Here is a 54,563-nt window from a genome sequence, read left to right as displayed (position 1 = left end):
CAGGTGTCGCAATCCTCCGCATCGAAGGCATCGCCCACGAAGCACCGATAGCAGGCCTGATCCGGTAAATGGCCGGCGAAAGCGCCGACCTGGCCTTGGAACCGGCCAACTGCCGCGCTCAGCAGCGGAATGCCCGCCACAACACAGGCGTCCGACACGGCGAGGCGCGTGGCGAAATTATCCGTCCCGTCGAGCACCAGGTCTGCGTCGGCAATCAGGTCACCTGCATTTTCTGCAGTGATCCGGCGGTCGCTGATCGTGACTTCCAGCGCTTCGTCGAAATTGGCGAGCCAGCGCCGCGCGCTGGTCGCCTTGCCATGGCCGACATCACGCGTGGTGAAGATCGTCTGGCGCTGAAGGTTCGAGGCGTCGACCGTGTCGTCATCGACCAGCGTGAAGCGGCCGATTCCTGCAGCGGCGAGATATTGCAGGGCGGGGGATCCGATCCCCCCAAGGCCGACCAGCGCGATATGTTTGCCAGCCAGCGCCACCTGCCCCGCGCCGCCCACTTCGGGCAGGACGATATGGCGCGCAAACCGGTCGAGGCGGGCTGGTGACAAGGTCATGGGAAGGCTGTTTACAACCTGTGCACGGCCTGTCGACAGGCCTGTGCGTAGACCTGTCGATGAAGCTGTCTGCGATCTGTTGAAATTGTGTGCGAATTAACTTTCCAGCTGGCGCAGCAGGCTGCGCACGTCACCGTCCATATCGGCGTCGCGCTTGCGCAGGTCTTCGATCAACCGCACCGCGTGAATAACCGTCGAATGATCGCGCCCGCCGAACTTGCGCCCGATTTCGGGATAGCTGCGCGGGGTGAGGACCTTCGAGAGGTACATTGCCACCTGACGTGGGCGCACGACCGCGCGGGCACGCCGCTTTGAGCTCATTTCCGCTCGGTCGATGCGATAGAACTGGCACACGGTGCGCTGGATCTCGTCGATGGTGATCCGGCGGCGATTGGCCGACAGGATGTCGGTCAGCTGCTCTTCGGCCAGATGGAGCGAAACTTCCTGCCCGGTCAGCTGGGCATAGGCGATCAGCTTGTTGAGGCCGCCCACCAGCTCGCGCACGTTGCGGGTGATGGTGCGAGCGAGGAAATCGATCACATCGTCCGGCACATCGAGTGGAGCGAAGCGGGTCAGCTTCGATTCGAGGATCGAGCGACGCAGCTCGATATCGGCTGGCTGGATATCGGCGACGAGGCCCATCGATAGACGGCTGAGCAGGCGCGGTTCGACCCCGTCGAGCGCTTGCGGCGCGCGGTCGGCGGCGAACACCAGGCGCTTGCCTTCAGCCAGCAGCGCATCGATCGTATAGAGCAGCTCTTCCTGCGCGCTGGCCTTGCCGATGATGAACTGGATGTCGTCCACCAGCAACAGGTCAAAGCTGCGCAGGCGCGCCTTGAACTCGATCATCTGGTTGGCTTTGAGCGCCTGGACGAATTCGACCATGAAGCGCTCGGCGCTGCAATAGAAGATGCGCGTGCGCGGATGGGCGGTCAGATAGGAATGGCCAATCGCGTGGAGCAGGTGGGTCTTGCCCTGTCCGGTAGCGGCCTTAAGGTAGAGCGGCGAGAACTGCGGCTGTTCGGTTGCGGCCATCCGCTCCGCCGCGTTCTTTGCCAGCACATTGGTTTCGCCGGTGACGAAGGCGGCAAAGGTCAGCGAGGGATCAAGCCCGACCGAGCTGGTGAAGCCCGCATCGCCGATGGTCCCGGCGGCGACAGCGATCACACTAGTGTCGGCGTCATTGGCCGGCCTGCGCCCGCCATCGAGCATCAGCTCGGGCAGCTGGCGACGACCCGGGTGCACGGAGATGCGCACCTTGCGGACATCGCTGCGCATGATCTTCCACGCCAGCTGCAGCCGGTCATGAAAGCGGTCATTGACCCAGTTGGCGGAAAATTCGGTTGGCAGGAAAAGATCGAGCGTGCCCGATTCCTTGCAGATGCTGCCCAGCTGGATCGGCTTGATCCACTGGCTGTGGAGCTGGTGACCCAGATCCTTGCGCAGGCCCTGGCTGATGTCGGCCCAGTCGGCGGCGAGATTTACGGCTTCGGCGTCTTCCATCAGATCTTCGTCGATCGCCCGCTTTGCCACCCGCGCCTTGTCATTTTTCTGGACCATTCCCCAACCAATCCTACACCATCCCCGATCGCACGCCGAGGGCAATTATATACCAGACACGATGGCAAAGCTTCGCCCACACCCGGAAACCATGTTTCCAGGCGTCCCCCCATCGCTTCAGCTTGTAAAAACCCGGGCTGTCCCGCCCCAGGCAGTTTTCGTTTATCTACGCCTGCGCCGCTTAGGCAAGAGGCTGGAGCGTAAAAAAGAGAAATAATTCGGTTGACTCGGGTCAAACCCGCAGCCTTGCGTTGAAGTTATTGAAAAATAACATTTCCACCGGCTTCGATGATGCGAATCGTGGAAAAACCTAGGGTTTCGGGCAATGCCGTGCTCCGCTGCGGGACAAAACAAAAGGGCCGCACCCTTTTCGGGGCGGCCCTTGAGCTTATTGGTCCGGCTTCTGGCAGTCTAAATGCTGCCAGCAGTGCGAATCAGAGCGCCGCGACTCGCTTGGTCAGGCGGCTCATTTTCCGCGCAACAGTGTTCTTGTGCAGCACGCCGCGGGCAACGCCGCGGGCCAGCTCAGGCTGGGCTGCCTTGAGCGCCTCAGCAGCGGCGGGCTTGTCGCCAGCTTCACATGCCGCCTCGACCTTCTTCACGAAGGTGCGGATGCGGCTCATGCGCGCACCGTTGATTTCGGCGCGGCGGTTGTTGCGGCGGATGCGCTTCTTGGCTTGCGGCGTATTGGCCATGTCTGTCCTTGTCTCTCGACCGCCCGATGCGGCCGGATAAATCGCTATTTAGGTTGCACGAAAAGCGGCGATTCCTCGCCGGAAAGCGCGCCACATAGTCGCGACTTGGCGAATCGTCAAGAACGGCGTCACTTCTGGCACTTCGGGCAGAACCAGGTGCTGCGCCCGCCTTGGGCGAAACGGCGAATGACGCCGCCGTCGGCCCGCCGACAAGCCTCACCCTCGCGTCCGTAGACGTCGAAGCGGGTGGCGAAATAGCCCAGCTCGCCATCGGGTTGGGCGTAATCGCGCAGGGTCGAGCCGCCATCGCGGATCGATTGTTCCAGCACGTCGCGGATCGCCGGGACCAGCCGCTCAAATTGAGGGCGCGTGACTTTGCCGGCCGGTTTGCGCGGATGGATCCCCGCGCGCCATAGCGCCTCGCAGACATATATGTTGCCGAGCCCAGCCACGATCCGCTGGTCGAGCAGGCACAGCTTGATCGACTGGTTGCGACCTTTCAGCGCGGCCTTGAGATGCACGGCGGTCAGGCCTGGGCCAAGCGGCTCGGGGCCCATGGCCGCGAAGGTGGGCCAGCGTTCCAGTTCTTCAGTCGAGACCAGATCGACCGAGCCGAACCGGCGCGGATCGTTGAGCACAAAGCGATGATCGTCAGTTTCAAGGACGACGTGGTCGTGCCGGTCACCCGTGGCTGGGTTGATCCGCCAGGTCCCGCTCATGCCCAGGTGGAACACCATCGTGTGGTCGCGATCGGTATGGATCAGTCCGTATTTCGCGCGGCGCGACAGGCCCGTCACCTGTGCCCCGGTCAGCACTTGCACCAGTTCGGGTGGGAAGGGTCGGCGCAAATCGGCTCGGTTCAGCGTCACGCGGGTGATGCGCGCACCATCGAGGAACCGCGCCAGCCCGCGAACCGTTGTCTCAACCTCTGGAAGTTCTGGCATGGGGCGGCTTTATCACCCTTTGACCGAGTGGCAATTCCATCTAAGGCGCAGAGCCATGAGTGATAAGGTTTCCTTCGGCTACGAAGACGTAGCCCCCGACGAGAAGACCCGCCGGGTTGGCGCCGTCTTTTCCAACGTTGCGCGCAAGTATGACATCATGAACGATGCCATGTCGGGCGGGATGCACCGCCTTTGGAAGGACCGCTTCGTGCGCCGGGTCAAGCCGCAGCCGCATGAGGCGATCCTCGATATGGCCGGCGGCACGGGCGACATCGCGTTTCGCATGGCAGCTCGCGGCGCGGATGTGACCGTGGCCGACATCAACCAGGACATGCTCGACGTGGGCGTCGAGCGGGCGATGGAGCGCGGGATCGATGGCCTCGTATGGTCCTGCCAGAATGCCGAGACGCTGAGCTATCCGGCGAACACTTTCGATGCCTATACGATCGTGTTCGGGATCCGGAATGTCACCCATATCGACAAAGCCCTGCGGGAAGCGCACCGGGTGCTGAAACCGGGCGGGCGTTTTTTCTGCATGGAATTCGGCACAACCGACTGGCCCGGCTTCAAGGAAATCTACGATCTCTATTCGCATCAGCTTATGCCCAAGCTGGGCAAGGCGATCGCCGATGATGAAGAAAGCTATCGCTATCTTGCCGAATCGATCCGCCGGTTTCCGCTGGCGCATGAATTCGAGCGCATGATCCGGGATCCAGGATTTGTGAACACTCGGGTCGAGAAGATCCTGGGCGGTGCGGTGAACATCCATTCGGGGTGGAAGGTTTAGGGTGCCACGGCCTGCCACGCATATCTTCCGGCTCCTGAAGTGGGGCCGCACGCTGGCGCGGCACGGCGCGCTGCGCGGGATCGAGCGCGATCCCAATACGCCGCTGCCCGTCAAGCGACTGGCGCGGGATTGCGCGCTTCGCGACTTTCCAGCCTGCGACGCCGGACTATGCCGGGGCGTTCAAGGATATTGGCCCGGCCGCGATCAAGCTGGGCCAGACGCTGGCTACCCGTCCTGATCTTGTGGGCGAGGAGGCGGCCAATAATCTCCTGACCCTGCAGGACAATCTGCCGCCAGTTCCCTTCAACGAGATCGAGGCTGCCATTGCGGCAACATTCGACAAACCATTGTCGGAGCTGTTCCAGCATATCGATCCCGAGCCGGTTGGCGCGGCGTCGATCGCGCAAGTCCACCGTGCCGTTACAAGTGACGGGCGCGACGTGGCTGTAAAAGTGCTGCGCCCGGGCATTCGCGAGCGTTTTGCCAGCGATATCGCCACCTATGAATGGGCCGCGGCGCATCTCGAAGTACTGGGCAGCGACGAAGCGCGCCGCCTGCGCCCGCAGCTGACCATTGCCAATTTCAAGCGCTGGACCAATCGTGAGCTCGACCTGCGGCGCGAGGCCGCCTCCGCATCCGAACTGGCAGAGATGATGAAGGGCTTTGCCGGCTACCGCGTGCCTCAGGTCGACTGGGACCGCACCAATGGCAGGGTGATGACGATCGAATGGATCGACGGCGTCAAGATCAGCAAGGTCGAAGAACTGAAGGCGCGCGGGCATGACTTGCCTGTACTGGCCGAGCGGTTGGTGCTGGCCTTCCTGACGCAGGCGATCAGCGGTGGCTATTTTCATGCTGACATGCACCAGGGCAATCTGTTCGTCGAGGATGACGGCACGATCGTGGCGATCGATTTCGGCATCATGGGGCGGATTGACCGGCGCGCGCGGATGTGGCTCGCGGAAATCCTCTATGGCCTGACCACGGGTAATTACCGCCGCGTAGCGGAAATCCATTTCGAAGCGCAATATGTGCCGAGCTATCATTCGGTCGAGGAATTCGCGACTGCGCTGCGCGCTGTTGGCGAGCCGATGCGCGGCAAGCCGGTGAGCGAGCTCAGCGTTGGCCAGATGCTCGACGGTCTATTTGCGATCACCCGCGATTTCGACATGCAGACCCAGCCGCACCTGCTGCTGCTGCAAAAGACCATGGTAATGGTCGAAGGGATCGCGACCCAGCTCAATCCGCAGATCAACATGTGGGACACTTCGGCGCCCTATGTCCGCAATTGGGTGCGCGACGAGCTGGGCCCCGAGGCGGCGCTCGCCGATGCGATCCGCGAGAATGTGTCGACCCTGCTGCGCCTGCCCGATCTGCTGCGCCGGGTGGAGGACAAGTTCCCGGCCAAGGGTGGCGCGCCCGAGCCGCCACCGCTGCCGGAAATCGAACTGATCGTTGGACCGACTGCGCGCAAGGGACGCAGCTGGCCGCGTTACCTGCTGGCGGCGGTGATCGGCGCCGGGCTTGCGCTGGGGGGCATGGCGCTTTGGAACTAGATGCGGGGGCGCGCGCTCCGGTTTCGATCCTTCAGTCGATAGCGCTGGGCTTCATCACCGCTCTTGCGAGCGGCATTCTCGGTGCCTTCCTGTTTATCGCCGGCCTGGTTGTCGCCGATCCGACCGAGTTGACTGATACCAGCTTGGGCCAAGGCTTGGCTGAGCTTCTTTTCATGTTCGTTTTCGTTGCACTCTTCGGCGCGCTATACGCGCTGATCTTTTCGTGGTTTCCCATCGCGATCGTCGGCTTGGCGATGCAGCGGGCTGCATGTCGCTGGCCCTTCCTCTGGAGCCGACCGGCCCATAGCTTCGTGGGTGCGATCTGCGGGATCGCCCTTTCGCTTCTCGGGGTCCGGGACGGCCGATTCGAGACATTCGACCTGCTTCTACTGCTCTATGGCGCCCTATGCGGCATCTTTGCCGCGCTATTCTTTCGCTACCTGGCCAACAAGTTACCTTCTGCCTAGTCCTCGCCCTCGAACGAAGTGTGCGGCAGCACGCGGCTGCAGATCAGCGCCACAATCACCGTAACCGCTTCGACCAGCATCGGCTGCCAGAACAGGTCATGCGGGCCATCGGCAATCAGCGTCACGACCCGTCCGACCAGTGCGATTGCCATCAGGGCGGCGGAAACCAGCAGTGGATCGCCCTTGCGGGCATAGGCTCCCCAGATCAGGCAGCCGCCGGCGACAATGAAGAAAGCGGTCATGTCCGCCCGGATCGATGCCATGCCCATGGTGCCTTGCGGAGCGATTCCGAAATTTGCGCCTGAGCCGACCGGGTCCAGCAAAAAGCCGATTCCCATCAGCACAAAGAACAGCCCGCCCACGAACAGCAATGCGCGCAGCATCAAAATCATGGATATCTCTCCCCGCTCCTCGCACCATAGTTAGCTGCATGTTAGGAAAGCGCTAGGTAAAACTTAACCACTATGTCGCAGGGTTGGCTGGGGCTGGCTGTGCGGCTAGGCTCGATGCGTAATATGAATGGGGAGCTCGGCGCGATCATGTGTGTGACGCAACCCGCAGCCACAGGGAATGGCTTGTGAGCGGTGCGGGACCGAAGATTTTGCTCGTGGTTGGCGGCGGGATCGCGGCCTACAAGTCATGCGAGCTTGTTCGCCTCATCCGCAAGGGTGGGGGCGATGTCACCTGCGTGCTGACCGAAGGCGGGCAGCAATTCGTCACGCCGATGGCGCTGGCCGCGCTCAGTGAAAATCCGGTTCATACGACGCTGTGGGATCTCAAGAACGAAGTCGAGATGGGGCATATCCAGCTCAGCCGGGAGGCTGACCTGCTGGTGGTGTGCCCGGCGACGGCCGACCTGATGGCGAAGATGGCGGCGGGGATTGCCGACGACCTGGCCACCACGCTGATCCTCGCCACCGACAAGCCGGTGATGGCAGTCCCCGCCATGAATGTGCGGATGTGGGAGCATGAGGCGACCAAGCGCAATGTCACTTGGCTGCGTCAGGCCGGCGTGACCGTGATCGATCCCGATGAAGGCGCGATGGCCTGTGGCGAATTCGGCTATGGTCGTTTGCCCGAACCCGAAGTGATCTGGGCCGCAATTGCCGAACGCTTCGGCATCGAAGTCGAACTACCCGCCAAACCGGCGCAGCCCGCTCTGGTCGAGGCTGACGAGGCCGAAGAGGATGCGGATATCGTCGAAGCGCTCGAGCCGGAGGTCGCGCCCAGGGGCGGCGGACTCGGCGGACTGCTTTCCTCGCTAATCCCGCGCTCGACACCCAAGCGCACCGCGGAAGAAATCGAAGCCGAATTCCTTGCCGAAGAGGAAGCCGCGCGGCTGGCTGCCGAAGCCGAAGCCGCCGAACAAGCGGTCGAGGCCGATGAAGCCACTGATGAAGTCGCTCCAATTGCCGAAGGGCCTATCCTGGCAAAGAAGGGCGCCGCAAGCTCTGCCCCGCCGACCGATCCCGATGCGATCAACCACACCGTCAAGACCGGCGCGGGCGATGCCCTGCCAGAGCCGGTCGAAGGCGAGGAAGCGGAAGAATTCGAGCCCGTCGTCGAGCCCGGCGATGTCGAAGCCGAAGAGGCTGACGCGCTTGGCGGCGCGGGCTTCAAGGTCAAGAAGGGCCATCGGCCGCTCGACGGCAAGCATGTGCTGGTTACCGCTGGCCCCACTTGGGAAGCGATCGACCCGGTGCGCTACATTGCCAATCGTTCGTCGGGCAAGCAGGGCTTCACTATCGCCGCAGCGGCAGCTGCGCTGGGGGCCAAGGTCACGCTGGTGGCAGGTCCCGTGGCGCTCAAGACCCCGGAAGGCGTTGCCCGAGTCGATGTCGAAAGCGCGCAGGACATGTCCGAAGCCGTCAAGAAGGCCATGCCGGCAGATATCGCCGTAATGGTAGCGGCGGTTGCCGACTGGCGGCCCAAGGAATATCGCGCTGAAAAGATGAAGAAGCGCGGCTCTGCGCCGCCGGCTCTCGTGCTGACCGAAAACCCGGACATCCTGACCAATGTTGCCGCCGCGACCGAGCGGCCGCGACTGGTCGTGGGCTTCGCCGCGGAGACCGAGGACGTGCTCGAAAACGCCAAGAAGAAGCGCAAGCGTAAAGCGGCCGACTGGATCGTTGCCAACGACGTTTCCGGCAATGTGATGGGTGGTGACATGAACCGGGTCCACATCATAAGTGAGGACGGTGTCGAAAGCCTGGAAGAAATGCCCAAGCTGGAAGTGGCGATGGCGCTGGTCCAGCGGATGTCCGATGCTCTGGCGGAAAAGGAAGCGCATGGCTGAACGGGTTGCGGTGCAGGTCAAGCGCTTGCCCAACGGAGTGGGTCTGGACCTGCCGCATTATGCCACCAGCGGGGCAGCGGGCATGGATGTGGTCTCGGCCGAGACGGTTACGCTGGCGCCGGGTTCGCGCTATGCCGTGGCGACCGGCCTCGCGCTGGCCATCCCGCAAGGCTATGAAATCCAGGTGCGCCCGCGCAGCGGGCTGGCGCTCAAGCATGGCATCACCGTGCCCAACACGCCCGGCACGATCGACAGCGATTATCGCGGCGAGCTGAAGGTGATCCTCATCAACCATGGCGCCGATCCCTTCCCGATCGCGCGCGGAGACCGCGTGGCGCAGCTGGTGCTGGCCCCTGTGACGCAAGCAAAGTGGGACGAGGTCGAGGAACTGGATGACACGGCGCGCGGCGCCGGCGGTTTTGGTTCGACCGGTGGTCACCAGGCGCTTTAGCCGACCTGCTTGATCAAAATGCAAAGGGCGGCGCCTTTGCGGCGCCGCCCTTCAAGCTCCCGTCTGCGGATAAATCAGTTTTCGACCCGGCGGACCTTGGTCTCTTCCGGCTTGATGGTGATCCGCAGTGTCTCGCCCGAATTGCCGGGGAAGTCGACGAACATCGCCTCGACCAGATTGGGTACCAGATGCTGCAACCGGTTCGAAGTCGATACGGCCTGCGCCTTGCCTTCGAACAGCCGCTCGCCATTGGCTGCTCGGTCGATTTTCAGGTCGATCCCGCTGGTATAGACCGTGTAGCTCTGCACTTCGGACCCGCCGAACCAAGGATCGTAGAAGCCGTAGCCCCAGGCGCTGCGCGGGCGCCAGAAACGGCTGCGGTAATAGCCGCCGTACCACGGGTCCCAGAACGGGTCCCTGAAGCCGGTATTGGTGGTGCGAACCCGCTCGCGGCCGTTGTCGACGCCGTAATCGAACCGCACCAGCAAGCTGGCCTGATCCGGTTCCGCCTGCTTGTAGCCAAGCCGTTCCATCTGGGCTTCGACAAGATCGGCATAGAGCGCGAACTCGAGCCCGCCTGCCAGCGCCGGATCGTCCGCCACTACGGCGAAGGTTTCGCCTGCCGGGGCCGGCAATTGCGCCTGGAAACGCGAGACATCGGCCTTGAAGCCGGGTGAAGCGCATGCCGCAAGGCTCGCCAGCAGCAGCGGTACGGCTGCCGTCTTGAGCGCGCGAGCGCTGAAATGACTGGTCTTGGTCATGATGCCACCTTCACTTTCTGCTCCACCGTTAGGTGCAGCCAGCACTGCGCTGGATCGGCGCAGGCTGTCATTGATCCTGTTCAATGTAAACGAAAAGGCGTGAACGGGAATTGAATGCGCGTGCGGGGCGCGTTGCCCGCTCAACCGCGGGTGCGCACCAGCCCAAGTGCCGTGTAGGCCGCATCAAGTGTTGGCGTGCCCAGTTCGCGTGCCCTCGCCGCACCGCGCGCCAGGATAGCGTCGAGCGATTCGCGGTCATCCTTGAGCTCGCGGAAGCGCGCGCTGATGGGAGCCAGCGTTTCCACCAGCAGCTCGCCCAGCGCAGGCTTGAACGCGCCAAAGCCCTGCCCGCCGAATTCCGCCAGCACTGCCTCGGTGCTCTTGCCCGCGAGCGCGCCATAGATGCCGACCAGATTGAGCGCTTCGGGGCGGCCTTCAAGGCCCTCAGCCTCGCTCGGCAAGGGTTCCGGATCTGTCTTGGCCTTGCGCACCTTCTGCATGATCGAATCGGCATCGTCGGACAGATTGATGCGGCTCATGTCGCTGGGATCAGACTTCGACATTTTCGAGCTGCCGTCGCGCAGGCTCATGATCCGCGCGGCTTCGGGCGGGATGTAGGGTTCGGGCAGGGTGAAAACCGGCGCGTCTGGCGAAGCGAAATCGTTGTTGAACTTCTGCGCGATGTCGCGCGCCAGCTCGAGATGCTGCTTCTGGTCTTCCCCCACCGGCACATGCGTCGCCTGGTACAGCAGCACGTCGGCAGCCTGCAGCACGGGATAGGTGAACAGCGCGACCGATTGCCCCTCGCGGTTCTTGCCGGCCTTGTCCTTCCACTGCGTCATGCGGTTGAGCCAGCCCATCCGCGCGGTGCCGTTGAGCAGCCACTGCATTTCGGCATGCGTGGGTACCTGCGCCTGGTTGAACAGGATCGCCTTGTCGGTGTCGAGCCCGCAAGCGACCAGCGTCGCGACCAGTTCCAGCGTCGAGCTGTGCAGTTCCCTTGGGTCATGCGGCATGGACAGCGCATGCAGGTCAGCGATGAAGATCAGGCAATCGCCACCCGCCGCATGGGCATCGTCCTGCAGCTTCACGTAATTGCGGATCGCGCCCAGGTAATTACCCAGGTGGGGCTTGCCGGTGGGCTGGATTCCGGAAACGACGCGCATGAAAAGAATCTCTGTCTGCTTAGGCCTGGCGGCGCCTTAAGCGCTGGACCGTCTCCTTGTCGAGCACCCCCAGCAACACCGCGAAAATCGCATAGCTGGCGGCACCGATCAGGACTAGCGCCAGGATCGACAGCAGGCGCTCGGCGGTTGAACCGCTGAAATAGGGATCGCCATATTGCATCGCGAACCATAGCGCGATGCCCATCGGCACGGCGGCCAGCGTGATGCGTGCAAGCCGGCCCACCACGCGCCCGGTCAGGCGGAAGAACCCGCGCTTCACCAGGATCGCATAGAGCAGCGTGGTATTGGCCCAGGCGCCGATCGCCCCGGCAATCGCTAGCGACAGCACGCCGAGCCCCAGCTCGAAGATGAAAAACAGGTTGAGTGCAACGGTGACCGCCAGGCTGATCGCGGCGGTAATCACCGGGGTGCGGGTGTCCTTGCGTGCGAAGAAATTGGGGGTCAGCACTTTCACCAGCACATAGGCGGGCAGGCCAATGACAAGGCCGGATACCAGCATGCCGGTGGTCGCTGCGTCGTCTGCAGTGAACTCGCCGCCCTGCATGAACACGCGCACAAAGGCACTGCCGGTGACGAACAGTGCCACGGCGGCGGGCACGGTCAGCAGCATGGCCAGCTCGATCGCGTTGGATTGCAGGCGCTGCGCTTCGTCACCCTCTTCGCGCGCGATGAAGCGGCTCAGCGCGGGCAGGATCGCCGTGCCCAGTGCGATGCCGATGATCCCCAGCGGCAGCTGGTTCCAGCGATCGGCCATGGCCATATAGGTCAGGCTGCCATCGGGCAGGATGCGGAAAAAGGCCAGATCGATGAAGCGGCTGATCTGGTAGACGCCCGCGCCGAACACCGCAGGCACGATCAGCACGCCCATTTCCTTGACCCGTGCGGTAAGTCGGGGGCGCCCTAACGGTATCGAAAAACCGGCTTTGCGCATCCAGTGACGCAGCCACAACAATTGCAGCAACCCGCTGACCGAAACCGCGATCGCCAGGTAGAAACCGACCTGTTGCCGGGTAGCTTCGCCTTCAGGTTGCAGCGCGCCCCAGAACAGCGCCACGAGCAGGCAGATGTTGAGCAGGATTGGTGCCGCTGCCGCGGCCGCAAAGCGGGACAGCGAATTAAGCACCGCAGCGGTCAGCGTGGCCAGGCTCATGAACAGCAAATAGGGGAAGGCAATCCGGCCCATGGTCGTTGCTAGGCCGAAGATTTCCTCGTCAGCGCGGATTTCGGCATTGGCGAACAGCCACAAGATCCACGGCATCGCCAGCATCATCACCCCGCCGAACAATACCAAGATCGGCAGCAGGATCGCGAGCACTTCGCTGGCGAAGCGCCGCGCCTCGCTCTCGCCATCGGTCATATGGCGATTGAACAGCGGCACGAAGGCGCTGGCAAAGGCGCCTTCAGCGAACAGGCGGCGGAACAGGTTCGGAAGCTGGAACGCCAGCTGCCATGCGTCAGCCACACCGCCCGCGCCCAGCACGCGGGCCAGCATGATATCGCGCGCAAAGCCGAAAATGCGGCTGACCGCCGTCAGCCCGCCGATCGTTCCGACGTTCTTGAGCAGGCTCATGTCAGAGCCCCTGCTTCAACCGACCGCGATCAGGCTTGCCCGACCGGCGTCGCAGCAGCTTCCTGCTCGCGCTTCGCCTGAAGCTGCTGGATGTAAAGGCCGTTGAAGTCGATCGGATCGATCAACAGCGGCTGGAATCCTGCTTCCTGAACGGCGGTGGCGACTACCGAACGGGCGAAGGGAAACAGCAGGCGCGGCGCTTCGGCAAAAAGAAAGGCATGCGCCTGGTCTTCGGGCACGTTGCGCAGGCCGATCAGGCCACAATAGACCAGCTCGATCAGATAGGCATTGCCCTGTGAGGTCTTGGCGGTGACGTTCACCTTCAACTCGACCTCGGTCACCTCGTCGCTGATCTTGTTGGCACCGATATTGAACTGCAGGTCGATCTGCGGCTGTTCCTTCCACTGGTAAACCGCGGGCGCGTTGGGGTTCTCGACCGAAAGGTCTTTCACATATTGCGTGATGATCCCCGCCGAAGGCAGGTTGTCGGCGCCATTGCCAGTCGCTGGGGTCGCATCGAGATCGGTTAGGATATCGCCTTCGTCGGCCATTTTTCTTGGTACTTTCGCGTCTTGGGAATTGGTGGATCTGGTTGTCGAGACAGCCCTATGGACGGCTTTGCGCGCCGCCTAGCACTCCGGCGCTTGGCCCGCAACCGATGCTGCGAAACCATGCTCCAAGAAAAAAGGAACCGCTCGCCCGTATCCGACGTTGTGGAATGCACCTCAAAGCCCTATCTTGGCTCCTTGGGGGAATATGAAGGCAGGGTACCTGCCCTGTCGCCAGGCTGGATAGACCACGTGATTGTTGAAATTGTCATTCTCGCCATGATTGCGGCCTTCCTGGGCCTCAGGCTCTATTCTGTGCTGGGCCAGCGTGCCGAGCATGAGGAAGAGGTGATTCCGCACCGCTTTGACGCGGGCGATGAAGATCGCGCGCCGCAATCCGCTCCCAAGCCGGCAACCTCCGTGCTGCCGCCGCGCCCCAACCAGCGACCTCGATGGCATGATGCCGGCTGTAGAGCGCGGTGTGCGCGAGATTGCCTCGGCTGACCCCCGGTTCGATATCACTGCGTTTCTCGAAGGCGCGAAGGGCGCTTACCGGATGGTGCTGGAGGCTTTCTGGAGCGGTGATCGCGAAACCTTGAAGGAACTGTGCGATGACGATGTCTACGCCAGCTTCAGCGGCGCGATCGACGCGCGCGAGGCGGCCGGTCAGACGCTCGACAACAAGCTGATCCGGATCGAAGATTTCCGGATCCATTCGGCGACTTTGGATGGCCGCACCGCCCGCGTGGCAGTGCTGTTCGTGTCGGACATTGCTGCGGTCACGCGCGACAAGGATGGCCATGTCATCGCCGGTTCGCTCGATGATGCGGTGGAAAGCCGCGACATCTGGACTTTCTCGCGCGATGTCACTTCGGCCTCGCCCGAATGGAAGCTCGACGAAACCGACGAAGGCTGAGCCCCCGGCTCGATTTAGCGGCAGGAGAGACGGGATGAACCGGCGCAGATGGCGATCCGCGTCGGCATTGCTTCTGGTGCTTGCGCTGCCTGCCTGTGCCCGAGTCACTCCGCCGGTTACCCCATTACCAGCTGCGACCACCGCTTTGGCTGCGGGCATCACGGCGGGGCCATCGCTCGCCTCGCTCGGCCTCAACGAGACTGATGCCAGCGCCGCACTGGCCAGCTTCGTCGAATCCTGCCCCAAGCTGCTCGCACGCGAGGATGCCAGCGGCTTGACCCGCAGCGAGGACTGGCAGGGCGCCTGCGATGCAGCGAGCGCTTGGAACGGGGGCAGCGCGATCGCATTCTTCGCCACCCATTTCACGCCGGTGCGGGTGAGCGACGGAGCCGCCTTTGCCACCGGCTATTTCGAACCGGAAATTGCCGGATGCCGTACGCGCCAGCCTGGCTGCGAAGTGCCCGTTTATGGCATGCCCGGTGACCTTGTCCGGGCGTGGCCTGCGGACATACCCGAGGGCGAGCGGACCGGCCGCGCACCCTTGGGGCGGACCAAAGAGGCGGGCGTCCATGTCCCCTATTATACCCGGGCAGAGATCGACGAAGGCGCGCTGGAAGGGCGCGGGCTGGAGATCGCCTGGGCGGCGGACGCAATCGAGTTCTTCTTCCTCCAGATCCAGGGATCCGGGCGGCTGAAAGCTCCGGATGGCGAAGTGATCCGGATCGGTTATGCCGGCCAGAACGGCCACGAATATGTTGCAATCGGGCGCGTGCTGCGCGAACGCGGGCATCTGGGCAACGCGCCGGGACAATATCCCACCTCGATGCAGGGGATCGTCGCTTGGTTGCGCGACAATCCGGATGAAGGCCGCAAGGTCATGCAGCTGAACCCCAGCTGGGTGTTCTTCCGCGAGCTCAAGGGCGACGGCCCGCTTGGTGCCCTGGGCGTGCCGGTGCGGCGCGAAAGCTCGGTCGCAGCCGATCCGAACTTCGTGCCGCTGGGCGCGCCGGTGTGGCTCGACATGGAGCGTGACGAAGCGGACGGGCTGTGGATCGCGCAGGATACGGGCGGTGCAATCAAGGGTGCGAACCGGTTCGATACCTTCTGGGGCGCGGGCGAGGATGCGCGCGAGATTGCGGGCGCGATGAGCTCGCGCGGCAGCGCGCTGGTATTCCTGCCCAAGCCAGTGGCTGCCCGGCTCGCAGGGGAATGATGGGCGTTCCGCGCGGCCTTTCCGCCGAGGAGCAGGCCGCCTGGGCGAAGCTGGCCGCTAGCGTCACGCCGTTGCCTGGGCGCAAGGTTTCCAAGCCTGCCAAGCCGGTGGCCAATGACGCGCCATCCGAAGTTGCGCTGGTGCGCCCAGCCCCCAAACCTGTGATGCCGGCGCACAAGCCGCCGCTCGCCGCCCAGCCAGCACCGCCGCCCCATCCCGGCCTCGATTCGCATTGGGAGCGCAAATTCAAGGCTGGCGCAGTGCAGCCGGATTACACGCTCGACCTGCATGGTCATACGCTCGATACAGCCTATGAACGGCTGATGGCGGGGCTCGACCAGGCGAGGGCCATGGAGGCGCGGGTTGTCCTGCTGATCGCCGGGCGCGCCAGACCGGTCGATCCGGCCGACCGGGCGGAACGGCGCGGGGCGATCCGGGCCAAGCTGCTCGATTGGCTCGCCGCCAGCCGCCATTCGGCGGCGATTTCGGCGGTGCGCAAGGCGCATACCCGCCACGGCGGGGAAGGCGCGATTTACCTGGTGCTCAAGCGCGCGCACTAGGTAACGCGCGTCGCAGCCCCAAAAGCAACGCCCCCATCGCCACGAAGAACAGCGCCAGCCCGGTGATGTTGAACACCAGTTGCAGCCAACCCAGTGTTGGCAGGTCGAGGAAGAAATAGGGATAGAAGCCGCTGATCGCGCCGTAGATCAGGGCAAAGATCGTGTAGGCGACAGGGGCCGGGGTGACGAGCGGGAGCGAGCGCCAGGTCAAATGCGCCCGGTCCGAAAATGCGACCCACCAGCCGATCGCCGATGCGGGGATGATCGTGTGAAAGCCAAGGTTGGTCCACCAGTCGAGCCCGACCGGGTGATGATCGGCGGCGAGCAGCGCGTGATAGACGAGCGCCACGATCGACAGCGCGGTTGCCAGCGCGAACAGCACCCGCTCGCTTGTCGGCTTGCCCGCCGCGACCCACAGCAGGATCAGCCCGGCGGCGAAATTGCTCCAGATGGTGAAATAGCGCAACAGCAGCGCGAACGAGATCAGCGGCGAACCGTCCTGTTCGAGATTGATAGTTGTCTGTAGTGCAATCGCGCATAGGGCGAGCAATGCGATGGCACCGGCACAGGCACGGGCGATCGGGGGCATGGGCTGGTCCATGAGGCGTGTTTAGCCGCCGGAAATTCGCGCGCCAAGCCGCCAGAGCTGCGCTTGCGCTAAAGCTTATCAGGCCTGCGCCCGATCCGCTTGGCCTCTGCAATGATGGCGGCGGCGCGAACATGGGCCACCTCCATCAGGCTTGAGCCTTCATTGAAATAGGAATGGTGGAAGCGCTCATCCCCTCGGTAGATGCGTCGCACCATTTCGCGTGCGTGTTCTTCAGGGCTGACGCAGTTGGGGCGATCGTGGCTAAAGACATCATAATCAAGGCATTTGAGGCCCTTTGCCTCGGCGGCGGCACGGGCTCTCTCGTTCTTGCGCATGCGCCATGCCCAGCGGCACTGTGCCCCTGCCTCCGACAGTCTATACACTTCGTCGCCGGCGCTGTTGGTTTTACGGAACTTCGCGCAAGCACGGTCAAACGCTGCCACATCGCTGGCGAGGGGGGCAAGAGCGGCGCGTACTTGATCCAGCTCATAGGTCGCGCATACACGACTCAGAATTACATCAAGGCGCGCATCGTTCTTGGTTACTTCTTCCTTCTGCGGGCAGACCACGGCCAGCCTTGCAGGATCGGCCAGCAAGCGCTCCTCCTCCCGGTCCTGGAGAGTTCCTCGTGCATAGCGACATGCGGAACGCAGCCAATAGTCCTCTTCAGCATCGCCGCGCATTGCCTCTTCGCTGCAGAACAATGCGTGGGCCTCAGGGTCGTCCGGAAGCTGCTCGCCCAGCGCCTTTTCTATGGCTAAGGTATAGTTGCGGCATGCATGCCGCTTCACCCTATCGCGGTTCTCTTTATCGTTCGCATCGCATTTTGCCGCAAGTGCAGGGCCATCCTTGGCCAATTCACTGGCTGCAATTTCGTCGAGCAACCGGTCTCGCTCCTCCTGCTCCTCGCGATCGCGCCTGATCTTGCACGAGGCCTTGTTTGCAGGGCTGGTCGGGCCATGATCGAAGTTCCATGCGTTATTGCATATGAGGCTGATCCATTGCCTTGGCAGGGTTTCGACGGCGAAGCGGCCATCGTCACGCTGGCCAATGGCAAGGCGAAGTTGGTCGGCATAGCCATAGTTGGACTCGCCGGGATTGTTGACCGCGGCGGCAAAATCGATCGCGTCGAGTGCGGCAAGCGCTTCGTGGAACCGGCCGAGCTCCCGCAGGGCGTTGACGACCAGCAATTGCGAATAGCGCTTGCGCATATCCTCCTGCGGAAATTGCGCGACAAGCGCCGGGCCGTGCTCGGCAAAGCGTGCGATCAGTCGCTGACGCAGCGCCGGGTCGCGAGTCGCCCAAATCGAACGTTGCAACAGGGCAAACCGGCTCATCGGCGAATGGCCAAGCTGGTCGGCAATCCACCAAGCCTGCACATAAGCCCCCTCGCGCTTGAGCGCGCGGTATTCCCGGATCGGCAATGAGTGCCGGAAGCCTGGCAAGCTCGGCCCCGGTATAGTCGAGATAGCCGAGCCGCTGGCCTTCTTGCGCACCTTCGTCATCCCCGGGGACAAGGTTGGGCAAGATCACCAGCCCGTTGTCCGGGCAGATCAGGAATCTGCACCCCGATCTCTGTGTCGCCCAGCCAGCTGCCATCGGGCATGGTCAGCACGGGCAAGGCGTAATAGCCGACGTCTTGACTGAAATTTGCGCCGCCCAGCGGGCAGGTAAAGCTGCGGACATCAAAGGCTGTGCCGTCGTTTTGAGCAGCAACAGGGACAGCGGTGAAACTTGTCAGCATTGCGAAAACGGCGGCTGCCAATGCGAGAATTCTGGCCGTCATCTGATCCCCATGTACCCGGTGCCGGGGGACCCGGCCAAAGTGCGTCTATCGCGACTACCGAAAAAAGAAACCCCGGTGACCTGTACTGGTACACCGGGGCTCCCTGCGACCCTTGGAAGACTTGCGGCCTTCCCGGGCAAGATATTGCCAAACTTACGAGTGGTATTTCGCGTAACGGATATCGAACCGGTCCGCGTCCATCACCTTCGTCCAGGCTTTAACGAAGTCACGCACCAGTCGTTCCTCACCGCCAGCTTCAGCGTAGGTTTCGGCCACTGCGCGCAGCTGCGAGTTAGAGCCGAAGATCAGGTCGGCACGGGTGGCACGCCACTTCTCGGCACCGGTCTTGCGGCACTTGCCGACATAGGCCTCTTCGCTGTCATCGGCGGCAGACCATTTGGTAGACATGTCGAGCAGGTTGACGAAGAAGTCGTTCGACAGAGTCCCCGCACGGTCGGTCAGCACGCCGTGACCGGTGTTGCCGCTAACCGCGCCAAGTGCACGCATCCCGCCGACCAGCGCGGTCATTTCGGGGATTGAAAGGCCTAGCAAATGCGCCTTGTCGATCAGCATGTCCTCGGTCTTCACCGAAGCCTTGGTCTTGAGGTAGTTGCGGAAGCCATCGGCGAACGGCTCGAGCGGCTCGAAACTGTCGGCATCGGTCTGCTCCTGCGTAGCGTCGCCGCGTCCGGTGGTGACATTCACGGAGACGCTGTGCCCGCCATCCTTGGCGGCCTTCTCGACCGCCGCGGCCCCGGCCAGCACGATCGCATCGGCCATGGAGATGCTGCCGCGGAGCTCGTCGAGCTTGGCCAGCACCTTCGCCAGTTCATCGGGATCGTTGGCGGCCCAGCCATTTTGCGGGGCCAGGCGGACGCGTGCGCCGTTGGCGCCGCCGCGATGGTCTGAATTGCGATAGGTCGAGGCCGAAGCCCAGGCCGCCTTGACCAGTTCGCTGACGCTCAGCCCGCTGCCGAGAACAGCCGACTTGAATGCCGCCACATCGCTTTCGGAAGGCTTGGTTCCGGCGGGGACCGGGTCCTGCCAGATCAGGTCTTCGGCGGGCACTTCCGGGCCGAGATAGCGCACCTTGGGCCCCATATCGCGATGGCACAGCTTGAACCAGGCGCGAGCGAAGGCATCGTCGAGCGCGGCCTGGTCATTGAGGAAGCGCTCGGAAATCTTGCGATATTCCGGGTCTCGTTTCAGTGCCATGTCCGCGGTGGTCATCATGGTCGGGACCTTTTTGTTCGGGTCCCGCGCGTCCGGCGCCATGTCTTCCGGATCGGGATTGATCGGCTGCCACTGGTTCGCACCAGCCGGGCTCTGGACCAGTTCGTACTCGTACTTGAACAGCAGGCGGAAATAGTCATTGCCCCACTCGGTGGGGTTGGGCGTCCAGGCGCCTTCAATGCCCGAGGTGGTGATGTTCCCTGCGGCGATCTCTGCCTCGTCATTGAGCCAGCCGAAGCCCTGCAGTTCCAGCACTTCGCTTTCCGGCGCACCGCCGAAGGTGTCCGCCGGATGTGCGCCATGCGCCTTGCCGAACGCGTGGCCGCCGGCGGTAAGCGCGACGGTTTCCTCGTCGTTCATGGCCATTCGGGCGAAGGTTTCACGCATGTCGCGCGCCATGCCTTCCGGGTCGTGCGGATTGCCCTGCGGCCCTTCGGGATTGACGTAGATGAGGCCCATCTGGATCGCTGCGAGCGGGTTATCCAGCGCTTTGCCTTCATCGGGGTTGATCCGGGTCGGCACGCCTTCATTGACCCACTGTTCCTCGGTGCCCCAATAGACGGTTTCGGGCTCGAAAACGTCGGCTCGCCCGCCGCCAAAGCCGAACATCGGGCCGCCCATGCTTTCAATGGCGACATTGCCGGTGAGGATGAACAGGTCGGCCCAGCTGATGTGCTTGCCGTACTTCTGCTTGATCGGCCACAGCAGGCGGCGGGCCTTGTCAAGGTTGCCGTTGTCCGGCCAGCTGTTGAGCGGGGCGAAGCGCTGCTGCCCGCTGCCCGCGCCGCCGCGCCCGTCGCCGGTGCGATAGGTGCCCGCGGCGTGCCATGCCATGCGGATGAAGAAGGGGCCGTAATGACCATAGTCGGCCGGCCACCAGTCCTGGCTGTCGGTCATCAGCGCGGTCAGGTCAGCCTTCAGCGCGTTGTAATCGAGCGCGTTGAAGGCCTCGCAATAGTCGAAGTCTTCGCCCATCGGGTCGGCGCTCTTGCCGCCCTGGGTCAGGATTTCCAATTGCAGCTGGTCGGGCCACCAGTCGCGGTTGGTACGGCCCAGCAGCGAGCGCACTCCAGCATCGCCATGGAAGGGGCATCCGCCGCTCATTTCGCCGGTCTTTGCGTCCATGTCAGACTTCTCCTCTCGTTATGGGACTCGGAAGCTATCCGAGCTTTATGACAAGAGGATGCGCTTCGAGCCTTAAACTGTCCAATCGATTAAAATGCGCTGATTGATCGGATTATGCGATTTTGCGGCAACGCAAATTGCGGATGCAGAAAGGGTGCGCCGGCAATCTAGCCAACGCGCCCATTGCGACGTGTTAAGTTCGTCAGGCGGCTTGCGCCACATCCTCGTCGGCGACATTGCGGATCAGGTAATCGAAGGCGGAGAGGCCCGCTTTCGATCCTTCACCCATTGCCACCACGATCTGCTTGTAAGGAACAGTGGTGCAATCGCCCGCCGCGAAGACGCCCGGCAGATTGGTCGCGCCGTGGGAATCGATCACGATTTCGCCATAGCGGCTGAGTTCGAGCCCACTGTCCTTCAGCCACTCGGTATTGGGCACCAGGCCGATCTGGACGAATACGCCTTCCAGCTCGATCTGGCGTTCCTCGCCGCTGGTGCGGTCGATGTAAACCAGCCCGTTCACCCGGCCATTGGCGCCGGTGATCTCGGTCGTCTGGGCGGATTTGATGATGGTGACATTGGCGAGGCTCTGCAGCTTGGCTTGCAGCACTTCATCGGCGCGCAGCTTGCTGTCGAATTCGATCAGCGTGACATGGCCGACGATATTGGCGAGGTCGATCGCCGCCTCGACACCGGAATTGCCGCCGCCGATCACGGCCACGCGCTTGCCCTTGAACAGTGGACCGTCGCAGTGGGGGCAATAGGCTACGCCCTTGTTGCGATACTCCGCCTCTCCCGGAACGCCCAGTTCGCGCCAGCGGGCGCCGGTCGCCAGGACCAGCGCGCGGGTCTTCAGCGAACCGCCATTGGCGAATTCGACCGTGTGCATCCCGCCTGCATGGTCGGCGGCAATGAGCCGGGCTGCGGTGGCAAGGTTGATTACATCGATATCGTATTCGCCGACATGGCGCTGCATCTCGCCCGCCAGCTTGGGCCCTTCGGTATAGGGGGTGCCGGGAAGGTTCTCGATGCCGAGAGTGTCCTGCAGTTGGCCGCCGAAGCGCTCCCCGGCAAGTCCGGTCCGGAAGCCCTTGCGCGCGGTGTAGATCGCGCTGCCGACACCTGCCGGGCCGCTGCCCAGCACCAGCACTTCGAACGGCGCCTTCGCGGCAAATTGCGCGGCAGCGCGATCACCGGCGCCATCGTCGAGCTTCGCCAGAATCTCGGCCAGTTCCATCTTGCCGTTGTAGAAGGGGGCGCCGTTGAGGAAGGTCGCTGGCACTGCCAGGATATCGCGCGCCTCGACTTCAGCCTGGAACGTGCCGCCTTCGATCAGCGTGGCAGAAATGCGCGGATTCTCCAGCGCCATCAGCGTCAGCGCCTGCACCACATCGGGGCAATTGTGGCAGCTGAGCGAGAAGAACATTTCGAATTCGTAGTCGCTGTCCAGCGCGCGGACCTGTTCGATCAGATCGGCATCGACCTTGGGCGGGTGGCCGCCAGCCCACAGCAGCGCCAGCACCAGCGAGGTGAATTCGTGGCCCATCGGCAGCCCGGCGAAGCGCACGGCGCGCGATGTGTCGCTGGCGCGGCGAATTTCGAAGCTGGGCTTGCGGGCATTGTCACCGTCAAAGCTGGCCGAGACGAGGTCATGCAGCGCGGAAATCTCTTCCAGCAGCTCGCGTGTCTGCGCGGACTTGGCATCGTCACCCAGGCTGGCGACGAGCTCGATCGGCTCGCGCAAATTGGCGAGATACTGCTTAAGCTGGTCCTTCATGGCTTGGTCGAGCATGGGGTTACCCTTGCGGCTGGAATGGACGGGAAAGGTGGAAGGCCCGGGGCGCTGGGTTGGGAGGGGGAGGATCGCGCCCCGGGCCTTCTGGTCAAACCCGGACGGAGGAAGGGCCGGGCTTAGCCTATTTCAGATGGCTTAGATCTTGCCGACGAGGTCGAGCGAAGGCGCGAGGGTCTCGGCGCCTTCTTCCCATGCTGCCGGGCAGACCTGGCCGGGGTTGGCGCGCACATACTGGGCGGCCTTGATCTTGCGGGTCAGTTCGTTGGCATTGCGGCCCACGCCTTCGCAGGTGATTTCCATGATCTGGATCACACCGTCAGGGTCGACCACGAAGGTCGCACGGTCGGCCAGGCCCACGCCTTCGCGCAGCACGCCGAAATTGTTCGACAGCACGTGGTTCTGGTCGCCAAGGAACGGGAACTTCAGCTTGCCGATCTTGTCCGAGGTGTCGTGCCAGGCCTTGTGGCTGAAGTGCGTGTCGGTCGACACGGCGTAAACTTCAACGCCCATGCCCTGCAGCATGTCATACTTCTCGCCCATGTCTTCGAGCTCGGTCGGGCAGACGAAGGTGAAGTCGGCCGGATAGAAGAAGAAGACGCTCCATTTGCCCTTGAGGTCTTCGTCGGTGACGTCGAAGAAGTCCTTGCCGGCCTGGAATGCGGTTGCCTTGAACGGCTGGATGGTGGTTCCGATGATACCCATGATGCAAATTCCCTGTGTTCATGATTGGGGGTGAATTTCGCACCTGCACATAGTTATTGCTGCGCCGCACAAAAGCGAATTTGTGCGATTGCGAAGATCGAAATTTTCAATCAGAGATACGGGAACTAATCTGGATTTCCGCTCACCGAAGTGAGCTCGGTTCCCTATTCGCTCTCAGCGGCGGCCTTAGGTATCAGTAGCTTCTCGGCCTGGATCGTGCGGCTCATCGATATCACATGGTCGACACCTTCGATCGTGATCGCATAGGTCCCGCGCTCGGTCATTTCGACGAAACCCTTTTCTCTCAGGTACCAGATGTGGAACTGGAAGTTTTCGTCCGAACAGCCGAGCATTTCCTGCAGGCTATAGGGGCCAACGCCCGGATCATCCGACCTTTGCCGCCTGCGCTTGTAGAGATGGAACAGGATCTTCTCATGCGCTTCGGCATCGTCGATCGCGGATTTCTCGTCGATCCAGATCTCTTCGTTGGCAGGATAAGGCCGGAACGACACACCCATATGCAGGGCATATTGCTTGTCATATTCGGCGCGCTTGGTCGCATCCCTCAAGACAGCATAAGCTTCAATGGTTTCCTGGAACCGCTCGACATTGGCGGTTTCCGGGTGATCGGGATGGTACATCTGGGCAAAGTGCCGATAGGCCTTCTCAAGGATCTTGGCGTCGCAAGTCGGATCGACCTGCAGCCGCTCATAATAATCTACGAATTCCTGCGCAGTATCCATTCCAATGCCTCATGGGTCTGTGCCGGCGAACCGGTGCAGTAACGAATGAAGCGACCATTCTTTTGGGCTGCGCGCCTTTTGCAGATCGGGAAGCCGGGATGCAGTTTCTTGTTTCATTGCCGCGATGTCAAAGAATATTTGCCTGTCAGTCCAGTATCTTGGCGGTGAGGCCGGGATCAGAAGGGCGCCGCCTTCCGGGGAAAGCGGCGCCCTTTGCTTGCGTGGTCGATTGTCGCGCTAAGGCTCCCTCGTCACGGGTGCGTATGCGTAAAGAAGCGCTGCGATGCCGAAATCAACTCGCCATTCTTTTCCCGCAGGGCCTTGGCTGCTTCCTCGCCGCCAACCAGCTTCAGGAATTCCTGCCTGAAGCGGTCCCGTTCGGGCGAGGCATGCGTGTCGAATGCAGCGAGCCCGCGGGGGATTTCGCGCACGATCATCAGGTCCCACGATCCGTCCATCATCCAATGTACCTGTGCCGGGGGCAGGCCCGCGGCCTTGGCGGCTGGCGCCCAGTACTTGTCGTTCATCTCGGTCCAGGTGTCGGCCTTGTCCGGCGCGAAGCGCAGGAATTCGACGCTGTAGGTTGTGCGCGGCTGCTCGGACTCGTCCTGAGCGATTGCCGGTGCGGCGGTCAAGGCAAGAGAAATGGCGGCCATGCCACCCAAAACTGTACGGATCATAGGTAAGTCCCCCTTCAAGGTTTGGCGACCCTTGAGTTGGCTTCCGACCCGTGCACGCGCCGTCAAATGTGGGGCGTGGTGACCTCTTTAGAGCCTAAATCGCGGTGGGTTACAAGCGGTTCCTCGCCGCGTTATCGCTCGCTAATTGTGCGCGTTCTGCGCCCGGTGCAGCAGCTTGTGATCGGCCAGCACCAGCGCCATCATCGCTTCGACCACGGGCGTGCCGCGAATGCCCACGCATGGATCGTGGCGACCCTTTGTGCGGATTTCGGTCGCTTCGCCGTCAGACGTGATTGTCTCGACCGGGGTCAGGATCGAACTGGTCGGCTTGAACGCGACCCGGCACACCACCGGCTGCCCGGTCGAGATGCCGCCTGCGGTGCCGCCCGCATGGTTGGCGGTGAAGCGCGGATTGCCTTCGTTGCCGGGCCGCATCGGATCAGCGTTCTCTTCGCCGGTGAGGCGCGCGGCTTCGAACCCGTCCCCGATCTCCACGCCCTTGACCGCATTGATGCTCATCATCGCGGCAGCAAGATCGCTGTCGAGCTTGGCGTAAATCGGCGCCCCCCATCCGGCGGGAACGCCTTCGGCCACGCATTCGACGATCGCGCCCAGTGACGAGCCCGCCTTGCGCGCGGCATCGACTTTCTCTTCCCAGCGCTTGGCAGCTGCCGCATCGGGGCAGAAGAACGGGTTCTTACCGATTTCGGCAAAGTCGATGTTGTCGCGGTCGATCTTGTCGCCGCCCAGCTCGCAGACATAGGCGGTGATGGTCACTTCCGGGATGATCAGCCTTGCAATCGCGCCTGCCGCCACCCGCGCCGCGGTTTCGCGTGCACTGCTGCGCCCGCCGCCGCGATAGTCACGGATGCCGTATTTCGCGTCATAGGCGTAATCGGCATGGCCGGGGCGATAGGCCTTGGCGATCTCCGAATAATCCTTACTGCGCTGATCGGTGTTCTCGATCATCAGGCTGATCGGCGTGCCGGTGGTCTGGCCTTCGAACGTGCCTGACAGGATACGAACCAGGTCTGCTTCCTGCCGTTGTGTCGTAAAGCGGTTCTGCCCCGGCTTGCGCGCATCGAGGAATGGCTGGATATCGCTTTCGCTCAGCGCAATGAGCGGCGGGCAGCCATCGACCACCGCACCCAGCGCCGGGCCATGGCTTTCGCCCCAGGTGGTAAAGCGCAGCACGCGTCCGAAAGTGTTCCAGCTCATGCGAAGTGCATTGGCGCAACTGTGGGCTGCTGTCCATATTCCCTAGCCAAATCGCGCGCTCTAAGGCAGGAACAGAACATGATCGCAAAGCTGAAGGGCCTGCTCGACGAAACCGGCACCGACTGGGCGGTGATCGATGTGCAAGGCGTGGGCTATCTCGTCCATTGTTCGGCCAAGACGCTGAGCGCGCTGGGCGAGAAGGGCGAGGCCTGCACCGTCTATACCGATCTGCAGGTTTCCGAGAATGACATGCGCCTGCTGGGCTTTGCTGACAGTGCCGAGCGTGACTGGTTCCGCTTGCTCACGCAGGTGCAGGGCGTGGGCAGCAAGGTGGGGCTGGCGATCCTCTCCGCACTATCGACGGGTGAGTTGCGCGATGCCTGCGCCGGCGGCGATGCGGCAATGGTGGCGCGTGCGCAGGGCGTGGGGCCGAAGCTCGCGGGGCGGATCGTCAACGAGCTGAAGGACAAGGCGGGCGCGCTTCCCGGAGGAAGCATGGCTGGTGTGGCGTTGGGCGGAGGGGTTCCGGCTGGCAGTGCCAGCGCCGACGCGGTCAGCGCGCTGGAGAACCTCGGCTTCAAGCCAGCCACCGCCGCGCAGGCCGTCGCCCGCGCGCAGGGCGAACTGGGCGAAGGCGCATCGGAAAGCGAACTGATCCGCGTGGCGCTGAAGAGGGCGGCGGGGTGATGGAAGAGAGGATCGAACAATGCTGAAAGCCCTATCCCCGCTGCGCCGCGCGATCATTGCCGGATATGCGCTCGCATGTCTTGGCTTCCTCGTCAGCACCGGCAGTTGGGACGGGATGGGCACGCTGCTCTTCGCAGTGCCGCTGTTCTTCTGGATGATCCTGCCAGTCACCGGGCTCGCGCTGGCGCAGCCGCTGGGCCAGATCACCGCCATCGGCGCCGTGGTGATCGGGCTGGGCGGGCTCTATCTCTATTGGCGTGCCTTCTTCGGACCAGACATGGATCCGCAGTCTGCCCTCGCCTACATCGTGCTGCCGGTCTACCAGATGCTCGCCAGCCTTCCGGTGATCATTGCCGCGCTCATCGCGATAAAGATCGGGCAGGGCCGGAAGTGAGCGCGAAAGGATCCGCAATGCTCAAGCTTCTCACCGCTACCATGGGTGCAATCGCTCTCGCCGTACCTGCCGCCGCGCAGGACATGTCAGCCTTCACCACCGGCCCGGTGCTCGAACAATATGGCCCGGTCGCCCCGGTCGAGAGCGATATGCCGATTCCCGAAGGCGCCGAGTTCAAGGTTGCCTTCGATGTTGCCGCAGGGGCGGAGACGGGCAAGCTCAACCGCACGCTGGAAAGCGCCGCGCGCTTCATCAACATGCATGCCCGCGCGGGCGTGCCGTTGGAGAAAATCAATGGCGCCGTGGTGGTGCATGGCAAGGCCTCGGAAGATCTGCTCGGCGAGCAGGAATATGCCAAGCGCCGTGACGGGTCCGAAAACGTGAATATCGCGCTGATCGGGGCGCTTACCGGAAAGGGCGTGCGGGTGATCCTGTGCGGGCAATCGGCCGCCGCCTATGGCATCACGAATGACTTGCTTGCGCCCGGTGTCGAGATGGCGCTTTCTGCCATGACCGCGCATGCGCTGCTCCAACAGAACGGCTATACGGTGAACCCGTTCTGATGGCCGATCCCGTCCCCCTTCATTCGCCCGAGCGGCAACCCGACGATCCGGACGCAGCGCTGCGGCCCAAGTCGCTCGCCGAATTCGTCGGGCAGGAGGCCGCGCGCGAGAATTTGAGCGTGTTCATCGAAAGCGCGCGCAGCCGCGGTGAGGCGATGGACCACACGCTGTTCTTCGGCCCGCCGGGGCTGGGCAAGACCACGCTGGCGCAGATCGTGGCGAAGGAACTGGGCGTAGGCTTTCGCGCCACATCCGGCCCGGTGATCGCCAAGGCGGGAGACCTTGCTGCGCTGCTGACCAATCTCGAACCGCACGATGTGCTGTTCATTGACGAAATCCACCGGCTCAATCCGGTGGTCGAGGAAATCCTCTATCCTGCGATGGAGGACCGCGCGCTCGACATCATAATCGGCGAGGGGCCCTCGGCGCGTTCGGTGCGGATCGACCTGCCGCCCTTCACGCTGATCGGCGCGACCACGCGGCAGGGCCTGCTGACCACGCCGCTGCGCGACCGCTTCGGCATCCCCTTGCGGCTCAATTTCTACACCCATGCCGAGCTGGAGCGGGTGGTGGCGCGCGGCGCGCGTCTGCTGGGGCTCGATATCGACCAGGATGGCGCCCGCGAGATCGCTCGCCGTTCGCGCGGCACGCCGCGCGTGGCCGGGCGGCTGCTGCGCCGGGTGCGCGATTTCGCCCATGTCGCGGGGCAAGGCACTGTCACCCGCACGATTGCTGATGATGCGCTGACGCGGCTCGAGATTGACCGGCTGGGGCTCGATGCGATGGACCGGCGCTATCTTGCGATGATCGCGACCACTTACAAGGGCGGCCCGGTCGGTGTCGAAACGCTGGCTGCGGGCCTCGCGGAGCCGCGCGATACGGTCGAGGATGTGATCGAACCCTATCTGATCCAGCTCGGCCTGCTGGCGCGGACTGCGCGCGGCCGGGTGCTCAATGATGACGGGTGGGCGCATCTCGAGATGCAACCGCCGAAGAAACCTCAGGGCGGGCTGTTCGATGAGGCGCAATAGCCGTCTTAAAGGCCCGTTTCGTTAAGGCCAGCGCCTACCCCGGTCCCGATTTGGGACGCGGTTTGCCAAGCCTGGTAGGAATTGGCCGATTCCGTAGCCCCCCGCCACCCCGAACATGGTTAACCGCGTTGAAGCGAATCGGGCTGATGTGGTCCAAGATGAGCAACCGGTTGGCCTGGTCCAATCGTCGAGGCGGCTGCAGCACAATTTGGGGGGCGCTGCAGCCGCCCCGGTACCCGATTACGAGTTTGGCTGGTTCGTCAGCGACCCAAGGAACCAGTCAATTGATTTCCCGCAGGAAGCGCCAGTCTCCTGCTTTGCATGCGGGATTGAATACCTGGTCAAAGGGCGGCTCGCTTGATGCGCAGCCGCCCCTTTTTTGTCCGTTTTCCTGCGCTCAGCGCGCGGTGAGCGGAAACCCGGCTTCTTCCCACGACAGGATCCCGCCTTCGAGGTGCCTTGCCGTCTTGCCGGTTTCAGCCGCGAGCCGCTCGGCAGCAATGCCGCTGCGCCGGCCCGAACGGCAATAGAGCACCACTTCGCGCCCGTCTGACAGGTCAAGCTTGGCCGGATCGAAATTGTCGAGCGCGATATGCTCGGCGCCGGGGATCATGCCTTCGGCCACTTCTTCGTCGGTGCGCACATCGATCAGGCGGATCTGGCCGGTGTCGACGAGGCTTGCGAGTTCGCTGGCGCTGAGCGTGGCGATTGACGCAGCAGGCGCAGCTTCTGCCGCTTCGTCAGTCGCCGTCGCTGCACCGCAGCCAGCCAGCGCCAGCGCGACGCCAAGGATAGCGAACCGCAGCATCAGTCCGCAGCCAGCTTGCGCAGCACGTACTGCAGGATGCCGCCGTTGCGATAATACTCCATCTCGTTCGCGGTATCGATGCGGCAACGCGCGGTGAAGGCGAAGCTGGTGCCATCGGCGCGGGTCACTTCGACTTCGACGTCCTGCTGCGGGGTCAGGTCAGCCAGGCCCTTGATACTGAAGGTGTCGTCACCAGTCAGGCCCAGCGTCTCGCGCGTATCGCCGTCCTTGAACTGCAGCGGCAGCACGCCCATGCCGACGAGGTTGGAACGGTGGATGCGCTCGAAGCTTTCGACGATGACCGCGCGCACCCCCAGCAGGATCGTACCTTTGGCGGCCCAGTCGCGGCTGGAGCCGGTGCCGTATTCCTTGCCGCCGATCACCACCAGCGGGGTGCCGTCGGCCTTGTGCTTCATCGCGGCGTCATAGATCGCCATCTGCTCGCCGTTGTAGGTGGTGTAGCCACCCTCGACACCCGGCACCATTTCGTTCTTGATGCGGATATTGGCGAAGGTGCCGCGCATCATAACTTCGTGGTTGCCGCGGCGCGAGCCATAGGAATTGAAGTCAGCCTTCGAAACCTGGTTTTCCATCAGGTACTTGCCGCCCGGACTGTCTTCCTTGATCGAGCCTGCGGGGCTGATGTGGTCGGTCGTGACACTGTCACCCAGGATCGCCAGTGGCTTCGCATCGGTGATGTCGGTCACCGGCGCGGGAGTCATTTCCATCCCCTCGAAATAGGGCGGGTTGGCAACGTAGGTGCTGCCCGGGCGCCACTGATAGGTGTCCGATGCTTCGACCTTGATCGCCTGCCAATGCTCGTCGCCCTTGTAGACATCGGCATAGCGTTTTTCGAACATGGTGCGGTCGATATTGGCGACGCGGTGTTCGTAGACTTCCTTATTCGAAGGCCACAGGTCGGCAAGCATCACGTCATTGCCGTCCTTGTCCTGACCGATCGGGGTGGTGGTGATGTCTTCGGTTACTGTGCCCTTCAGCGCATAGGCCACCACCAGCGGCGGCGAGGCGAGGAAGTTCGCGCGTACATCTGGCGACACGCGACCTTCGAAGTTGCGGTTGCCCGACAGGACCGAGGCGGCGACAATGTCATTGCCGTTGATCGCCTTGCTGATCGGCGGGGCAAGCGGGCCCGAATTGCCGATGCAGGTGGTGCAGCCATAGCCGACCAGATCGAAGCCGATAGCATCGAGATGTTCCTGCAGGCCTGACTTGACGAGATAGTCCGTCACCACCTGCGATCCGGGCGCCAGGCTGGTCTTGACCCACGGCTTGGGCTTGAGGCCACGCTCGTTGGCCTTCTTGGCGACGAGTCCGGCGGCGATCAGCACATCGGGGTTCGAAGTGTTGGTGCAGCTGGTGATCGCAGCGATCACCACGTCGCCGTCGCCGATGTCGTGGTCCTTGCCGTCGACCGGCACACGCGCAGGCGCGGCCTTGCCATAGACCTTGGCCAGATCGGTGTTGAACAGCTCGTCCACTTCGGGAAGGATGACCTTGTCCTGCGGGCGCTTGGGACCGGCAAGTGACGGCACGACCGCCGCCATGTCGAGCTCGAGCGTTTTGGTGAACACCGGCTCGTTTTCCGGCGTGAACCACATGCCCTGTTCGCGCGCATAGGCTTCGACCAGCGCGATGGTCTCTTCCGGACGGCCGGTAAGGCGCATGTAATCGAGCGTCTTGTCGTCGATCCCGAAGAAACCGCAGGTCGCCCCATATTCCGGTGCCATGTTGGCGATGGTCGCACGGTCGGCCAGGCTGAGGTTCGACACGCCCGGGCCGTAGAATTCGACAAAGCTGCCCACCACACCAACTTCGCGCAGCATCTGCACGCAGGTCAGCACCAGGTCGGTTGCGGTCACCCCTTCGGCCATTGCTCCGGTCAGCTTGAAGCCAACCACTTCGGGGATCAGCATCGAGACCGGCTGGCCGAGCATGGCGGCTTCGGCTTCGATTCCGCCGACACCCCAGCCTAGCACCCCCAGGCCGTTGATCATGGTGGTGTGGCTGTCCGTACCGACGCAGGTATCAGGGTATGCGACAGTGGCGCCATCCTGGTCTTCGGACGACCATACGCCCTTACCCAGGTACTCGAGGTTGACCTGGTGGCAGATGCCGGTGCCCGGAGGAACGGCAGTGAAGTTCTTGAAGCTCTTCGAACCCCACTTCAGGAAGTCGTAGCGCTCGGCATTGCGGGCATATTCCAGCTCGACATTCTTTTCGAACGCCTTGGGGTGGCCGAATTCGTCAACCATCACCGAGTGGTCGATCACCAGGTTGACCGGCACTTGCGGGTTGATCTTGGCAGTATCGCCGCCGAGCTTGGCGATCGCGTCACGCATGGCGGCAAGGTCAACCACGCACGGCACGCCGGTGAAGTCCTGCAGCAGCACGCGGGCCGGGCGATACTGGATCTCGCTGCCGGTGACGGGGTTCTTCTGCCAGTCGGCAATCGCCTGGATGTCATCGGTCGAAACGGTGAAGCCGCCATCTTCGAAGCGGAGCAGGTTTTCCAACAGGACCTTCATCGAGATCGGCAGCTTCGAAACATCGCCGATCGTCGCTTCCGCCTTGGCGAAGGAGTAATAGGCGTAATCCTTGCCGTCGACGGTGAGGGTTGAGCGGGTTCCGAGCGTGTCCTTGCCGACCTGGGTCATCAGGGGTCCTTTCATCGCGAGAATTGGATCGGCCGCACAGGGAGAGCCAGCGGGCCGGAAAATCTGCCGCGCACCTGCTCTTTCGCGCGCGTTTGGTCAAGGGGGCGGCAGGGGGGAAATTGGCTTAAATGGCGGTTTGTTCGGGCGGCGCTGGCGACTTGTCGCGCCGCGCCACGATCAGGCAGCCCAAGACAATCAGGCACGCTCCGGCAATCGTCGTCACGGTCACGCGTTCGCCGAAGAAGGTCCACCCGAACAGCGCGGCCCACAGGAAGCCGGAGTATTCCATCGGCACCAGCACCTGTGCCTCCGCCCGGGCATAGGCCCAGGTCAGGACGAACGCTCCCGCTACAGTCAGGCCCGCCGCAATGGCGATATCGCGCAGGATCGCGAATTCCGGCAGCACCAGGAACCAGGGGGCGAACACGGCCTGCACCAGGCAGGCCACGCCACTGTGGAAGGTGGTCGCCTCTGCGGGACTGGAGACCAGCGCCTGCTTGCGGATCACCACGAAATTGGCGGCATAGAGCAAGGCGGAGAACAGGATCGCAGCAAGCCCCTTGAGCGTTTCGGCGTCATATTCCGCTTCGCCCAGCCGCCCGCCGACGATCACGATCGTTCCGGCAAGGCCGAGCACGGAACCGACGATCGCTTCCTTGCGTATGACCTCGCCCAGCCAGATCGCCGCCAGATAAAGCGCGATCAGCGGGGCAATGAAGGAGATCGCGATCGCCTCGGCAATCGGCAGCTTGGTGAGCGCATAGAAGAAGCTCAAAGCCATGAAGCCCGACACCACCCCGCGCAGGATGTGCAGCCGGAGCACGGCTTGCTTGGGCCATCGTCCTCCGCCGCCAAGCCAGATCGGGGCGATGATCGCGGTGCCCATCGCCGATCTCAGCACAGATGCGCTGTATGCACCGGCGGCAAGTGCTGCCCCTTTCATGAAGGCGTCCATCAGCGAGAGGAAGCCAACCCCAAGCAATGCCGCGGCAATGGGCAGCAGAATCCGTTGGCGATCGCTCATAGGCGGGCAATAGGGAGGGCGGATGTTGGCGTCATCTGTTAAAGCAATTCAGCGCAGCGAAAGCTGTGGGAATTGATAGAAGGGCTTCCGCGCGATAGGATGTGCAAAACGCCGAAATCACGTCGGTTTCGGTTGGAAGAAGGACAAGATTCGTAATGAGATTGCGACTGCGTGATGGTTTGTTTGCGAGCGTTGCCCTGGCCTTGGCCGGTGGGACTGCCGTGGCGCAGGAGCGTTCGCCCGATGACTTGCTGGCGCAGGCTCAGCAGCAGGGCAAAAATGCAGCGCCGGGAAGCATGGAAGAGGCCTTTCCGCGGATGGTGTCCGATCCGATAGTGCAGGGCGAATTCAATGGCGAAGTTGTCCCGCTGGTGCAGGAATGGACCCCGCAGCAGGCCTCTGCGCTGGCGATGGTCGTGCGCGGAATCGATGCCGAGGGGCTCGATCCCACAGACTACCAGCTTGACGCCTTGCTTGCGGAGATTGGCCGCGGGCCGTCCGCTGCGCTCAACGAAGTGGCAAGCCGCACCTTCGTGTGGCTGGTGGAAGACCTGCGCGACGGGCGCACGCCGATGGACGCGCGCAAGCAATGGTTCGTGATCGATCCCGACCGCGATCTTTACCGTTCGAGCGAGCTGATGCGCGACGCGCTGGCCAATGGCGATATCGCGGGTGCGCTCGCCAGCCTCAATCCGGTGCACCCCGACTATATACGGCTGCGAGAGGCTTTGGCCAAGGCCAAGGACCCAGCCAAGCGCAAGCTGATCCGTGCCAACATGGATCGCTGGCGCTGGCTCGCCCGCGATCTTGGCCCGCAATATCTCATCACTAACGTGCCCGAATACCAGCTTCGGCTGACAGTGAATGACAAGATCATCAGCACCTATCGCACGATTGTGGGCAAGCCCGGGCGCACGGCAACCCCGCAGCTGGCCGAAGTGGTCGAAGGGGTGGTGTTCAACCCGACCTGGACTGTGCCGCAATCAATCGTGGTGGGCGAAGGGTTGGGGCAGAAAGTGCTCGGCAACCCGGGCTGGGCGCGCGCGAATGGCTACAAGGCGACCAAGGGCGCCAACGGCTGGATCACGGTCGTCCAGCAGCCCGGGCCGGGCAATTCTCTGGGCCGGATGAAGCTGGAAATGCCCAATGAGCATGCGATCTTCCTGCATGACACGCCGTCGCGCCACCTGTTTGCGAACGAGCAGCGGGCGCTGAGCCATGGTTGCATCCGCACCGAGCGCGCGCTTGAACTGGCGATCACCATGGCGATCCTGGGCAAGGGAGCGACCAAGGAGGAAGCAGTCGAGATTGCGACTTCAGGAAAATATACCCTGGTGCCGATCCAGAAGCGGCTGCCGGTCTATATTACCTATTTCACCATGGCGACTGACATCGATGGCGAGCTCGCGACCTTCAAGGATATCTACGATCGTGACGCGCCGGTGTTGGCCAGCCTTGACAAGCCGCGCGTGCAGAACCGCGGGCGGACTAGCGATGAAGAGGTGATCGTGATCGAGGACGACCTGCAGGACGCTTGAGCAGACGGAAAGTCAGTAATTGCCGGGATTGTAGCGCTGGCTGGCCAGTGGCCGGCCCGGTTGCAGCAGCTCGATCGTGTTGCTGGCCAGGCGCTCGCCTTCATTGGCGAGGCCAAGGCTATCGGCGAACAGCAGCCTGCCGCCAGACAGGTTGAGCAGTGCAATGCGGAACTGCTCTTCGCCCATCGCGAAGCAGCCGTTCGACCGGCCCAGCCTGCCCCAGCGGTCGATATGCGAAGGTTCGGCATAGTCGGCGCGGTGCATCACGATATAGCGGCGCAGTGCAGCCTCGTTGGTGTCATCGAGCCCGCCAAGGCGCACCGAAGTGCCATAGCGTCCCTGGTACCATTCCCAGGTGACATAGGCGCCGCGGCTGGTCGCGTTCGAGCCTTCGACATTGGAATAACGCTTCAGGAAGCCGTCATGCTCCGGGTCGGAACCCATGCCATGGCTGACGTGGAAGCTTTGCACTTCCTCCCGCTCGAGATTGACGAAGTGAAAGCGCCGCTCGGCAGAATGCAGCCCGAAGTCGGCGATCCCGACAATATCGCGTTTCCAGATGGCGTTACCGGCGCGGTCGAGTTCGCGTTTGGCAATGGCAAACAGCTCGCGGTCACGCAGCGAGCCCTGCTGCGGCATGGCAAAGGCGCGCGCAGGTGCCGCCAGCACCGCGCCAGCTACCAGGCCACCCTTGATCAATTCGCGCCGTTTCATGTCACGCAAATGTATAGCGCATATCTTAGGTTCCCGTGAATAGGGCTTATGTGGCCTCGTGAATCGCCCTGGCGCGCATTCCCAACGCGATAGCGCCGGGCATCTGCGCTTTGATCGTTTCGCCGACCTTCGCAAGCGGCGCCAATCTGGGGCTTTTTTCCGCTATCAACCGCGCAATCGCCGGCCCCGTGGGATGCAGTCGGCTGCGGGCGTTGAAAGCGTTGGTCTTTTCATTCCCGGCCAGGATCGCCGTGCTCATCAAATTTGCCATCATTGCATAGGGATATGTATCGGTCGAATCCGTCAGCGGCGCCGGCGGGCACAGCGCGTTGCGTTCCGCGTCGGTTGCGAAATTGGCTTCAAGGAAAGCGGCCAGCGCGGCGCTATAGGGTACAAACGGCGTTTGCACCAATTGCAGCGTGATCCGGTTTCCGTCGAAGAACGGGCGCCTATCCTCGCGCACGGCAAAGGGTACGGCAGTGGCGGTGCAGTCGATAAACAGCGTATCTTGCGGCAGTTCGACGCTGTCAGCGCCGAAATGCATCCGGCCGGGCTCGATCGCGGTGACTCGCCCTTGGCGATAGACGTTGGTGATCCGGCGCAGCAGCTCCACTTCACCTTCGGAAATCACTGCAAAGTGGAACATTTTCGGAGTGACGTCAGGGTCGATCCGTAACATGAGGTTGCGCGCGCCCAAGCGCTCGAACAATTCGTCACCGGACTGCGATTGCGCCGCTTCCTCGACCAGGCCCAGTTGGAACTCGATCAGCCCCTCAAGTCGGTGATAGGCCGGCTGCAGGAACTTGCGATTGAACATCCAGCTGTCGCGCGGGCGCACCCAGCCTATCCGCTCCGGCGCGACACCCGCCTCAAGCAGCCACACCGCCGTGTCCATCGCCGTCTTCCCGGCGCCGAGGATCACATATTGGTCGGGCAGTTTGTCGGCCTTGTTCCACAATCCGGGCAAATCCCCCGGAACGGCGAGGCGCGCACCCAGCGCAATATCGAAAGCGGGCTTGTGGGTCGACGGGACCGAAGTTTGGAACCAGGTGGCGTCCACCAGCTTGCGGCGGATCGTGATCGTGGTTTCCTCGCTCGACAAAATGCCTTTGCAGCGATGGGTCTTTCCCTCTCCGCCAAGATAGGCGGTCAGCGGGTGATAGATGACGCGCCCGCTGGGGATCAGCCGCTCCGACATCAGCTTGCTGTAATAGGCAAGGATTTCGGCATGCTTGGCCAGCGGATACATGCCTGCGTTGTGGCCGTGTTCGTCGACCCGGTCGGGGCACAATTCCATCGAGTTGACGCCATAGGTCGCGCTCGGCTGGTGCAAGGCGACGAAGGAATAGGCGTCATTCCAATGCCCGCCGGGCCGGGCGTGCTTGTCGACGATGGTGATATGGCAAGCGGGATCCTCGTCGATCAGCGTATCGGCAAAGGCCAGGCCCACCGCGCCGGCGCCAATGATCAGATAGTCGGTTTCAAATTCGGCCATGATCGGTGGGTCTCCGTCGCGATATGCACGGCGCAATAGAGCAGACCTGTGCTTCGCATGCCAATGGCAAATTCGGGACTGGATGGAAGGCACACCGCTACGCACTGCTACATCGGGCGGGATTGCTGCGGGGGGAGCCCGCAGATATTCTCTGACCTCTATTCCTCCATTTCCGGAAACAAGCGATGCGCTCGAAACTCTCTTCAGCCAGGTTCCTCGGATATGCGATCGCGGGGGCTATTGCTCTGTCTGCGCCGACCAGCAGCGCGGTGTTCGCACAAACTGCACATGGCTACGCCGCGGATCAGGGCGAACCGTCCCGGATCTATGACCGCCCGACGCTCAACCGGCTGGTGCAGAACCGCGGCATGTCGCTGCAATGGATCTCGTGGGATGACAGCCGCGGCACGGTGAAAGTGGTGTGGGAAGGCAAGCAGCTGCGCCTGACCGGCAGCCAGCGGCAGGTCGGCGGGCCGGGCGAGATCGCGCTTGATGGCTACGTTACTGAAGTCGGCGTGGGCTACTTCACCTTCGAAGGCGAAATCCGCATTGCCAACACCCCGGACCAGGGCCGATCCTGCAAGAAGGACAAGAGCTGGCACTTTGCGGTGACGCAGCAGCGCCGCTATTTCCGGCTGCGCGAATTCGAATGGTGCGATTACCTGACCGACTACATCGACATCTATTTCTAGCGGACCATTTCCGGCCAGCGCCTGTTCTCGTCTGCCATCGATAGCATCGAGCGGGCATGCCGCCGGGCAACCGCCCGCTGGTCGTCACCATAGCCGCCGCCTAGCGCCGATGCGACCGGCAGACCCCGCTTGCGCGCTTGGCCCAGCACATAGCGGTCGCGCATTTCCAGCCCCACATCGGTGAGCGCCAAGCGGCCCAGCCGGTCATCGACATGCGGGTCAACCCCGGCCTGGTACAGCACAAGGTCCGGCGCAAAGCCATCGATCACCTCGGGCAGGTGCCTAGCAAGCGCTTCCATGTAACCGTCATCGTCCACCCCGTCAGGCAAGCCGACGTCGCGGCTCGAGCGGGCCTTGCGTACGGGAAAGTTCCGTTCGGCATGAAGCGATAGTGTAAAGATGTCCGCGCGCCCGGCGGTGAGGCTGGCAGTGCCGTCACCCTGGTGGACATCGCAGTCGACGATCAGGATGCGGCGTGCGTCGCCTTCCGCGATCAAGCGATTGGCGGCGACCGCAAGGTCATTGAACACGCAATAGCCTGCACCTGTTTCATGCAGCGCGTGGTGACTGCCTGCGGCGGAATTGGCGGCATAGCCATGCTGGATCGCCAGCTTCGCCGCGAGCCAGGTGCCGCCGTTGGTGTGGCGCACGCGGGTGCCAATCTGCGGCGTCACCGGGAAGCCGATCCGCCGCTCCTTCTCGCGCGGCACGGCGGCGCGGAACACTTCGTCGACATAGATCGGGCAATGCACCGCCTCCAGCCATTCGCGCGGCATCGGCTCGGGCGCATGTTCGGTGATCGGGGCCCCGTCGCTGCGCAACTCCTCCATCACGAGGTAGTATTTGTCGAAGCGGAAAGACCCGCGTTCCGGACGCGGGGCCATGTAATCGGCATGGTGAACGACGTGGAGCATATCAGGCGCCCATCGTGTGATCGAAAACGATCTTGGCTCCCAAAGCGATCAGCATCACGCCCCCCGCAATTTCGGCATGGCGGCCGAACCGGTCGCCGGCGCGCTGGCCCAGTTCGATCGCAATGGCCGAAAGAACCGCGGTCACCAGCGCAATCAGGCCGCAAGTGGCAAGCGGCGGGAAATCCATGGTCGGCAAGGTGATCCCGGCAGCAAAGGCATCGATGCTGGTGGCAACGGCGGCTGCGAGGAGGGCAAAGCCTGACAAGCGCGCCGGGCCATCGCCCTCATGCTCGCCGAACCAGATCATCTGGATGCCGAGCGCCGCCAGCAGTCCCCCGGCAATCCAGTGATCCCATGCCTCGACCAGCGGCAGCGCGAAACTGCCGAGCAGCCACCCGGCCAGCGGCATGCCGCCCTGGAAAAGGCCAAAGGCAAGCGCAATCGCTGCGACACTGCGCCAGTCATGGCGAAACCGCGCCCCTTGAGTCAGGGCAACGGCAAAGGCGTCCATCGCCAGGGCCACGGCCAGCGCGAGCGCAGCTATCATCGCCTGCTACCGATTGAGCTATTCCGCCGCCACCGCGTGCGGATCGAACGCCACTGCTTCGCCCGCTTCGATCGCGGCAGCCTTTTCCTCGACCAGCCGGACGATGTGATCGAGCATGTCTTCGCTCTCGATATGGTGGTCCTTGACCCCAGAGAGATAGACCATGTGCTTGCCCGATCCGCCACCGGTCAGACCGATGTCGGTCTCGCGCGCTTCGCCGGGGCCGTTGACCACGCAACCGAGCACCGAAAGGCTCATCGGCGTCTTGATGTGCTCCAGCCGCTTCTCCAGCGCTTCGACCGTGCGGATCACGTCAAAGCCCTGGCGCGAACAGCTGGGGCAGGAAACCACGCGCACGCCGCGGGTGCGCAGGCCGAGCGACTTGAGGATCTCGTAACCCACGCGTACTTCCTGCTCGGGCTCGGCGGAAAGCGAAACGCGGATGGTGTCGCCGATCCCCGCCCACAGCAGGCTGCCGATCCCGATCGAGGACTTGACGGTCCCGCCGATCAGCCCACCCGCCTCGGTAATGCCCAGATGCAGCGGGCAATCGACCGCGTCGGCCAGGCCGTGATAGGCGGCGACGGCCAGAAACACGTCGCTGGCCTTCACTGCCACCTTGTATTCGTGGAAATCATGGTCCTGCAGTAGCTTGATATGGTCGAGCGCGCTCTCGATCAGCGCTTCGGGGCAAGGCTCGCCATATTTCTCGAGCAGGTCCTTCTCGAGGCTGCCCGCATTCACGCCGATGCGGATCGCACAGCCATTGGCCTTGGCCGCGCGGACCACTTCGGCCACGCGCTCTGACGATCCGATATTGCCCGGATTGATCCGCAGGCAGGCCGCACCAGCATCGGCCGCTTCAAGCGCGCGCTTGTAGTGGAAATGGATGTCCGCCACGATCGGCACGCGTGCGGCCTTGGTGATCTTGCCGAAGGCGGCCGTCGCCTCTTCTGTGGGGCACGACACGCGGATGATGTCCGCCCCCGCATCCTCGCAGCGGCGGATCTGGTCGATGGTCGCCACTGCATCTTCGGTTGGCGTGTTGGTCATGGTCTGCACGGTGATCGGCGCGTCGCCGCCCACCGGTACATTGCCGACCATGATCTGGCGGCTCTTGCGACGCATGATGTCGCGCCAAGGTCTCACTGATGACATGCGCCCGCATATAGGCGCCCGCGCGTTACGGGGCAATGACGCCGATCAGCAAACTGCATGCAGTAACAGGCATTACCACCTGACCAATGGCGGCACGGCCAACCGGCCGACGATCGCGGCCAAGGCAACCGGCACTACATGCCACATGCCCAGGTGCGTCACGCTGTCGAGCGGGCAGGACAGCCCGTAAAGCAATGTTCCGATGGCACCGGCTGCGATGCCGGTGAACCAGCCTGCAGCCTGAATCGAAACCGGCGCGCCGCGGCGCAGCCAAAGGGTCAGCGCTGCCCCGGTGAACAATGCCGCAAACAGCGAGGAGCTGACGCAATGCCAGGCGGCACCATCGTTCATCGCGGCGATACCCCGTTCGTGCGACAGGATGCTGGTGACGGCTGCAACCGGCAACACCCCCAACATGGCAAAGGCCCACTTGGGCGCATCATGGCGGTTGCCTACTCCGGGTGAGGCCATGGCGATCGCAGCACCTGCGCTGGCCAGCCCCAGCAGCAGCAACAGCCCGTTGGTGACCCAGAAGAAGGGTGATGCCTCGCCCTGGAACGCTCCGGCCCAAAGGCCTTCGACCAGCGCAACCCCGGACAGGGTGACGAGCGCCGCCAGTGCCACCAGCAATGCGCCGTCGCGCGCCGCGAAGGCGCGCACCGGTGACAGTTCGTCGGTCAGGCCAGCGATCAGGTTGTCGCGGTTGCGGTTCATGTTCATTCTGCTTTCTCGATAATGGACGCAAGCTTCTTGAGCCCGCGATGGATATTCACTTTGACCAGGCTTTCGCTCTGGCCGGTCATTTCGGATACTTCGCGGATCGAATGGCCTTCGATCTTCACCAGCTCGATCACTTCCGCCTGCGTTTCCGGCAAGTAGACGAACAGCCGCTCAAGGCTGACGCGCGCTTCAACGACGTCTTCATCGCTGTCGACGGAGGCGTCATTGTCTTCAAGCAGATCGCTCTCATGTTTGTAGACCTTGCGCAGGTGATCGACCCAGCGATAGCGAGCGATGGCTGCCAGCCACGGCAGGAACGGCCGCGTCCGGTCATAGGTCGCGCGTTTGGCGTGGAGCGCCAGCAGCACGTCCTGCACCAGATCGTCGAGATGATGCGGTGGCACCCGCCGCCGAAAATAGCGCTCAAGCCACATCCCGGCTTCGGACAGCAGCACGTTGTAGGCGCTGCGGTCACCGGCCTGCGCCTTCGCCATCAGGCGGGCAAGCGTGGCTTCGTCTGCAATCATTGGCCGCGCATCCTGTTTGCCAGCTCATCGAGCGACAGGAACCCGCCGCCGCGCGCGATGAGGATGCCTGCTAGCGCCACCCACAGCAAGTGCACGCTCCACCATGCCTCGGGATAGACGAACAGCTGGATCACCAGCGTCATACCCAGCAAGGCAAGCGCGGACAGACGCGTGCCCAGCCCCAGCAGGATCAGGATCGGGAACAGAAATTCCGAATATGTCGCCAGTTGCGCGGCGAGGTCGGACGGGATCAGCGGCACGCCGCTATATTCGTTCTCGAACAGGAAATAGGTGGTGTCGGTAATGTCCAGCAAAGTGCCGTCCTCCACCTTCGTCCGGCCCGAGCGCCAGAATATTCCCGCGAGGGCAAGGCGCGTGACAAACAGCGCAATGCCCTCACCGAACTTGCCTGACACCAGGCTGGCGATACGGTCGTAAAGGGCGATTGCGCTGCTCATGGTTCACCTGTGTCCTTTAGTGGGGCGATCAGCGCTTGATCTCGGTCAGCGAACCATTGCCCTTGGGCGTCTTGGTGGTGGTGCAGGTGCCCTTGGCTACCAGCTTCCAGGCATTGCCCTGGTAATCGCGGGTCGAGGTGCCGGCGCAGCTGGTGCCCGGGCCTGCCGCGCAGTCGTTTTGCCCGGCCTTGGCAATTCCATAGCACTTTTCCATCGGCTGCTTCTGCGCTGCTGCGGGGGTTGCTGCCAGGCCGGCAGCGATACCGGCGGAAATGGCCAGGCCGGCGATCTTGGCTACTGAATTGGTCTTCATCGGGGGCTCTCCATAGATAGGGTTTTGGCGTTGCACGGCGCTTTGCCGGAACTGACACAGGGTTCGCCCGCATTCCTGACCCGGTTACAAAAAGTTTTTCTGTGCCGGGTAACCCGATCCGGTTTCGCTCCGAACCCGTCGATGTCCGCATGGGACACCCCCTGATTGACTGGAGAGAACGATGAACACCCAAACCCGCAAGACCGCTTTTGCCGCGCTCGCAGGCGCAATGGCGCTTTCCTCGGTCGCTGCATTCGGTGCTGAAGCACCAGCTGGCAGCACTGGCAAGGCGCTCAATGCCGACGATACCGTGCATTGCTATGGCCTGCATTCGTGCAAGGGCCAGGCCGACTGCGCCACCACGGAAAATGCCTGCAAGGGCCAGAACGCGTGCAAGGGCCATGGCTTCAAGGCAATGAAGGCTGGTCAGTGCCTCAGCAAGGGCGGCACGATCGGCGATCTTGGCTGATCCACAGCGCACAAGCTAGATGGTCCGGTGCCTTCCGCCCCAAACCCCCGAAGCCCCGAGGAGGTGCCGGACCATCGCCAAAGCTCTCAAGGTCCACCGATGAACGATCCGATCGCACCATTTGGCGGCTTTGGCCTGGGCCTCAGGCGAACGCATTACGCCGATTTCCTCGACCTTGAGGTCGATGTCGATTTCGTAGAGGTGATCAGCGAAAACTATATGGTCGATGGCGGGCGCCCGCTGCGGATCCTCGACCAGGTGCGCGAAAAGCACCCCGTCATCATCCACGGCGTGTCGATGTCGATCGGCTCTGCCGGCGGGCTCGACCCCGAATATCTCGACAGGCTGAAGCGCCTTGAACGCCGGATCGACCCCTTGTGGGTCTCCGACCATCTGTGCTGGACCCGAACCAGCGCGCACAACAGCCATGACCTCTTGCCGCTGCCGCTGACTGAAGAGGCGCTTGAGCTTGTATGCGCCAATATCGATCGCGCACAGGATCACCTGGGCCGCGCGATGCTGTTCGAAAACCCCTCCAGCTATCTCTCCTTCCCCGAAGACGAGCTGGCCGAATGGGAATTCCTCAGCGAAATGGCGCGCCGCACCGGCTGCTACCTGCTGTTGGACGTCAACAATATCTATGTCAGCGCGCAGAACCACGGTTTCAGTGCGGAAGACTATCTCGCCGGCTTGCCGCTTGACCGGGTGCGGCAGATCCACCTGGCCGGGCACACACCCGGCAAAATCATCATCGATACGCATGATCGCGCGGTCTGCGACGAGGTGTGGGCGCTTTATCGGCGCGCCATGGCGATGATCGAACAGCCGGTCGCGACCATGATCGAGCGCGACGACAAGATCCCGCCGCTGCCCGAATTGCTGGCGGAACTGGGGCAGGCGCGCAAACTGGCCTACAGCGCCCGCGCGAGGGTTCCGGCATGAGCGAGTTCCAGACCCTGGCCCAACGGCAAGCCGCATTCATGGCGCAGGTTCTCGATGAAGAGGCACCGCTGCCAACGGGGTGGACCGCGCGTCACGCGGCCGGGATCGCGGTCTATCGCGGGAATTACCGCGCCGGCCTGGTCGAAGCGCTGAAGAATTCGTTCGAACGCACGGCCCGCTGGGTAGGCGACGATGCCTTCCAGCGCGCCGCCGCGCACCACATCATTACCCATCCTCCCCACAGTTGGACGCTCGACGATGTCGGAGCAGGTTTCGATGGCACTTGTGCGGAGCTGTTCGCCAACGATCCCGAAGTTGAAGAGCTGGCATGGCTAGAATGGGCCATGCTTGAAGCGTTTACCGCCGCGAATGTCGAGCCGCTCGATGCTGCGCGCTTCGCGAGCCTTACCGCCGGTTTCGGCGATGCTGAGTGGGCGGGGCTGCGCATCCGCTTCCTGCCTGGTGCCGCCGCGCGCGAGGTCAGGCATGATCTGCGAGCGATCTGGAATGTGCTGGGTGAGGACGTGCTGGAATATCCCGATGCCGCGCTCGACGCGCCTGCCTCGGTGCTGGTGTGGCGCGAAGGCGAGCGCTCGACTTTCATGATGGGGAGCGCCGAGGAGGCGCGTGCTTTCGCCGCGCTCGACGCTGGCATGGCCTATGGCGATCTCTGCCTGATGCTGGCGGGCGATGCGGCGTCAGACGATGAGGTCGAGCAGGCCGCGATGCGCGCCGGGACGATGCTCGGCCGCTGGCTGGGTGAAGGCCTGATCAGCGAAGTGGGCCTTTAAGGCGACTGGCAAGTTCAGCATCGGCGGTTGCCATGTTCATGGCGACCGTTTTTGCTGGCCATTCCCGCTCGCTCATATGTTATGGGCGAGCCATGAAGTCACTCACAGCCTTGCTCGCCGCCCTTGCCATGACCACCGCAACCCCTTCGCAAGCCGAAAACTGGTCGATCGCCATTCATGGCGGGGCCGGTACGCTGGAGCGTGCCAAGATGACGCCCGAGCTCGAAGCCGAGTACGAGGCGGCGCTGCAGGCAGCGCTCGATGCCGGGGCCGATGTTCTCAAGCAAGGCGGCAGCGCGATGGAGGCAATCCAGGCCGCCATCGTCATCCTGGAAGACAATCCGCGTTTCAATGCCGGGCGCGGAGCGGTGTTCACCTGGGACGGCACCAACGAGCTCGACGCCTCGATCATGGACGGCCGCGATCGCAGCGCCGGGGCGGTGGCCGGGGTGAAGACGGTGAAGAACCCGATCCTGCTGGCCGACAAGGTCCGCACCGAGAGCGAACACGTGTTCCTGATGGGCAAGGGCGCCGAGGATTTTTCGGTCGAGAAAGGTTTCGAAGTCACCCCGCCCGAATATTTCGCCACGCCCGCGCGGCGCGAAGCGCTGGAGCGGATGAAGGCGAAGCAGCTGTCAGCGCTCGATGTCGATCACAAGTTCGGCACGGTCGGTGCGGTGGCGCTCGACATGCAGGGCAATCTTGCTGCCGGAACCTCGACCGGCGGGATGACCGGCAAACGCTGGGGGCGGATCGGCGATGCGCCGGTGATCGGCGCGGGGACCTATGCGGATAACCGGAGCTGCGCGGTCTCAGCGACGGGCTGGGGCGAATTCTTTATCCGCGTCGGCGTCGCGCACGAGATTTGCACCCGGCTGCGGCTGGGCATTGCCGCACCGCAGGACGCGGCCGATGCCGTGATGCAGGAAGTTGCCGATCTCGGCGGCGATGGCGGGGTAATCCTTGTCACGCCTGCGGGCGATGCGCTGTTCAGCTTCAACACCAGCGGCATGTATCGCGGCCGCGCGACCAGCGGCGGGATCAACGAAGTGGCGATCTTTGGGGGCGACGCCGCATCATCGGCCGCGCCAGAGCATTAAGCGCTAACCCGCGGCGAAATCAGCCAGCACCCGGCCCACCTGCGCCAACACTGCCTCCGCTGCCGGCTCGACCCGCTCATGCGCGGCACCCGCCCGGAAATACGTGGCAAAGGTAAGCGGAGCGCGATCGGCAGGCGCGACGAAGCCGATATCGACATAAAGGCTGCCCATGCCGGGCCAGGTCGAAGTGCCGGTCTTGTCCCCGGCTCGCCAGTCTTGCGGAATGCCCGCACGCACACGGCGCAGGCCGGTGCGCGTGTCTATCATCCATTGTCGAAGCAGCGCCCGCTGCGCCGCTTGCAGCACATCGCCAAAGCACAGCGCTTCTACCGTCCGACACATCGCCTCGGGCGTGGTGGTGTCGCGCACTTCGCCAGCGGGCACATGGTTCAGCTGCGGTTCGATCCTGTCGAGCCGGCTCTGGCTATCGCCGATCGCACGCCAGAATTCGTTAAGCCGCTCCGGCCCGCCGATTTCGCGCAGCAGGATGTTGGCCGCAGCATTATCGGAGAATTTCTGCGTCGCCTCGGCAAGCTCGAGCAATGTTGCGCCTTGCGCTAGCCGTTCGGTAGCGAAGGGCGAGACGGACATCAGCTCGTCCTCGGCCCATGTTACCTGCCGTTCCGCTTCCTCGATCCCCTGCTGGTCGCGCCACAGCACCAGCGCCGCCAGCGACAGCTTGAACGACGAGGCATGGCCAAACCGCATCGCGCGGTTGTGCCCGATCATCTCTCCGCTGCCCGTATCGAGGAAGGCGACGCCCAGTGTGCCGCCCGATGCCGCCTCAAGGATGCGCAGCCGCGCCGCCAGTCGTCCGGCAGGGGAGGTATCGATCGGCACGCAGCCAGCCAGCCCGAACGCGGCTGCACCGCCCAGCATCATGCGCCGCGAACAGAAATATAGCGCGCTCACGAGAATTTGTCCTTCTTGCGTTTGCCAAAGCGCAAGTCGCCTTCAAGCTTGGCGCGCAGCTGGGCATAGAAGGCTTCAAGGAAGGCGCGCTCGTCGCCGCTGCCCGGTTCCCACCCGATCTTGCGGCAGATCGCGGCATGGACGGAGACGATCGCTTCCTCCTGCCCGTCACGCAGCACACGCTCGAGCGTCTGCAATTCCTGTTCGCCATAGACCGACAGCGCGGCCTCTCCGAAACTGTAGCGGGCGCCGGTCACTTCGCTTGCGCCCGTGGCCGCGCCTTGGGTGGAAAGCGTTGCCGCCAGCCGTGCGCGCGGTGCCTCAACTACCCAGGTGCCCGCGATCACATCGCCCGCGCGCATCGCGTCGCGGTTGAAAAAGGGGAAGGCCATGAAAATGGCGAACCAGATCATGCCAGCGACGCCCGCGCTGCCCATCTCCCCCGTGGGCGCGACCTGCAGGAATACCAGCGGCAGGAAAAGCTCGATATCGCGCAGCAGGTTGCGCGCGATTACCGCTTCGGCGCTCAGCTGGCCGCCGTCACGGGCAGCCACGCGGATGCCGACGATGCGCTTGCCCGGCGTCGCGCCGCGTGGGCCGAGCTCAAAGCCCAGGAAATAGCCATAGCGAGCAAGGAAGCCGAGTAGGATCACGAATACAATCACGAATTCGGCAGCGCCCAGCACTTTGCCATCCTCATCGGTCATGAGTTGTTCCAGCAGGTCGCCCAGGATCCAGACCATCACCATGCCGATCACCAGCATGCCGAAGAAAATGATCGTGAAATCGAGCACCAGCGCGCCGATCCGCGATCCGCGTGAGGCAATCGTCAGCGGCAGGGCCAACCCTTCCGGGGTGAGGACGTGCCGCCGCCGCTTGGCGAGCGAAGCCGGGATCATGGTGGGCGAGTAATTGCTCATGTTCCGTCCCCGCTGCGGTTACGCGGGCGGTAGGCAAAGAAATAGGCGAGCCACAAAGCCAGCATGGTGCCGCCGATCAGCAGGCGGTCGCTGGTCGAGCCGACCAGTTGGCGGGTAAAGCCTTCAAGGAAAGCTGCCACCAGCAGCATCAGCACAACACCGCTCATCACCACCGCCGCGCGCCGCCCGCCTTGTTGCGCCGCCGCCATGATCGACCGCTCGCCGGGGAAGGCCATCGATCGGCCGATGTGCAGCCCGGCCGCACCCGCCAGCAGGATCGCGAAGAGTTCGGTGGTGCCGTGCACGCTCAGCCAGGCGCTGAATTCCAGCGTCAGCCCGGCGCCGCTGAAGACGAACAGCATTGCACCCAGCAGCGCCATATTGTGGACCAGCAGCATCAGCGAGGGGATGCCGAACGCAAAGCCGAGCGCAAAGGCCAGGATCGCCACCCCGGCGTTGTTGCTGAACAGATAGGCCGCGAACATCGACAACCCGTCAGCATTGGCCTCGGTACCCAGCGTTTCCAGCAATTGCTCGCGATCCGCGCCCGGCACGCGCGGCCCGGCCATTTCCGGCGAGACCAGCGACCAGAACCACTCCTTGTCGCGCGCCACCAGCAACCAGCCGACCACAGTGCCCGCCACCATCGCTGCCAGCGCGATGCACAGGTCCAGCCAGATCTCGCGCACGGCGCGGCTCCAGCCGCCCAGCAGGAACCCGCGCAGCCAGCCCCACAGTCCGGTTTGCGGGCCATAGACCTGGAACCAGGCGCGCTGGACCAGCGATTCCAGATAAGCCAGCGTCGCCGCATCGAGCGAGGTCTCGCGCGCCACCGCCAGGCTGGAGGCAGCGGTGCGATAGAGCGCGGGCAGTGCCAGCAGGTCTTCGTCGCTGACGCGACGCATCGATCCGCCTTCCATCCGCGCCAGGATCGCTTCCAGCCGGCGCCATTCGCCTTCGCGTTCCAGCCGGAACCGGTCGGATCGCAGCACGGCGCTGGCGGCATCGGGCGGGGCCTCGATTTCCCCGGGGCGCCGCCATCTGGCGAGGAGCGGCGCCTTCATCCGATCGCCTCATGGCGCTTGATCGCGAAATAGCGATCGATCAGTTGCGGGCCGATCTGCCGCCAGGGCGCTTCGACCACATCCACGCCCAGCCGCCGCAAGCGTTCAAGCACCAGCGCGCGCTGGCGCGCCAGCGTGTCGGCCGTGACACTGCGCGCCAGCGTGGTGAGGTCTGCAGGGGCGGCGTGGACGAATTGCTCGATCTCGCTATCGGCGATCGTCACGAACAGCACGACATGATGGCGCACCAGCCGGCCCAGGCTTTCCACCATCAGCTCAGCCGCGGTGGGGTCGGTGAAATCCGAAAACAGCACCACCATGGATCGCCGCCGCAGCTTGCTGGTCAGCTGCGCCATCGCCAGCGTGAAATTGGGTTCGGTCGTATGGTAATCGAGCCCGGCGGCCGCGCTTTGCAGGCGCGGAAAGGCGCGGGTCTCGCTGATGAAAGGCGTCATCAGGCCGGGCCGTTGGGCAAAACCGAACAGCGCCACGCGGTCGCCGCCCTTGAGCGCGACATAGGCGCAGGTGAGCGCTGCCGAGACCGCCCGGTCGATCCGCGGCAAGCCATCGACCGGTTCGCACATCGCCTGCCCGCAATCGAAGGCGAAGACGATCTGGTTGTTGCGTTCGGCTTCGTTTTCGCGCGCGTAGAGCCTGGTGTGGCGGGCGCTCGCCTTCCAGTCGATCCAGCGACGGTCCATGCCCGGTTCGTATTCGCTCAAGGCTTCGAACTGGCTGCCTTCGCCGCGCAGCCGCCGCGCGATCAGGCCCAACTGGGCATTGCGCAGGAAGGTCTGCAAATCGCGGCTGCGCACCGGCGACAGATCGGGCCAGATGCGCACTGCCAGGTCAAGCTCGCGCTGGACCTGGCGCACGCCCAGTCCCAGCGGGCCGTGCCAGCGCAGCCACGCGCGCCCGATCGTGCCGGTGCCGCGCCGCACCGGCGTTGCTCTGTGGGTTCCTGCAAAGCTGCCGGAAGGACCATCGGCCCGAAGATCGAACTGCATCCGCCCGTCGCCGCCCAGTCGCGGATCAGCCTCTATCGCGGCTTCGATCCGCCGCGGCGTGACTGACCCTGCAAACCGTCCTGATACGCTTATCGCTAGCGGTTCGCCCACTTCCGTATCGCCAGGCGCATCCACCCGCCAATCCTGCACCTCACCCGCCATCCAAGCGTCGAGCAGCATTAGCACCAGCAGAGCCACCGCGGCGATTGGGGCGATCACCCATGCACCGGGCGCGGCGGCGGCGATCACCAGCGCAACCGGCGCCAGCAGCGCCACCGTCCACGCCGCGCGCTCGGTTGGTACAAGGGGCAGGTCGAACCTCATGGGCTCAGCGCGGCGCCTCGGTGCTTTCAACCAGCTCGCTCACCAGCGCTTCGATGTCGCGCCCTTCGATCTCGGCTGCCGCGCTCAGGCTTAGGCGGTGGCGCAAGGTGGAAATGGCGAGCGCCTTGACGTCATCGGGGATCACGTAATCGCGCCCCTCCAGCGCGGCGCGGGCGCGTGCGGCATTGGCCAACAGCACCGCCGCACGCGGGCTGGCGCCCACGGCCAAGTCGGCATGCTCGCGGGTCGCACGCACCAGCCGCACGACATAGTCGATCACTTCCTGCGAGGCGGTAACGCCGGCGATAACCTTGCCCGCACGCGCCAGCAGCGCGGGGTCGGCAACGGCGCTCACGCCAAGGTCGGCAGGGCGCGGCGGGCCCTGATACTGGCCATAGCGGCTGACGATCGCCGCTTCCTCCTCGGCCGCGGGATAGGGCACCAGCAGCTTGAACAGGAACCGGTCAAGCTGCGCCTCTGGCAAGGGATAGACCCCCTGGTTTTCGATCGGATTCTGCGTCGCCACCACCATGAAGTGATCGGGCAACTGATGCGTTTCGCCATCCAGCGTCACCCGCCGCTCCTGCATGGCTTCCAGCAAGGCGGCTTGCGTCTTGGGCGGGGTGCGGTTGATCTCGTCCGCCAGCAGCAGGTCGCAGAAGATCGGGCCGCGCGTCAGCGTGAACTGGCTGGTCTGGAAATTGAACAGGTTGGAGCCGAGGATGTCACCCGGCAGCAGGTCGGGCGTGAACTGGATCCGGCCGAAATCGAGCCCCAGCGTCGAGGCAAAGCTTTGCGCCAGTAGGGTTTTGGCGGTGCCCGGCGGGCCTTCGAGCAGCACATGGCCCTGGCTCACCAGCGCGATCAGCAAATGGGCGAGCAGGTCGGATTGGCCGACGATGGCCTTGCCCACTTCGGTGCGGATCGCGCTCGCCAGTTCGCGCAATTCGTCCAGCGACATGGGAGTGGCAGGATCGCTCATCGGGTCAGTTTCCTCTCAAGTTCGTGCAGGTGCGCGGCGGCACCGAGGATTTCGGATGGTTTGCGCGCTTGCCGCAGGGCCTCGGCGCGGATCGAAAAGGGCTCGTCTTCGGGCAGGCGGCGGCGCAGCGCTTCGTCGATGGCCTGCGGCGTGGGATGCGGCAGGCCGAGTAGCCGCCCGAGCCGCCGGGCTGAAAGCTCGGCATAGGGCGCGGTGAGCAGGGGCAGCCGCCGCGCGCGCAGCACCAGCCGCGCCCCGCTGGTGATCAGCCGGCTCTTGCCGAATGCGCTGGCGGGTGCCTCTGCCCGCGCCGGTCCGAAGCGCAGGAAAGCCCGCCAGCCGACCACGATCAGCGCCGCAATCAGGCACAGCGTGGCCGCGAGGAAGGGCGGGCGAAAGGCCAGGGTGAGCAGGTTCTGCGTTGCGCCCAGGCCGTTGAGCGTCAGGTCGAAAGTGACCGGCATTTCCTCGCCGTAGCCCGCTTCCCGCACCAGTGCGAGTGCCAGTGCCGCCCGCGCCGGATCGGCCAGTCCGTAATTGTTCAGCAAGTCCGGCTCGGCAACGAAAATGACTTGCTCGACATATTCGTCATCCCCGCCGCCATTGGCATAATCGTCTGCGATAAACGCCAGCACCTTGCCTGAGCCGTCGCGCACCAAAGTAACGAAATCGCCCTTGGGCTGGGCATAGGCCAGCGTCTCGGTCGGCGTTGCGCCGGAATAATCGAGCCCGCTCCACCGCGCGGGGCGGGGCCGCTCCTCTTCCAGCGTGTGGGTGAAGGAGTAACCGCCGGTCAATCGGGTGGCCCAGCCGGCTTCGCTGGCGAAACCGAGCTTGACCCATTCGGGTTTGACCTTGCCCTTGAGCTGTTCGGGCAGTTCGCGGCCGAACGGCATGGCCCACCATTTGGGCAAAATGACCATGGTCGGGCCGACATAGCGGCGCTGCTCAAGGATTGCCCCCAGCTCTTCCGCGTCGGTATACATCGGCGGTGTCAGCACCAGAAGATCGCGCGTCTCAAGCGCGGTCGGGCTGCGCGATTGCGTCACCTTATAGCCTTGCGCTTTGAGCAACTGCGCCAGGGCGGCATAGCCATTGAGCCCCTTCGATGCGGCATGCGCGCCGCCATCGCCAGAGCGGTTGCCGGTGTCGCCCGCGCCGATGAAATAGAGCAGCGCGAGGAAAGACAGCGCCCCGATCACGACGATCGCCAGCACCGCGCGCGGCGAAAAGGGAGAGGCTGCGCGGGCGCTCATGCCGCAACCCTGTCAAGCCGGGCCAGCGCAAATTCGGCATACGCGGCGCGCGCGGCCTCCCAATCGCTGCGTTCCAGCGCGCGCAAAGCGAACAGGCTGCGTTCGACCCGCTCCGAAATCGTCAGGAAGGCATGGCGTGCGGCATCGGGCAGGGCGGGCAGCCGCGCCAGTTCGCGCGCGGTCGAGGAAGGCGGCACCCAGTCCGGCCGCGCAGTGGCGATCTGGTTGACGCTGCGCAGCAGCAGCAAGTGGGTCGCCTCGTCATAGCGGCCTTCGGCGGCCAGCCGGTCGGCATCGGCGAGCAAGGCCAGCGCGGCTTTCTGTTCGGGCTGCCATTCGGCTGCCTCTGCGGTTTCCTCCGCCTTGCGCTTGCGCCACGCCAGCGGATCAAGGAAACGCCACAGCGCATAGAGGAACGCTGCGACCAGCAGTCCCAGCAGCACCCAGCGCAGAACCGGCCATGCTTCACCCAAAGCGCCGCCAAGCAAATCGCCGACAAGCTCGCGCAGCCAGTCGAAAAAGCGCTCGATCGCGCCCGGTTCACGCGGAGGCTGTTCGGGAATGGTTACGGGCGCAAACTGGATCGTGTCGTCGGCGCGCAATTGCTCCCAACCTACGGGGGCCGTGCCACCCGGTGAAGCCTGAGCTGCTGCAACCGCCATCACCGCCTTGTTGGCACGCCCTGACGTGCCGTGCAACCTGCTTGCCGCAGGCAATACTATATTTTGGAAAGCAGAGACTTAGCCGCGCTTGCGGGCCTGGCGATAGCTGCCGAGTATCGTCAGCTCTTTACTATGAAAGGCCAGTTCCTCCAGCGCGCGGTCAATGCGCGGGTCGCCTGGTGCGCCGATGATATCGGCATAGAACATCGAGGCGGAAAAACTGGTGCCCTTCTGGTAGCTTTCCAGCTTGGTCATGTTGACGCCATTGGTCGCGAAGCCGCCCAGCGCCTTGTAGAGCGCGGCGGGGATATTCTTTACTTCGAAGATGAAGGTGGTGATCGCCTCTTCACCTGCCAACGTGGCAGGATCGATCTCCTCGCGAGCGCAGATCACGAAGCGGGTCATGTTGTCCGGCGAATCCTGCACATGCTCCTCGGCGATCTCCAGCCCGTAGAGTTCGGCCGCAATTGGTGGCGATACGGCTGCCAGCGTGGGATCGCCTTTTTCCGCCACGAAGGCTGCGGCGCCCGCCGTATCGGCATAGCTCATCGGCACGATCCCGCGTTCGCGCAGGAACACGCGCGACTGGCCCAGTGCCTGCGGGTGGCTGTAAGCGGCGGTATAGGGTCCCTTGCCCACGCCCATCAGGGCATGATCGATCGGCATGAAATATTCGCCTACGATCTTAAGCCCGCTTTCCGGCAGCAGGAAATGGATATCGGCCACCCGGCCATGCTGCGAATTCTCGATCGGGATGATCGCGCAGCCTGCCTTGCCAGCCTTCACCGCGTCCAGCGCATCCTCGAAACTGAAGCAGGGCAGCGGCAGGCATTCGGGGCAAGCCTCCAGCGCGGCGCGGTGCGAATTGGCACCGGGCGAGCCCTGGAAGGCGATCGCGCGCGCCGGATCGGCGGCGGCCGATTCGCGCATCTTTTCGACCATCGCCAATGCCGGAGCGGGAAAACTGTGCATGGAGGATGCTGCTATCGCTCGCAGTGGCATGCCGCAACCCCGCTTGCGCATCCTGCAACAGATAGTGCCGTGATCGGTCTTGCTATGGCGCGCACTGCCGACTAGAGCGGCCACCATTCTTTTCAAAGTCAGTTCGCGGACAAGAATCTACCATGGACGATCGTTTCAATACCGCCGCCGGTTGGGTGCTCTTTGCCGGTATCATCGCGCTGGGCCTGTCGGTGCTCAGCGGCAAGTATTTCCACGGCGACAAGGCCGAACGGCCCGAGCAGTTGGGCTATGTCATCGAAGGCGCTGAAACCGAGGATGACGGTGCAGGCGCGGGCCCGGACCTGGGCACTTTGCTGGCGTCGGCAACTGCAGAAGCAGGCGAGAAGGTCTTCGCCAAGTGCTCTGCCTGCCACACGATCGAACAGGGCGGCGCCAACGGCATCGGCCCCAATCTGTGGGCGGTCATGGGCACGGAAGTTGGCAAGCACATGGCCGGTTATGCATATAGCCCGGCGCTTTCGGGCCATGGCGGCAGCTGGACCTGGGAAAACATGGACGCGTGGCTCAAGAACCCGCGCGCCTTTGCTGACGGCACCAAGATGAGCTTTGCCGGCCTCAGCAGCGCGGAAGATCGCGCTAACCTGATGGTCTATATGGAAAGCATGGGCGGCGCGCCGGCGCGTCCGGCTCCGGCGGTAGTGGAAGAGGCTCCGGCCGAAGACGCAGCAGCCGAAGGCGAAGCGGCTGAAGGCGAAGCTGCCGAGGGTGAAGCTGCTCCGGCTGACGCTGCAGCCTGATCTTCCTCCAATAGTCTAGCGCCAAGGGGCCGTGCGAGACGATCGCGCGGCCCTTTGTTTTTGCGCTGTCAGGACCCAGCCTCGCCGCCCTTGTAGCCCTGCGCGATGACATACCATTCGGAAGAGCCCTTGCGGCTGGCGGGCGGCTTGGCGTGTTTCACCGTCTTG

At 63.5% G+C, this 54,563-nt stretch carries 58 protein-coding genes and 1 pseudogene (2 of these 59 running past the window's edge); 20 read left to right on the top strand and 39 right to left on the bottom strand.

The features are described 5' to 3' along the window. The 4 genes from G6N82_RS06660 to mutM all read right to left on the bottom strand — a co-directional run. Positions 1-566 carry the 5' portion of a HesA/MoeB/ThiF family protein gene (locus G6N82_RS06660; protein ID WP_206520322.1) on the bottom strand. 208 nt of this gene lie to the left of the window's left edge, so only the first 566 of its 774 coding nucleotides appear in the window; its start codon is at positions 564-566; its stop codon lies beyond the left edge, outside the window. Between the two features lie 96 nt (positions 567-662). Next, complete coding sequence (gene dnaA, locus G6N82_RS06655) at positions 663-2,126, bottom strand: chromosomal replication initiator protein DnaA (RefSeq protein ID WP_165194952.1); 1,464 nt, start codon at positions 2,124-2,126, stop codon at positions 663-665. Positions 2,127-2,560: 434 nt separating this feature from the next. After that, complete coding sequence (gene rpsT, locus G6N82_RS06650; RefSeq protein WP_165194950.1) at positions 2,561-2,821, bottom strand: 30S ribosomal protein S20; 261 nt, start codon at positions 2,819-2,821, stop codon at positions 2,561-2,563. Positions 2,822-2,949: 128 nt separating this feature from the next. Beyond that, positions 2,950-3,765, bottom strand: a complete 816-nt coding sequence (mutM, locus tag G6N82_RS06645) for a bifunctional DNA-formamidopyrimidine glycosylase/DNA-(apurinic or apyrimidinic site) lyase (RefSeq protein WP_165194948.1) — start codon at positions 3,763-3,765, stop codon at positions 2,950-2,952. A 55-nt stretch (positions 3,766-3,820) separates the two neighbouring features. Here mutM and G6N82_RS06640 point away from each other — a divergent pair, with 55 nt between their 5' ends. The 3 genes and pseudogenes from G6N82_RS06640 to G6N82_RS06630 all read left to right on the top strand — a co-directional run bounded on the left by G6N82_RS06640 (position 3,821) and on the right by G6N82_RS06630 (position 6,575). Next, positions 3,821-4,552: a class I SAM-dependent methyltransferase gene (locus G6N82_RS06640; RefSeq protein WP_165194946.1), complete on the top strand. Its 732-nt coding sequence runs from the start codon at positions 3,821-3,823 to the stop codon at positions 4,550-4,552. 1 nt (position 4,553) lies between these two features. Next, a pseudogene (gene ubiB / locus G6N82_RS06635) lies at positions 4,554-6,108 on the top strand (2-polyprenylphenol 6-hydroxylase). Next, positions 6,099-6,575, top strand: a complete 477-nt coding sequence (locus G6N82_RS06630) for a hypothetical protein (protein ID WP_165194944.1) — start codon at positions 6,099-6,101, stop codon at positions 6,573-6,575. The pseudogene ubiB and the gene G6N82_RS06630 overlap by 10 nt, the downstream one beginning before the upstream one ends. On the opposite strand, the gene G6N82_RS06625 is transcribed toward G6N82_RS06630, so the two are convergent. Continuing rightward, positions 6,572-6,967, bottom strand: coding sequence for a DUF4345 family protein (locus G6N82_RS06625; protein ID WP_165194942.1), 396 nt, complete (start codon positions 6,965-6,967; stop codon positions 6,572-6,574). The genes G6N82_RS06630 and G6N82_RS06625 overlap by 4 nt on opposite strands. 185 nt (positions 6,968-7,152) lie before the next feature. Between G6N82_RS06625 and G6N82_RS06620 the strand changes: the two genes are divergently transcribed. Continuing rightward, the gene (locus tag G6N82_RS06620; RefSeq protein ID WP_165194940.1) at positions 7,153-8,871 is read left to right on the top strand and encodes a bifunctional phosphopantothenoylcysteine decarboxylase/phosphopantothenate synthase; all 1,719 of its coding nucleotides are present in this window, start codon (positions 7,153-7,155) and stop codon (positions 8,869-8,871) included. After that, positions 8,864-9,322: a dUTP diphosphatase gene (gene dut, locus G6N82_RS06615; protein ID WP_165194938.1), complete on the top strand. Its 459-nt coding sequence runs from the start codon at positions 8,864-8,866 to the stop codon at positions 9,320-9,322. Before G6N82_RS06620 ends, dut begins: the two co-directional genes overlap by 8 nt. Before the next feature lie 74 nt (positions 9,323-9,396). Here the strand turns inward: dut and G6N82_RS06610 are convergent, their stop codons facing one another. The 4 genes from G6N82_RS06610 to secB all read right to left on the bottom strand — a co-directional run bounded on the left by G6N82_RS06610 (position 9,397) and on the right by secB (position 13,391). Then, positions 9,397-10,083 (bottom strand): DUF4136 domain-containing protein, encoded by a 687-nt coding sequence (locus tag G6N82_RS06610; protein WP_165194936.1) that lies wholly within the window; start codon positions 10,081-10,083, stop codon positions 9,397-9,399. 140 nt (positions 10,084-10,223) lie between these two features. Next, positions 10,224-11,249 carry a tryptophan--tRNA ligase gene (gene trpS / locus G6N82_RS06605; protein ID WP_165194934.1) on the bottom strand — a complete coding sequence of 342 codons (1,026 nt, stop codon included), beginning with the start codon at positions 11,247-11,249 and terminating at the stop codon, positions 10,224-10,226. A gap of 19 nt (positions 11,250-11,268) precedes the next feature. Continuing rightward, a complete protein-coding gene (murJ, locus tag G6N82_RS06600; protein WP_165194932.1) occupies positions 11,269-12,840 on the bottom strand; it encodes a murein biosynthesis integral membrane protein MurJ in 1,572 nt (523 codons plus the stop codon). A gap of 29 nt (positions 12,841-12,869) precedes the next feature. After that, positions 12,870-13,391, bottom strand: coding sequence for a protein-export chaperone SecB (secB, locus tag G6N82_RS06595; protein ID WP_165194930.1), 522 nt, complete (start codon positions 13,389-13,391; stop codon positions 12,870-12,872). 93 nt (positions 13,392-13,484) lie between these two features. Between secB and G6N82_RS15305 the strand changes: the two genes are divergently transcribed. Genes G6N82_RS15305 through G6N82_RS06580 form a run of 4 tightly spaced genes read left to right on the top strand, consistent with a single transcriptional unit; the run spans position 13,485 to position 16,077 of the window. After that, positions 13,485-13,892: a hypothetical protein gene (locus tag G6N82_RS15305; protein WP_346773756.1), complete on the top strand. Its 408-nt coding sequence runs from the start codon at positions 13,485-13,487 to the stop codon at positions 13,890-13,892. Beyond that, positions 13,846-14,304 carry a Tim44/TimA family putative adaptor protein gene (locus tag G6N82_RS06590; RefSeq protein WP_346773755.1) on the top strand — a complete coding sequence of 153 codons (459 nt, stop codon included), beginning with the start codon at positions 13,846-13,848 and terminating at the stop codon, positions 14,302-14,304. The genes G6N82_RS15305 and G6N82_RS06590 overlap by 47 nt, the downstream gene beginning before the upstream one ends. A gap of 34 nt (positions 14,305-14,338) precedes the next feature. Next, entirely contained in the window at positions 14,339-15,517 is a 1,179-nt protein-coding gene (locus tag G6N82_RS06585; RefSeq protein WP_165194928.1) for a murein transglycosylase A, read from the top strand. Beyond that, complete coding sequence (locus G6N82_RS06580; protein WP_206520340.1) at positions 15,517-16,077, top strand: Smr/MutS family protein; 561 nt, start codon at positions 15,517-15,519, stop codon at positions 16,075-16,077. Before G6N82_RS06585 ends, G6N82_RS06580 begins: the two co-directional genes overlap by 1 nt. Here G6N82_RS06580 and G6N82_RS06575 read toward each other — a convergent pair. From G6N82_RS06575 to aroC, 9 genes are all read right to left on the bottom strand, one after another. Then, positions 16,061-16,666: a Pr6Pr family membrane protein gene (locus tag G6N82_RS06575; RefSeq protein ID WP_206520321.1), complete on the bottom strand. Its 606-nt coding sequence runs from the start codon at positions 16,664-16,666 to the stop codon at positions 16,061-16,063. The genes G6N82_RS06580 and G6N82_RS06575 overlap by 17 nt on opposite strands. A 68-nt stretch (positions 16,667-16,734) precedes the next feature. After that, positions 16,735-18,162 (bottom strand): hypothetical protein, encoded by a 1,428-nt coding sequence (locus G6N82_RS06570; RefSeq protein WP_206520320.1) that lies wholly within the window; start codon positions 18,160-18,162, stop codon positions 16,735-16,737. Between the two features lie 5 nt (positions 18,163-18,167). Continuing rightward, complete coding sequence (locus G6N82_RS06565; protein ID WP_165194920.1) at positions 18,168-18,452, bottom strand: hypothetical protein; 285 nt, start codon at positions 18,450-18,452, stop codon at positions 18,168-18,170. A 153-nt stretch (positions 18,453-18,605) separates the two neighbouring features. After that, positions 18,606-20,810 carry a catalase/peroxidase HPI gene (gene katG, locus G6N82_RS06560; protein WP_165194918.1) on the bottom strand — a complete coding sequence of 735 codons (2,205 nt, stop codon included), beginning with the start codon at positions 20,808-20,810 and terminating at the stop codon, positions 18,606-18,608. Positions 20,811-21,012: 202 nt separating this feature from the next. Continuing rightward, on the bottom strand, positions 21,013-22,602 hold the full coding sequence (gene ahpF / locus G6N82_RS06555) for an alkyl hydroperoxide reductase subunit F (protein WP_165194916.1): 1,590 nt from the start codon (positions 22,600-22,602) through the stop codon (positions 21,013-21,015). Between the two features lie 138 nt (positions 22,603-22,740). Continuing rightward, positions 22,741-23,307, bottom strand: a complete 567-nt coding sequence (gene ahpC / locus G6N82_RS06550; RefSeq protein ID WP_165194913.1) for an alkyl hydroperoxide reductase subunit C — start codon at positions 23,305-23,307, stop codon at positions 22,741-22,743. A gap of 164 nt (positions 23,308-23,471) precedes the next feature. Then, positions 23,472-24,050 carry a DnaJ domain-containing protein gene (locus G6N82_RS06545; protein ID WP_165194911.1) on the bottom strand — a complete coding sequence of 193 codons (579 nt, stop codon included), beginning with the start codon at positions 24,048-24,050 and terminating at the stop codon, positions 23,472-23,474. 251 nt (positions 24,051-24,301) lie between these two features. Beyond that, positions 24,302-24,730 (bottom strand): hypothetical protein, encoded by a 429-nt coding sequence (locus G6N82_RS06540; protein ID WP_165194909.1) that lies wholly within the window; start codon positions 24,728-24,730, stop codon positions 24,302-24,304. Positions 24,731-24,871: 141 nt separating this feature from the next. After that, the gene (aroC, locus tag G6N82_RS06535; protein WP_165194907.1) at positions 24,872-25,948 is read right to left on the bottom strand and encodes a chorismate synthase; all 1,077 of its coding nucleotides are present in this window, start codon (positions 25,946-25,948) and stop codon (positions 24,872-24,874) included. 78 nt (positions 25,949-26,026) lie between these two features. Between aroC and ruvA the strand changes: the two genes are divergently transcribed. From ruvA to ruvB, 4 genes are read left to right on the top strand one after another with little or no spacing between them, the layout of a single operon-like run. Then, positions 26,027-26,635: a Holliday junction branch migration protein RuvA gene (gene ruvA, locus G6N82_RS06530; protein WP_165194905.1), complete on the top strand. Its 609-nt coding sequence runs from the start codon at positions 26,027-26,029 to the stop codon at positions 26,633-26,635. Positions 26,636-26,654: 19 nt separating this feature from the next. After that, positions 26,655-27,029, top strand: a complete 375-nt coding sequence (locus G6N82_RS06525) for a hypothetical protein (RefSeq protein WP_165194903.1) — start codon at positions 26,655-26,657, stop codon at positions 27,027-27,029. Positions 27,030-27,046: 17 nt separating this feature from the next. Further along, positions 27,047-27,592, top strand: a complete 546-nt coding sequence (locus tag G6N82_RS06520) for a DsrE family protein (protein WP_241255220.1) — start codon at positions 27,047-27,049, stop codon at positions 27,590-27,592. Then, positions 27,592-28,623 (top strand): Holliday junction branch migration DNA helicase RuvB, encoded by a 1,032-nt coding sequence (gene ruvB / locus G6N82_RS06515; protein ID WP_165194901.1) that lies wholly within the window; start codon positions 27,592-27,594, stop codon positions 28,621-28,623. Before G6N82_RS06520 ends, ruvB begins: the two co-directional genes overlap by 1 nt. Positions 28,624-29,020: 397 nt before the next feature. Here ruvB and G6N82_RS06510 read toward each other — a convergent pair whose 3' ends face one another. The 3 genes from G6N82_RS06510 to G6N82_RS06500 all read right to left on the bottom strand — a co-directional run bounded on the left by G6N82_RS06510 (position 29,021) and on the right by G6N82_RS06500 (position 33,130). Next, positions 29,021-29,431, bottom strand: coding sequence for a rhodanese-like domain-containing protein (locus tag G6N82_RS06510; protein WP_165194899.1), 411 nt, complete (start codon positions 29,429-29,431; stop codon positions 29,021-29,023). Continuing rightward, on the bottom strand, positions 29,431-32,106 hold the full coding sequence (gene acnA / locus G6N82_RS06505) for an aconitate hydratase AcnA (RefSeq protein ID WP_165194897.1): 2,676 nt from the start codon (positions 32,104-32,106) through the stop codon (positions 29,431-29,433). The genes G6N82_RS06510 and acnA overlap by 1 nt, the downstream gene beginning before the upstream one ends. A gap of 124 nt (positions 32,107-32,230) precedes the next feature. Continuing rightward, positions 32,231-33,130, bottom strand: a complete 900-nt coding sequence (locus G6N82_RS06500; protein WP_165194895.1) for a DMT family transporter — start codon at positions 33,128-33,130, stop codon at positions 32,231-32,233. 155 nt (positions 33,131-33,285) lie between these two features. On the opposite strand from G6N82_RS06500, the gene G6N82_RS06495 reads away from it, so the two are divergent. After that, positions 33,286-34,668: a L,D-transpeptidase family protein gene (locus G6N82_RS06495; RefSeq protein ID WP_165194893.1), complete on the top strand. Its 1,383-nt coding sequence runs from the start codon at positions 33,286-33,288 to the stop codon at positions 34,666-34,668. Positions 34,669-34,680: 12 nt separating this feature from the next. On the opposite strand, the gene G6N82_RS06490 is transcribed toward G6N82_RS06495, so the two are convergent. Next, on the bottom strand, positions 34,681-35,382 hold the full coding sequence (locus G6N82_RS06490) for a murein L,D-transpeptidase catalytic domain-containing protein (RefSeq protein WP_165194891.1): 702 nt from the start codon (positions 35,380-35,382) through the stop codon (positions 34,681-34,683). Positions 35,383-35,428: 46 nt separating this feature from the next. Beyond that, positions 35,429-36,877, bottom strand: coding sequence for an NAD(P)-binding protein (locus tag G6N82_RS06485; protein WP_165194889.1), 1,449 nt, complete (start codon positions 36,875-36,877; stop codon positions 35,429-35,431). Between the two features lie 269 nt (positions 36,878-37,146). Between G6N82_RS06485 and G6N82_RS06480 the strand changes: the two genes are divergently transcribed. Next, a complete protein-coding gene (locus G6N82_RS06480; protein ID WP_165194887.1) occupies positions 37,147-37,569 on the top strand; it encodes a hypothetical protein in 423 nt (140 codons plus the stop codon). Here G6N82_RS06480 and G6N82_RS06475 read toward each other — a convergent pair. The 7 genes from G6N82_RS06475 to G6N82_RS06445 form a co-directional block, all read right to left on the bottom strand. Further along, complete coding sequence (locus tag G6N82_RS06475) at positions 37,566-38,483, bottom strand: histone deacetylase (protein ID WP_165194885.1); 918 nt, start codon at positions 38,481-38,483, stop codon at positions 37,566-37,568. The two genes, G6N82_RS06480 and G6N82_RS06475, sit on opposite strands and share 4 nt — an antisense overlap. A gap of 1 nt (position 38,484) precedes the next feature. Next, the gene (locus G6N82_RS06470; RefSeq protein ID WP_165194884.1) at positions 38,485-39,030 is read right to left on the bottom strand and encodes a manganese efflux pump MntP family protein; all 546 of its coding nucleotides are present in this window, start codon (positions 39,028-39,030) and stop codon (positions 38,485-38,487) included. Between the two features lie 18 nt (positions 39,031-39,048). Next, a complete protein-coding gene (ispG, locus tag G6N82_RS06465; protein WP_165194883.1) occupies positions 39,049-40,188 on the bottom strand; it encodes a flavodoxin-dependent (E)-4-hydroxy-3-methylbut-2-enyl-diphosphate synthase in 1,140 nt (379 codons plus the stop codon). A 72-nt stretch (positions 40,189-40,260) separates the two neighbouring features. Beyond that, entirely contained in the window at positions 40,261-40,902 is a 642-nt protein-coding gene (locus G6N82_RS06460) for a DUF1109 domain-containing protein (protein ID WP_165194882.1), read from the bottom strand. Positions 40,903-40,904: 2 nt separating this feature from the next. Further along, complete coding sequence (locus G6N82_RS06455) at positions 40,905-41,435, bottom strand: sigma-70 family RNA polymerase sigma factor (RefSeq protein ID WP_165194881.1); 531 nt, start codon at positions 41,433-41,435, stop codon at positions 40,905-40,907. Beyond that, positions 41,432-41,893 (bottom strand): DoxX family protein, encoded by a 462-nt coding sequence (locus G6N82_RS06450; RefSeq protein WP_165194880.1) that lies wholly within the window; start codon positions 41,891-41,893, stop codon positions 41,432-41,434. The genes G6N82_RS06455 and G6N82_RS06450 overlap by 4 nt, the downstream gene beginning before the upstream one ends. A 28-nt stretch (positions 41,894-41,921) precedes the next feature. Then, positions 41,922-42,206 (bottom strand): DUF2282 domain-containing protein, encoded by a 285-nt coding sequence (locus G6N82_RS06445; RefSeq protein WP_165194879.1) that lies wholly within the window; start codon positions 42,204-42,206, stop codon positions 41,922-41,924. 181 nt (positions 42,207-42,387) lie between these two features. Between G6N82_RS06445 and G6N82_RS06440 the strand changes: the two genes are divergently transcribed. The 4 genes from G6N82_RS06440 to G6N82_RS06425 all read left to right on the top strand — a co-directional run bounded on the left by G6N82_RS06440 (position 42,388) and on the right by G6N82_RS06425 (position 45,508). After that, complete coding sequence (locus G6N82_RS06440; protein ID WP_165194878.1) at positions 42,388-42,675, top strand: hypothetical protein; 288 nt, start codon at positions 42,388-42,390, stop codon at positions 42,673-42,675. 99 nt (positions 42,676-42,774) lie between these two features. Further along, positions 42,775-43,617, top strand: coding sequence for a DUF692 domain-containing protein (locus G6N82_RS06435; RefSeq protein ID WP_165194877.1), 843 nt, complete (start codon positions 42,775-42,777; stop codon positions 43,615-43,617). Then, positions 43,614-44,408: a putative DNA-binding domain-containing protein gene (locus tag G6N82_RS06430; protein ID WP_165194876.1), complete on the top strand. Its 795-nt coding sequence runs from the start codon at positions 43,614-43,616 to the stop codon at positions 44,406-44,408. Before G6N82_RS06435 ends, G6N82_RS06430 begins: the two co-directional genes overlap by 4 nt. Positions 44,409-44,500: 92 nt before the next feature. Continuing rightward, positions 44,501-45,508, top strand: a complete 1,008-nt coding sequence (locus G6N82_RS06425) for an isoaspartyl peptidase/L-asparaginase (RefSeq protein WP_165194875.1) — start codon at positions 44,501-44,503, stop codon at positions 45,506-45,508. Positions 45,509-45,511: 3 nt separating this feature from the next. Here the strand turns inward: G6N82_RS06425 and bla are convergent, their stop codons facing one another. The 8 genes from bla to G6N82_RS06385 all read right to left on the bottom strand — a co-directional run bounded on the left by bla (position 45,512) and on the right by G6N82_RS06385 (position 53,607). Further along, the gene (gene bla / locus G6N82_RS06420) at positions 45,512-46,420 is read right to left on the bottom strand and encodes a class A beta-lactamase (protein ID WP_241255219.1); all 909 of its coding nucleotides are present in this window, start codon (positions 46,418-46,420) and stop codon (positions 45,512-45,514) included. Further along, entirely contained in the window at positions 46,417-47,340 is a 924-nt protein-coding gene (locus tag G6N82_RS06415; RefSeq protein WP_241255218.1) for an RDD family protein, read from the bottom strand. Before G6N82_RS06415 ends, bla begins: the two co-directional genes overlap by 4 nt. After that, positions 47,337-48,404 carry a stage II sporulation protein M gene (locus tag G6N82_RS06410; protein WP_165194874.1) on the bottom strand — a complete coding sequence of 356 codons (1,068 nt, stop codon included), beginning with the start codon at positions 48,402-48,404 and terminating at the stop codon, positions 47,337-47,339. The genes G6N82_RS06415 and G6N82_RS06410 overlap by 4 nt, the downstream gene beginning before the upstream one ends. Continuing rightward, positions 48,401-49,735 carry a DUF58 domain-containing protein gene (locus G6N82_RS06405; RefSeq protein ID WP_165194873.1) on the bottom strand — a complete coding sequence of 445 codons (1,335 nt, stop codon included), beginning with the start codon at positions 49,733-49,735 and terminating at the stop codon, positions 48,401-48,403. Before G6N82_RS06405 ends, G6N82_RS06410 begins: the two co-directional genes overlap by 4 nt. 4 nt (positions 49,736-49,739) lie before the next feature. Then, positions 49,740-50,717 (bottom strand): MoxR family ATPase, encoded by a 978-nt coding sequence (locus G6N82_RS06400; RefSeq protein ID WP_165194872.1) that lies wholly within the window; start codon positions 50,715-50,717, stop codon positions 49,740-49,742. Next, positions 50,714-51,973 carry a DUF4350 domain-containing protein gene (locus tag G6N82_RS06395; RefSeq protein WP_165194871.1) on the bottom strand — a complete coding sequence of 420 codons (1,260 nt, stop codon included), beginning with the start codon at positions 51,971-51,973 and terminating at the stop codon, positions 50,714-50,716. The genes G6N82_RS06400 and G6N82_RS06395 overlap by 4 nt, the downstream gene beginning before the upstream one ends. Further along, complete coding sequence (locus G6N82_RS06390; RefSeq protein WP_165194870.1) at positions 51,970-52,635, bottom strand: hypothetical protein; 666 nt, start codon at positions 52,633-52,635, stop codon at positions 51,970-51,972. Before G6N82_RS06390 ends, G6N82_RS06395 begins: the two co-directional genes overlap by 4 nt. Before the next feature lie 78 nt (positions 52,636-52,713). Beyond that, a complete protein-coding gene (locus G6N82_RS06385) occupies positions 52,714-53,607 on the bottom strand; it encodes a prephenate dehydratase (protein ID WP_165194869.1) in 894 nt (297 codons plus the stop codon). 152 nt (positions 53,608-53,759) lie between these two features. Between G6N82_RS06385 and G6N82_RS06380 the strand changes: the two genes are divergently transcribed. Then, positions 53,760-54,395, top strand: coding sequence for a cytochrome c family protein (locus G6N82_RS06380; protein ID WP_165194866.1), 636 nt, complete (start codon positions 53,760-53,762; stop codon positions 54,393-54,395). Positions 54,396-54,463: 68 nt separating this feature from the next. Here G6N82_RS06380 and G6N82_RS06375 read toward each other — a convergent pair whose 3' ends face one another. Further along, positions 54,464-54,563, bottom strand: the 3' end of a protein-coding gene (locus tag G6N82_RS06375) for an RlmE family RNA methyltransferase (protein WP_165194863.1). Its footprint extends 575 nt past the window's final position; 100 of the gene's 675 nt are visible here — the last part of the coding sequence; its start codon lies off the right edge, out of view — the gene reads right to left on this strand; it ends in the stop codon at positions 54,464-54,466.

Origin of the sequence: Altererythrobacter sp. BO-6 (genome assembly GCF_011047315.1) — a bacterium.
GTDB lineage: Bacteria > Pseudomonadota > Alphaproteobacteria > Sphingomonadales > Sphingomonadaceae > Erythrobacter.
This window is presented reverse-complemented; position numbering and strand designations above follow the sequence as displayed.

Coding starts and splice junctions, on each gene's coding strand:
- murJ (WP_165194932.1), bottom strand. CDS start 12,840: ATGAGCCTGCTCAAGAACGTCGGAACGATCGGCGGGCTGACGGCGGTC.
- acnA (WP_165194897.1), bottom strand. CDS start 32,106: ATGACCCAGGTCGGCAAGGACACGCTCGGAACCCGCTCAACCCTCACC.
- G6N82_RS06585 (WP_165194928.1), top strand. CDS start 14,339: ATGAACCGGCGCAGATGGCGATCCGCGTCGGCATTGCTTCTGGTGCTT.
- G6N82_RS06520 (WP_241255220.1), top strand. CDS start 27,047: ATGCTCAAGCTTCTCACCGCTACCATGGGTGCAATCGCTCTCGCCGTA.
- G6N82_RS06525 (WP_165194903.1), top strand. CDS start 26,655: ATGCTGAAAGCCCTATCCCCGCTGCGCCGCGCGATCATTGCCGGATAT.
- G6N82_RS06390 (WP_165194870.1), bottom strand. CDS start 52,635: ATGGCGGTTGCAGCAGCTCAGGCTTCACCGGGTGGCACGGCCCCCGTA.
- katG (WP_165194918.1), bottom strand. CDS start 20,810: ATGGACGCAAAGACCGGCGAAATGAGCGGCGGATGCCCCTTCCATGGC.
- G6N82_RS06590 (WP_346773755.1), top strand. CDS start 13,846: ATGATGCCGGCTGTAGAGCGCGGTGTGCGCGAGATTGCCTCGGCTGAC.
- dnaA (WP_165194952.1), bottom strand. CDS start 2,126: ATGGTCCAGAAAAATGACAAGGCGCGGGTGGCAAAGCGGGCGATCGAC.
- G6N82_RS06470 (WP_165194884.1), bottom strand. CDS start 39,030: ATGATAGCTGCGCTCGCGCTGGCCGTGGCCCTGGCGATGGACGCCTTT.
- G6N82_RS06490 (WP_165194891.1), bottom strand. CDS start 35,382: ATGAAACGGCGCGAATTGATCAAGGGTGGCCTGGTAGCTGGCGCGGTG.
- rpsT (WP_165194950.1), bottom strand. CDS start 2,821: ATGGCCAATACGCCGCAAGCCAAGAAGCGCATCCGCCGCAACAACCGC.
- G6N82_RS06445 (WP_165194879.1), bottom strand. CDS start 42,206: ATGAAGACCAATTCAGTAGCCAAGATCGCCGGCCTGGCCATTTCCGCC.
- G6N82_RS06385 (WP_165194869.1), bottom strand. CDS start 53,607: ATGCACAGTTTTCCCGCTCCGGCATTGGCGATGGTCGAAAAGATGCGC.
- G6N82_RS06410 (WP_165194874.1), bottom strand. CDS start 48,404: ATGAAGGCGCCGCTCCTCGCCAGATGGCGGCGCCCCGGGGAAATCGAG.
- G6N82_RS06510 (WP_165194899.1), bottom strand. CDS start 29,431: ATGCTGCGGTTCGCTATCCTTGGCGTCGCGCTGGCGCTGGCTGGCTGC.
- G6N82_RS06580 (WP_206520340.1), top strand. CDS start 15,517: ATGGGCGTTCCGCGCGGCCTTTCCGCCGAGGAGCAGGCCGCCTGGGCG.
- G6N82_RS06430 (WP_165194876.1), top strand. CDS start 43,614: ATGAGCGAGTTCCAGACCCTGGCCCAACGGCAAGCCGCATTCATGGCG.
- G6N82_RS06540 (WP_165194909.1), bottom strand. CDS start 24,730: ATGATCCGTACAGTTTTGGGTGGCATGGCCGCCATTTCTCTTGCCTTG.
- G6N82_RS06455 (WP_165194881.1), bottom strand. CDS start 41,435: ATGATTGCAGACGAAGCCACGCTTGCCCGCCTGATGGCGAAGGCGCAG.
- ispG (WP_165194883.1), bottom strand. CDS start 40,188: ATGTCATCAGTGAGACCTTGGCGCGACATCATGCGTCGCAAGAGCCGC.
- G6N82_RS06545 (WP_165194911.1), bottom strand. CDS start 24,050: ATGGATACTGCGCAGGAATTCGTAGATTATTATGAGCGGCTGCAGGTC.
- ahpF (WP_165194916.1), bottom strand. CDS start 22,602: ATGCTCGACCAAGCCATGAAGGACCAGCTTAAGCAGTATCTCGCCAAT.
- G6N82_RS06485 (WP_165194889.1), bottom strand. CDS start 36,877: ATGGCCGAATTTGAAACCGACTATCTGATCATTGGCGCCGGCGCGGTG.
- G6N82_RS06475 (WP_165194885.1), bottom strand. CDS start 38,483: ATGCTCCACGTCGTTCACCATGCCGATTACATGGCCCCGCGTCCGGAA.
- G6N82_RS06640 (WP_165194946.1), top strand. CDS start 3,821: ATGAGTGATAAGGTTTCCTTCGGCTACGAAGACGTAGCCCCCGACGAG.
- trpS (WP_165194934.1), bottom strand. CDS start 11,249: ATGCGCGTCGTTTCCGGAATCCAGCCCACCGGCAAGCCCCACCTGGGT.
- G6N82_RS06460 (WP_165194882.1), bottom strand. CDS start 40,902: ATGAACCGCAACCGCGACAACCTGATCGCTGGCCTGACCGACGAACTG.
- aroC (WP_165194907.1), bottom strand. CDS start 25,948: ATGAGCTGGAACACTTTCGGACGCGTGCTGCGCTTTACCACCTGGGGC.
- G6N82_RS06565 (WP_165194920.1), bottom strand. CDS start 18,452: ATGACGGCCAGAATTCTCGCATTGGCAGCCGCCGTTTTCGCAATGCTG.
- G6N82_RS06405 (WP_165194873.1), bottom strand. CDS start 49,735: ATGAGGTTCGACCTGCCCCTTGTACCAACCGAGCGCGCGGCGTGGACG.
- G6N82_RS06575 (WP_206520321.1), bottom strand. CDS start 16,666: ATGCCCCCGATCGCCCGTGCCTGTGCCGGTGCCATCGCATTGCTCGCC.
- G6N82_RS06610 (WP_165194936.1), bottom strand. CDS start 10,083: ATGACCAAGACCAGTCATTTCAGCGCTCGCGCGCTCAAGACGGCAGCC.
- G6N82_RS06450 (WP_165194880.1), bottom strand. CDS start 41,893: ATGAGCAGCGCAATCGCCCTTTACGACCGTATCGCCAGCCTGGTGTCA.
- ahpC (WP_165194913.1), bottom strand. CDS start 23,307: ATGGGTATCATCGGAACCACCATCCAGCCGTTCAAGGCAACCGCATTC.
- dut (WP_165194938.1), top strand. CDS start 8,864: ATGGCTGAACGGGTTGCGGTGCAGGTCAAGCGCTTGCCCAACGGAGTG.
- G6N82_RS06380 (WP_165194866.1), top strand. CDS start 53,760: ATGGACGATCGTTTCAATACCGCCGCCGGTTGGGTGCTCTTTGCCGGT.
- G6N82_RS06395 (WP_165194871.1), bottom strand. CDS start 51,973: ATGAGCGCCCGCGCAGCCTCTCCCTTTTCGCCGCGCGCGGTGCTGGCG.
- ruvA (WP_165194905.1), top strand. CDS start 26,027: ATGATCGCAAAGCTGAAGGGCCTGCTCGACGAAACCGGCACCGACTGG.
- G6N82_RS06625 (WP_165194942.1), bottom strand. CDS start 6,967: ATGATTTTGATGCTGCGCGCATTGCTGTTCGTGGGCGGGCTGTTCTTT.
- G6N82_RS06400 (WP_165194872.1), bottom strand. CDS start 50,717: ATGAGCGATCCTGCCACTCCCATGTCGCTGGACGAATTGCGCGAACTG.
- G6N82_RS06495 (WP_165194893.1), top strand. CDS start 33,286: ATGAGATTGCGACTGCGTGATGGTTTGTTTGCGAGCGTTGCCCTGGCC.
- G6N82_RS06440 (WP_165194878.1), top strand. CDS start 42,388: ATGAACACCCAAACCCGCAAGACCGCTTTTGCCGCGCTCGCAGGCGCA.
- G6N82_RS06425 (WP_165194875.1), top strand. CDS start 44,501: ATGAAGTCACTCACAGCCTTGCTCGCCGCCCTTGCCATGACCACCGCA.
- G6N82_RS06435 (WP_165194877.1), top strand. CDS start 42,775: ATGAACGATCCGATCGCACCATTTGGCGGCTTTGGCCTGGGCCTCAGG.
- G6N82_RS06500 (WP_165194895.1), bottom strand. CDS start 33,130: ATGAGCGATCGCCAACGGATTCTGCTGCCCATTGCCGCGGCATTGCTT.
- ruvB (WP_165194901.1), top strand. CDS start 27,592: ATGGCCGATCCCGTCCCCCTTCATTCGCCCGAGCGGCAACCCGACGAT.
- mutM (WP_165194948.1), bottom strand. CDS start 3,765: ATGCCAGAACTTCCAGAGGTTGAGACAACGGTTCGCGGGCTGGCGCGG.
- secB (WP_165194930.1), bottom strand. CDS start 13,391: ATGGCCGACGAAGGCGATATCCTAACCGATCTCGATGCGACCCCAGCG.
- G6N82_RS06415 (WP_241255218.1), bottom strand. CDS start 47,340: ATGAGCAATTACTCGCCCACCATGATCCCGGCTTCGCTCGCCAAGCGG.